The sequence below is a fragment of the Sedimentitalea sp. genome (genome assembly GCF_039973035.1).
Classification (GTDB): domain Bacteria; phylum Pseudomonadota; class Alphaproteobacteria; order Rhodobacterales; family Rhodobacteraceae; genus Sedimentitalea.
The window spans coordinates 57,672-115,342 of sequence record NZ_JBDWLR010000001.1 but is presented as its reverse complement, the minus strand read 5'-3'; the positions used below and the strand labels follow the sequence as shown (position 1 = coordinate 115,342).

General features: G+C 58.0%; 49 protein-coding genes and 5 pseudogenes (2 of these 54 cut by a window edge). 38 read left to right on the top strand and 16 right to left on the bottom strand.

Features of this window, described 5'->3' with window-relative positions; genetic code table 11:
- From ABJO75_RS00540 to ABJO75_RS00520, 5 genes and pseudogenes are all read left to right on the top strand, one after another.
- Positions 1-356 (top strand): annotated as a pseudogene (locus ABJO75_RS00540) (IS481 family transposase); its annotated part reaches 610 nt to the left of the window's first position; the annotation flags it as partial.
- 166 nt (positions 357-522) lie between these two features.
- Positions 523-1,311 carry a hypothetical protein gene (locus tag ABJO75_RS00535; RefSeq protein ID WP_348124854.1) on the top strand — a complete coding sequence of 263 codons (789 nt, stop codon included), beginning with the start codon at positions 523-525 and terminating at the stop codon, positions 1,309-1,311.
- Between the two features lie 60 nt (positions 1,312-1,371).
- Complete coding sequence (locus ABJO75_RS00530) at positions 1,372-2,523, top strand: MFS transporter (RefSeq protein ID WP_348414112.1); 1,152 nt, start codon at positions 1,372-1,374, stop codon at positions 2,521-2,523.
- A 313-nt stretch (positions 2,524-2,836) separates the two neighbouring features.
- Positions 2,837-4,702 carry an EAL domain-containing protein gene (locus tag ABJO75_RS00525; protein ID WP_348124850.1) on the top strand — a complete coding sequence of 622 codons (1,866 nt, stop codon included), beginning with the start codon at positions 2,837-2,839 and terminating at the stop codon, positions 4,700-4,702.
- A 191-nt stretch (positions 4,703-4,893) separates the two neighbouring features.
- Positions 4,894-5,396, top strand: a pseudogene (locus ABJO75_RS00520) (DDE-type integrase/transposase/recombinase); the annotation flags it as partial.
- Between the two features lie 13 nt (positions 5,397-5,409).
- Here ABJO75_RS00520 and ABJO75_RS00515 read toward each other — a convergent pair.
- The 6 genes and pseudogenes from ABJO75_RS00515 to ABJO75_RS00490 all read right to left on the bottom strand — a co-directional run.
- Positions 5,410-5,692, bottom strand: a pseudogene (locus ABJO75_RS00515) (hypothetical protein); the annotation flags it as partial.
- 117 nt (positions 5,693-5,809) lie between these two features.
- Positions 5,810-6,784: a TAXI family TRAP transporter solute-binding subunit gene (locus ABJO75_RS00510; RefSeq protein WP_348124848.1), complete on the bottom strand. Its 975-nt coding sequence runs from the start codon at positions 6,782-6,784 to the stop codon at positions 5,810-5,812.
- A 32-nt stretch (positions 6,785-6,816) separates the two neighbouring features.
- A complete protein-coding gene (locus ABJO75_RS00505; RefSeq protein ID WP_348124846.1) occupies positions 6,817-8,925 on the bottom strand; it encodes a TRAP transporter fused permease subunit in 2,109 nt (702 codons plus the stop codon).
- Positions 8,922-10,589 (bottom strand): sulfatase-like hydrolase/transferase, encoded by a 1,668-nt coding sequence (locus ABJO75_RS00500; RefSeq protein WP_348124844.1) that lies wholly within the window; start codon positions 10,587-10,589, stop codon positions 8,922-8,924. The genes ABJO75_RS00505 and ABJO75_RS00500 overlap by 4 nt, the downstream gene beginning before the upstream one ends.
- A gap of 118 nt (positions 10,590-10,707) precedes the next feature.
- Positions 10,708-11,622 carry a LysR family transcriptional regulator gene (locus ABJO75_RS00495; RefSeq protein WP_348124842.1) on the bottom strand — a complete coding sequence of 305 codons (915 nt, stop codon included), beginning with the start codon at positions 11,620-11,622 and terminating at the stop codon, positions 10,708-10,710.
- A gap of 442 nt (positions 11,623-12,064) precedes the next feature.
- Positions 12,065-12,260, bottom strand: a pseudogene (locus ABJO75_RS00490) (IS6 family transposase); the annotation flags it as partial.
- A 302-nt stretch (positions 12,261-12,562) separates the two neighbouring features.
- On the opposite strand from ABJO75_RS00490, the gene ABJO75_RS00485 reads away from it, so the two are divergent.
- The 3 genes from ABJO75_RS00485 to ABJO75_RS00475 all read left to right on the top strand — a co-directional run bounded on the left by ABJO75_RS00485 (position 12,563) and on the right by ABJO75_RS00475 (position 16,090).
- Entirely contained in the window at positions 12,563-13,411 is an 849-nt protein-coding gene (locus ABJO75_RS00485) for a hypothetical protein (protein WP_348124840.1), read from the top strand.
- Positions 13,408-14,172 (top strand): hypothetical protein, encoded by a 765-nt coding sequence (locus ABJO75_RS00480; protein ID WP_348124839.1) that lies wholly within the window; start codon positions 13,408-13,410, stop codon positions 14,170-14,172. Before ABJO75_RS00485 ends, ABJO75_RS00480 begins: the two co-directional genes overlap by 4 nt.
- Before the next feature lie 577 nt (positions 14,173-14,749).
- A complete protein-coding gene (locus ABJO75_RS00475; RefSeq protein ID WP_348124837.1) occupies positions 14,750-16,090 on the top strand; it encodes a GntP family permease in 1,341 nt (446 codons plus the stop codon).
- A 1,448-nt stretch (positions 16,091-17,538) separates the two neighbouring features.
- Here the strand turns inward: ABJO75_RS00475 and ABJO75_RS00470 are convergent.
- The 3 genes from ABJO75_RS00470 to ABJO75_RS00460 form a co-directional block, all read right to left on the bottom strand.
- Positions 17,539-18,321 (bottom strand): pyrroline-5-carboxylate reductase, encoded by a 783-nt coding sequence (locus ABJO75_RS00470; RefSeq protein ID WP_348124835.1) that lies wholly within the window; start codon positions 18,319-18,321, stop codon positions 17,539-17,541.
- A gap of 197 nt (positions 18,322-18,518) precedes the next feature.
- Positions 18,519-18,803 carry a hypothetical protein gene (locus tag ABJO75_RS00465; protein ID WP_348124833.1) on the bottom strand — a complete coding sequence of 95 codons (285 nt, stop codon included), beginning with the start codon at positions 18,801-18,803 and terminating at the stop codon, positions 18,519-18,521.
- Positions 18,804-18,882: 79 nt separating this feature from the next.
- Positions 18,883-19,212: a DUF1127 domain-containing protein gene (locus tag ABJO75_RS00460; protein WP_348124831.1), complete on the bottom strand. Its 330-nt coding sequence runs from the start codon at positions 19,210-19,212 to the stop codon at positions 18,883-18,885.
- A gap of 553 nt (positions 19,213-19,765) precedes the next feature.
- On the opposite strand from ABJO75_RS00460, the gene ABJO75_RS00455 reads away from it, so the two are divergent.
- From ABJO75_RS00455 to ABJO75_RS00400, 12 genes are all read left to right on the top strand, one after another.
- Entirely contained in the window at positions 19,766-20,218 is a 453-nt protein-coding gene (locus ABJO75_RS00455; RefSeq protein ID WP_348124829.1) for a hypothetical protein, read from the top strand.
- Between the two features lie 87 nt (positions 20,219-20,305).
- The gene (gene rnk / locus ABJO75_RS00450; protein WP_348124827.1) at positions 20,306-20,722 is read left to right on the top strand and encodes a nucleoside diphosphate kinase regulator; all 417 of its coding nucleotides are present in this window, start codon (positions 20,306-20,308) and stop codon (positions 20,720-20,722) included.
- A 264-nt stretch (positions 20,723-20,986) separates the two neighbouring features.
- Entirely contained in the window at positions 20,987-21,133 is a 147-nt protein-coding gene (locus ABJO75_RS00445) for a hypothetical protein (protein ID WP_348432281.1), read from the top strand.
- Positions 21,134-21,722: 589 nt separating this feature from the next.
- Positions 21,723-23,075 carry a sigma-54 dependent transcriptional regulator gene (locus tag ABJO75_RS00440; RefSeq protein WP_348124825.1) on the top strand — a complete coding sequence of 451 codons (1,353 nt, stop codon included), beginning with the start codon at positions 21,723-21,725 and terminating at the stop codon, positions 23,073-23,075.
- On the top strand, positions 23,076-25,016 hold the full coding sequence (locus ABJO75_RS00435) for a cache domain-containing protein (RefSeq protein ID WP_348124823.1): 1,941 nt from the start codon (positions 23,076-23,078) through the stop codon (positions 25,014-25,016).
- 250 nt (positions 25,017-25,266) lie between these two features.
- On the top strand, positions 25,267-26,988 hold the full coding sequence (locus ABJO75_RS00430; protein WP_348124821.1) for an OFA family MFS transporter: 1,722 nt from the start codon (positions 25,267-25,269) through the stop codon (positions 26,986-26,988).
- Between the two features lie 65 nt (positions 26,989-27,053).
- Positions 27,054-27,941 carry a LysR family transcriptional regulator gene (locus tag ABJO75_RS00425; protein WP_348124819.1) on the top strand — a complete coding sequence of 296 codons (888 nt, stop codon included), beginning with the start codon at positions 27,054-27,056 and terminating at the stop codon, positions 27,939-27,941.
- 92 nt (positions 27,942-28,033) lie between these two features.
- Positions 28,034-28,510, top strand: a complete 477-nt coding sequence (locus tag ABJO75_RS00420; protein WP_348124817.1) for a formate dehydrogenase subunit gamma — start codon at positions 28,034-28,036, stop codon at positions 28,508-28,510.
- Positions 28,507-30,015, top strand: a complete 1,509-nt coding sequence (locus ABJO75_RS00415) for an NADH-ubiquinone oxidoreductase-F iron-sulfur binding region domain-containing protein (protein ID WP_348124815.1) — start codon at positions 28,507-28,509, stop codon at positions 30,013-30,015. Before ABJO75_RS00420 ends, ABJO75_RS00415 begins: the two co-directional genes overlap by 4 nt.
- A complete protein-coding gene (gene fdhF / locus ABJO75_RS00410; RefSeq protein ID WP_348124813.1) occupies positions 30,012-32,921 on the top strand; it encodes a formate dehydrogenase subunit alpha in 2,910 nt (969 codons plus the stop codon). Before ABJO75_RS00415 ends, fdhF begins: the two co-directional genes overlap by 4 nt.
- Positions 32,922-32,925: 4 nt before the next feature.
- Positions 32,926-33,738 carry a formate dehydrogenase accessory sulfurtransferase FdhD gene (gene fdhD / locus ABJO75_RS00405; RefSeq protein WP_348124811.1) on the top strand — a complete coding sequence of 271 codons (813 nt, stop codon included), beginning with the start codon at positions 32,926-32,928 and terminating at the stop codon, positions 33,736-33,738.
- Positions 33,728-33,988, top strand: coding sequence for a formate dehydrogenase subunit delta (locus tag ABJO75_RS00400; protein ID WP_348124809.1), 261 nt, complete (start codon positions 33,728-33,730; stop codon positions 33,986-33,988). Before fdhD ends, ABJO75_RS00400 begins: the two co-directional genes overlap by 11 nt.
- Before the next feature lie 73 nt (positions 33,989-34,061).
- Here the strand turns inward: ABJO75_RS00400 and ABJO75_RS00395 are convergent.
- A pseudogene (locus ABJO75_RS00395) lies at positions 34,062-34,559 on the bottom strand (DDE-type integrase/transposase/recombinase); the annotation flags it as partial.
- Between the two features lie 134 nt (positions 34,560-34,693).
- Here ABJO75_RS00395 and ABJO75_RS00390 point away from each other — a divergent pair.
- Positions 34,694-34,909: a DDE-type integrase/transposase/recombinase gene (locus tag ABJO75_RS00390; protein WP_348124858.1), complete on the top strand. Its 216-nt coding sequence runs from the start codon at positions 34,694-34,696 to the stop codon at positions 34,907-34,909.
- Positions 34,910-35,215: 306 nt separating this feature from the next.
- Here ABJO75_RS00390 and ABJO75_RS00385 read toward each other — a convergent pair whose 3' ends face one another.
- The 4 genes from ABJO75_RS00385 to ectA are packed head-to-tail and all read right to left on the bottom strand — an operon-like array spanning position 35,216 to position 38,902.
- Positions 35,216-36,640 carry an aspartate kinase gene (locus tag ABJO75_RS00385; protein WP_348124807.1) on the bottom strand — a complete coding sequence of 475 codons (1,425 nt, stop codon included), beginning with the start codon at positions 36,638-36,640 and terminating at the stop codon, positions 35,216-35,218.
- Position 36,641: 1 nt separating this feature from the next.
- Positions 36,642-37,037: an ectoine synthase gene (locus ABJO75_RS00380; RefSeq protein ID WP_348124805.1), complete on the bottom strand. Its 396-nt coding sequence runs from the start codon at positions 37,035-37,037 to the stop codon at positions 36,642-36,644.
- 5 nt (positions 37,038-37,042) lie between these two features.
- Positions 37,043-38,332, bottom strand: a complete 1,290-nt coding sequence (ectB, locus tag ABJO75_RS00375; RefSeq protein ID WP_348124803.1) for a diaminobutyrate--2-oxoglutarate transaminase — start codon at positions 38,330-38,332, stop codon at positions 37,043-37,045.
- 36 nt (positions 38,333-38,368) lie between these two features.
- A complete protein-coding gene (ectA, locus tag ABJO75_RS00370) occupies positions 38,369-38,902 on the bottom strand; it encodes a diaminobutyrate acetyltransferase (RefSeq protein ID WP_348124801.1) in 534 nt (177 codons plus the stop codon).
- A 229-nt stretch (positions 38,903-39,131) separates the two neighbouring features.
- On the opposite strand from ectA, the gene ABJO75_RS00365 reads away from it, so the two are divergent.
- Complete coding sequence (locus ABJO75_RS00365) at positions 39,132-39,632, top strand: MarR family transcriptional regulator (RefSeq protein ID WP_348124799.1); 501 nt, start codon at positions 39,132-39,134, stop codon at positions 39,630-39,632.
- Positions 39,633-40,783: 1,151 nt separating this feature from the next.
- Positions 40,784-41,602, top strand: coding sequence for an IclR family transcriptional regulator (locus ABJO75_RS00360; protein ID WP_348124797.1), 819 nt, complete (start codon positions 40,784-40,786; stop codon positions 41,600-41,602).
- Positions 41,603-41,700: 98 nt separating this feature from the next.
- Here the strand turns inward: ABJO75_RS00360 and ABJO75_RS00355 are convergent, their stop codons facing one another.
- A complete protein-coding gene (locus ABJO75_RS00355) occupies positions 41,701-42,654 on the bottom strand; it encodes a cupin domain-containing protein (RefSeq protein WP_348124795.1) in 954 nt (317 codons plus the stop codon).
- 97 nt (positions 42,655-42,751) lie between these two features.
- Between ABJO75_RS00355 and ABJO75_RS00350 the strand changes: the two genes are divergently transcribed.
- Positions 42,752-43,534, top strand: a complete 783-nt coding sequence (locus ABJO75_RS00350) for an IclR family transcriptional regulator (protein ID WP_348124793.1) — start codon at positions 42,752-42,754, stop codon at positions 43,532-43,534.
- Positions 43,535-43,557: 23 nt separating this feature from the next.
- Here ABJO75_RS00350 and ABJO75_RS00345 read toward each other — a convergent pair whose 3' ends face one another.
- Positions 43,558-44,694 (bottom strand): FAD-dependent monooxygenase, encoded by a 1,137-nt coding sequence (locus ABJO75_RS00345; protein WP_348124791.1) that lies wholly within the window; start codon positions 44,692-44,694, stop codon positions 43,558-43,560.
- 292 nt (positions 44,695-44,986) lie between these two features.
- On the opposite strand from ABJO75_RS00345, the gene ABJO75_RS00340 reads away from it, so the two are divergent.
- The 14 genes from ABJO75_RS00340 to ABJO75_RS00275 form a co-directional block, all read left to right on the top strand.
- The gene (locus tag ABJO75_RS00340) at positions 44,987-45,754 is read left to right on the top strand and encodes an ABC transporter ATP-binding protein (RefSeq protein WP_348124789.1); all 768 of its coding nucleotides are present in this window, start codon (positions 44,987-44,989) and stop codon (positions 45,752-45,754) included.
- Positions 45,755-45,780: 26 nt separating this feature from the next.
- On the top strand, positions 45,781-46,755 hold the full coding sequence (locus tag ABJO75_RS00335) for an ABC transporter substrate-binding protein (protein ID WP_348124787.1): 975 nt from the start codon (positions 45,781-45,783) through the stop codon (positions 46,753-46,755).
- Positions 46,756-46,835: 80 nt separating this feature from the next.
- Complete coding sequence (locus ABJO75_RS00330) at positions 46,836-47,603, top strand: ABC transporter permease (RefSeq protein WP_348124785.1); 768 nt, start codon at positions 46,836-46,838, stop codon at positions 47,601-47,603.
- The gene (locus ABJO75_RS00325) at positions 47,603-48,340 is read left to right on the top strand and encodes an SDR family oxidoreductase (protein ID WP_348124783.1); all 738 of its coding nucleotides are present in this window, start codon (positions 47,603-47,605) and stop codon (positions 48,338-48,340) included. Before ABJO75_RS00330 ends, ABJO75_RS00325 begins: the two co-directional genes overlap by 1 nt.
- Positions 48,340-49,179, top strand: a complete 840-nt coding sequence (locus ABJO75_RS00320; RefSeq protein ID WP_348124781.1) for an alpha/beta hydrolase — start codon at positions 48,340-48,342, stop codon at positions 49,177-49,179. Before ABJO75_RS00325 ends, ABJO75_RS00320 begins: the two co-directional genes overlap by 1 nt.
- Positions 49,176-50,102, top strand: a complete 927-nt coding sequence (locus ABJO75_RS00315) for a VOC family protein (protein ID WP_348124779.1) — start codon at positions 49,176-49,178, stop codon at positions 50,100-50,102. Before ABJO75_RS00320 ends, ABJO75_RS00315 begins: the two co-directional genes overlap by 4 nt.
- A complete protein-coding gene (locus ABJO75_RS00310; RefSeq protein WP_348124777.1) occupies positions 50,102-50,890 on the top strand; it encodes an SDR family oxidoreductase in 789 nt (262 codons plus the stop codon). Before ABJO75_RS00315 ends, ABJO75_RS00310 begins: the two co-directional genes overlap by 1 nt.
- 11 nt (positions 50,891-50,901) lie before the next feature.
- Positions 50,902-52,575, top strand: a complete 1,674-nt coding sequence (locus ABJO75_RS00305) for a thiamine pyrophosphate-binding protein (protein WP_348124775.1) — start codon at positions 50,902-50,904, stop codon at positions 52,573-52,575.
- A 3-nt stretch (positions 52,576-52,578) separates the two neighbouring features.
- Entirely contained in the window at positions 52,579-53,391 is an 813-nt protein-coding gene (locus tag ABJO75_RS00300) for an aspartate dehydrogenase (protein WP_348124773.1), read from the top strand.
- A 12-nt stretch (positions 53,392-53,403) separates the two neighbouring features.
- Complete coding sequence (locus ABJO75_RS00295) at positions 53,404-54,912, top strand: aldehyde dehydrogenase (RefSeq protein ID WP_348124770.1); 1,509 nt, start codon at positions 53,404-53,406, stop codon at positions 54,910-54,912.
- Positions 54,909-56,147, top strand: coding sequence for an FAD-dependent oxidoreductase (locus tag ABJO75_RS00290; RefSeq protein WP_348124768.1), 1,239 nt, complete (start codon positions 54,909-54,911; stop codon positions 56,145-56,147). The genes ABJO75_RS00295 and ABJO75_RS00290 overlap by 4 nt, the downstream gene beginning before the upstream one ends.
- Positions 56,147-56,611: a flavodoxin domain-containing protein gene (locus ABJO75_RS00285; RefSeq protein WP_348124766.1), complete on the top strand. Its 465-nt coding sequence runs from the start codon at positions 56,147-56,149 to the stop codon at positions 56,609-56,611. Before ABJO75_RS00290 ends, ABJO75_RS00285 begins: the two co-directional genes overlap by 1 nt.
- A 54-nt stretch (positions 56,612-56,665) precedes the next feature.
- Positions 56,666-56,926, top strand: a complete 261-nt coding sequence (locus tag ABJO75_RS00280) for a recombinase-like helix-turn-helix domain-containing protein (protein ID WP_348124764.1) — start codon at positions 56,666-56,668, stop codon at positions 56,924-56,926.
- Between the two features lie 14 nt (positions 56,927-56,940).
- Positions 56,941-57,671: the 5' portion of an aromatic ring-hydroxylating dioxygenase subunit alpha gene (locus ABJO75_RS00275; protein ID WP_348124762.1), read on the top strand. It continues 331 nt past the right edge of the window; the window shows 731 of its 1,062 coding nt (coding positions 1-731); the start codon lies at positions 56,941-56,943; its stop codon lies off the right edge, out of view.

Genomic DNA, 57,671 nt, shown 5'->3' with positions numbered 1-57,671 from the left:
AGGAGTTCACCGACCGGCTCTTTGGCTTGCGCAAGCGGGTAGCTACGGGGAAGCATGAGTTCGATCGGCTCTGCACAGAACTGGACATCGAACACCGCCTCACCCCACCAAGATCACCTCAAACCAACGGCATGGTCGAGCGGTTCAACGGCAGGATTGAGGACGTGCTTCAAAGCCACCACTTCCGATCTGGTGAGGAGCTGGATGCTACGCTGCATCGCTACGTTTGGCTTTACAACCAGCAGCTTCCGCAGTCAGCATTAGGCAGCAAAACGCCCTTGCAAGCCATGAAGGACTGGCACAAACTCAAGCCGGAATTGTTTGAGAAACAGCCATACTATCGTCCGGGATGTGACAACTACAAACCTAAAATAGCGGAACAATTCCACGACAGATCAAAAACTCACACATCATTAACCACTTGATTGTTAACTGTGTGCGTTGTCAGGAAAAAATATCTAACAAAAGATGAAGCATTTAATGAAAACTGGATGCTTAATCGTAGATCGAGGACCCGCTATAATGAGCATGTTTCCAAGCAAACTATTTGAACTGACAACTCGCGTGTCCACCATTCTCCACGATCTAGAAGGTGCTGGATTGAGGGTAGAGATTGGCGATAACTTTGCCAAATACCGCAGCTATCGGATGCAGCAGCCTGATCGCGGTTCGATCTACGCGATGTTCGATGTGGCGAGTTCTTATATCGACGGCACCAACGGCTTCTGGATTTGCGCATTCAATCCAAGCGGTGAACTGGTCCATACACAGGCCGTGCGTCTTCTTGACCTATCGGGTATTTCGCTTGCGACACACCTGCATGACCATCGCCACAAATACATCACACCCAATTCAACGCCCGATCCGGACCTTACCTTTTACGCCGGGCCGGAAGCGCTCGACACAATCACGGGCAATGTCTGTTATCACGGTGATTTCTGGCTTCGCAGCAGCGGTCTTGGCGGTCCGCGCAGCCTAGGCGCGACGTCACTTTTGTCACGCATCCTGCTCGAAATAATGATCGGAGCGTGGAACCCGTCCTTTGTCTTTGCGTTGGTGCCCAAACAATTGGCCGCGAAGGGCGCTCATCTTCGCTATGGCTATTGTCACTGTGAACCCGGCCGTTGGCTGGGTCCGGACCAACAAGTGACCGACGAAGACCATTTGATTTGGATGGGTGCAAGGGACATGGCCAATCTGACTATGCAAACGCCGCAACGCATTCGAAGCACGGCCAGCGTTTCTCCAGTCCAGCCCACCGTTCAATCCGTCGACGGCAAGGCCCATCTGACGGCGAGCGTTAATGTCTGACTGGGCTCCTGAGAATTGAGACCTTATTCATCGGCAAATGAAGAAGCTGAACCAGTGGTCATGTCGCCTCGCACAGCGATCATCGGACCAATCGCGGCGCATATCGCATTCGTGATGGAGCTCACGCTCGTTCCGCTTCTGCTACACGCGATTCAATTGCAGTTCAGCCTGTCGATCGGCGACCTAGCCTGGATATTTAATTCGTATGGCATCGCAGTTGCCGCCGGAGTTCTACTCGGGGGCTGGTGCGGCGACGCCTTTAATACGAGGAAAATCTTTGGCTATGGAATCATCTTATTCGCTGCTGGGTCGCTCTTGGTGGCCGCTGCGCAAAGTTTCGAGACGCTCATCATCGGTCGCGCGTTGCAGGGCCTTGGTGGCGGCATCTTTTCACCGCTTGTTCCTCTCCTCCTGACACGCGCCTCGCCGCAGAAACCGGGACGCGTACTAATAGTCTGGGGGAGTATTGCAGGCTACATTGCAGCCGTCGCGCCGCTTTTCTATGGCAGCTTCCTCAGTGAACATGGTTGGAACCTCGCGTTCGTTCTTATTGCGGCCATAGCAGTCTTCGCCTTGGTGAATCTGAACAGAAGACACCTCTATGATGATCTTTCAGCACACCCCCGGTTTAAGAAGGACTATTCGGAACTGGTTCGATCCAAGAATCTCTGGATGACATTCGTGTATGTTTTCTGCACCTATGGATCCATCACCTACTATCTTTTCCAACTCCCCGTTTGGCTGTCGAACAATGAAGTCAAGGTGGCTAGCCTTGGTCTTTTGTTGACAATCATGTGGCTGACCTTCTCCGGTTTGAGTGCCTTATTGCGCAACATGGTTGACAGACCCCATATCCGGACGATCATGCTTGCCGCTCCGCTGCTAATCGCCCTTGGTTTACCGCTCACGTTTTATGACGAGAGCCTCCTTCTCCTCATTCTATCATCGATTCTTGTTGGTTCGGGCCTTGCGTGCAGCAATGCACCATCTACGCAAATGATTCTAAAGTTCGCGCCCAAAGGTATGAGCGGGCTCTCGACGAGTTTGGACATCACCTTTGCACGTCTCGGCGGCATCGCGACTGTTGCAATCCTCGCAGAAAAGGGGTTTGCCTATGCCTCCTCCACAATATATCTTTTGTGTCTCTTTGCAGCCTTCTGCGCGTTGAGGGTAGGTAAGGGCCGGTGCCGTCTGGCAGACCCAACTTCTTGATCAATGAGTTTTGTTGAAAGTTTTCAGTTCGGGTTCTGTCGCACAGTTTGAAAAAATGTGCTTGCTTGCTAACTTGCTGCATGTGTCAGCCGTTAGACAAACCACACTAAGGACATTGAGCGAGCTCTGCGCGGTTGCGAAATCAGGTATGACAAGTGCAGCGGCGAAAATGAAAGCCACGGATCATTCGGCCAGCCCAGCGACGTGTCTCCTGAAGACCTAGCCCCGAGCGGGGACGCCTCAGGTAGCACAGCAAGTTGTTTACACATTCCCAATAGTTTGAGTGCCATAAGGGAATGGAACTATGTAGAAGATGCTCGTGATACCTGCCCAGATATTCAGTCAAATAAACGACAAGTGCACCGAAGGCCTCGCACTCGCTTTAGCTTCGAATGAGGACGGAGCGGTCATGGAATTTCAGTGGTGTAACAAAGCTTTCACGAAGATTACTGGGTACGCTGCTTCCGAGGTTATTGGTCAACGCGGAACCATTCTCATCGGGCCTGATTTGGCGCAAGATATTCACTTGCATATCATTGAAAAACTGATGAACTGGGAGAATTTTTCAACCAAGGCTCTGAACAACCGCAAGAACGGAGCAACCTATCGGCAACGAATGAGTTGGATACACTTGTCCGATACCGAGACGGGCAATCATTGGTGGCTCTGCTCGATCATCGAACAGGAGAACGAACGGGCAAAGTCTGACAAGCCGACAATGGAGGATTCCACGACATCCAATCAAGAAAGCTATGCGAGAGTTGTCGACAGAGTACAGCGTCTCGAGAAAGAGAATACACATCTGCACCAACTTGCAAAATCAGTGGCCAAAGACGCGAACGAAGACGCCTTAACAGGGCTTTCAAACCGGCGGCACTTCGAGGTCGACGTCAAGACCTGGATTGAAAACCTGAAAAAGCACGGGACTGAATTTGCCGTCCTCTACATTGACCTGGATCGTTTCAAGTTCGTGAACGACTCTCTTGGTCATGAGGCGGGAGACCGGTTGTTGGTTTCGGTCGCCAACATGCTGCGGGAATTGACCTGTAAATCCGATCTAGTCGCTCGTCTAGGCGGAGACGAATTCGTCATTTTAAAGCCGCTGGGCAAGAGCGCCCTCAATATCAGCAGCCTAGCCGACGAGATTGTTCGCAGAACGCAGGAATCATTCGCATGCGATGGCAAGTCGACGTCCTGTAGCGCAAGTGTCGGGGTCGCAATTGCCAAAGCGGGGATGGAAGATCCAGAGCAGATCGTCGCCAATTCCGATGAAGCGCTTTATCACGCAAAATCGCAAGGAAAGGGACGGTGGTCTTTCTTCACCGAAGAGATGCATGCCAATTCTATTTCAGTCAAGCAGTTGGCGTCGGACCTCTTGCTTGCATGCGAAAGACGTGAGTTCCTCCCATACTTTCAGCCCCTGATCGATGCGAAATCCGGTAAAATTGTTTGCGCCGAGATGCTGGTGAGGTGGGCTCATCCAACCAGGGGCATTCTTCCACCGGTTGCGTTTCTCGATACCGCCGCAAACATGGGCATCTTGAATAGGGTCGATAAAATCATCTTTGCCTGTCTGCAAGGAGCGATGTCACGTCTCGACGATGCAGGTGCGAAGCTGCCTCGCGTCGCAGTGAATGTCTCGGCTGCCCGGTTGGCAGACCCAACCTTCATCCATGATATCAGAAGCTCGGGCATCGATCCGCGGCGACTGACAGTCGAAATTCTTGAGTCGGTCTATCTGGAGCAAATGGGCGATGTGTTTCGCTGGACCATTGACGAACTTGATGAGTTGGGCGTGACGATTGCGCTAGATGATTTCGGAACAGGTCACGCGTCGATACGAGGGTTGCTAGAGATCAGACCTGATATTCTGAAGATCGATCGCCACTTTATCCAACCTGTTTTCAAGGATGCAACTGCGAAGCCGCTGGTTGCGTCCATCATCGAAATTGGAAAGGGTCTTGGCATGCGCGTGGTCGCCGAAGGCGTAGAATCCGAAGAGCACGCACGGCTTGTTAGCGAAATGGGCTGCGATTATCTGCAAGGTTATTATTTCGGAAAGCCGATGAGCGAGGAAAATCTGCGGAAAAGGCTCATTGAAACAGGGGGTAATTTCTGGTCGGGTTGCTCGACAGATAATGATCGCATCAACTTACGCGGTATTAGTCGTGCGTGCTGATGGTTTAGTAGGCTTCGTCAGGTATTTATTTCGCAAGTTGACCAAGAACCGCCGAAGGTACACCGGATGATTGAACGACAAGCCCTGCCACTGAAAGTTGACATGCCGTTGAAATCCGGTCCCGGTTCTCAGAAAACCTACCAACAGACAGCTTCTTCCGGATTGCATTTCCGTCCTGTTCACCCTTCGGGCTGCGCCCGGAGATCAAACGGGTCTGGGATGAAAGTTATCAGGCCTATGGGGTCCCCAAGGCGTGGTACCAATTGAAGCGTGAAGGCTTTGAACTGACGCACTGCACGGTCGAGCGCTTGTTGAAACAGATCGGCATCCGTGACGCTGTGCGTGGAAAGGCGATCAAGACGATGACCCCGGACACCTCGGCATCCTGTCCGCGCGACAAGGTGAACCGTAGGTTCCGGTCACCAGCACCGAACCTGCCTTGGGTCAGCGACTCTACCTATGTCTCGACATGGCAGGGCCTTGTGTATGTCTCCTTCGTCATCGACACATTTGCCGACCGCATCGTGGGCTGGCGGGTCTCGCGGTCCGCCAAGATAGACTTTGTTCTCGATGCTCTTCAACGGGCCCTGCATAATCGACGCCTGTGCAGAAGGGAGGCTTGATCCAAAACTCGGAACGCGGCGGGCAATATTTGTGCATTCGCTACACTGAGCGTCTGGCCGAAGATGGCATCGCCGAGAGGGGTGACCGGCGGTCATGAAGAAGCGGATCGTGCGCCCGATACTGTCAGAAACCGCGTGCAATTTCGTATTCATGCTTCTCTTAGGTTCGACCGATCAGTCGACCACGCCCGCCCTTTTAACCGCAGGCTCGAAGCCGTGCGATGCTCCTTGTGATAGTTTGTATCCGCTACCCGCCAGGGCATCACGCAGTAATGTCCCGAGAGAGGGTCATGATCGTCTTATGATCTGTGTGTTCCGCAGCCAATCCTACCAAGATGCGAACAAACACCCCCACGTCGCTCCATCTGTCTCAAAATTTTCTAATCCACGTCAGGCTTTAGGCGGTAGGGGTGCGGCGGATGAACATCGGAATCTGTCCTTTGAAACGGCGGCGGAGCGGCAGAAGGCCGCTCCGCCTCATCGGTTACTTCAGTGCGCCGACTTCGCGGTAATACCGCTCGGCACCGGGATGCAGGACCATGTCGGCCCGGGACTCGACGGCAAATTCAACGCTCAGCGCCTTGGCCCAGGGTGCGTCCGACGAAATCGAACCGATGTTATCCCAAAACGCCTTGGTCACCTGATAGACCGCTTCTTCATCAAGACCGGCCCGAACACCGATGCCGACGGGGGTGTCGTTGGACACGATCGGACCATCGTTCAGTTGGTTCTTGTACATGTTGGTTGCAAGCTCGGTAATGTAGCGGAAGTTTCCGAGGTATTTATCCACCGCCTCGCCGGTGTGATCCTCGGGGCCGATAAAGCGGATCGATTCCGTTTCGGTAAATTGGAGGAACTGCTGGCAGGGGTCGATGCAGCCGTTCACATACATGTCGATCTTGCCATCCTGAAAGGCCTGGAAACCGGTGGCCCAGTTGGCGGTGATCGCCTCGTAGTCCTCCCCTGCAACAAGCCCGGTCGTCGCTTCGATCCAGCCCTTGGCCGCGTTGAAGGCTCCGCCGCCTGCGGGGCCGAGAAAGACAGTGGCACCCTCGATATCGTCAAGATATTCGATGTCGCTGCTGCCGCGCACAGCATAGTGATAATCGCCATAGGGGAACCACATTAACAGGCGCAGATTCTCGGCCAAAGCGGGAGCTTCGGCCTCATTGGCATACATCGCCGTACCGTTTTTCTGGAACGTGTAGATCGTGGGCGAGGTCATCCACATGTCGAGGTTGCCGCGCGCGGCCTCGAGCTGGTGCACGGTGGCAGCGCCGCCGCCAGCCACTTCAATCTCAACCGCGTCCTGATTGGAGTTCACCACGTTGGCGAACGTCGCCATTGTGATCGCCTGTCCAAGGCTCGGCTCAATGGTCGACATCTTAAGCGTCTCGGCGCCTGCCGTCCCGACGGTGAGTGTTGCGGCAGACAGGGCTGCCAAGGTCAGGTGTTGCATCATGTTTCCTCCCGGTTGAATGCGTTTCTTGTTCAGTTTGGTGTCGCGCTTGCGCGTTTCGAGATGCGCGGGCTGACAAAGATCAGGGCAAGCCCAAGTGCAGCGGCAGGGGCCGCGACGGTGAGTTGCGGCAACAGAGCCATTCCACCGAGCACCAGGCGCAGGACCCGTTCGATCGCGAACAAGCGGCTGCGGTCAAAACCTGCCAGCGCCGATGCGATCAGCCACATAGCCAGAGTGAAAGCTCCGATGATCCAGAAGAAATCGAACCATGTGACGGTCGATATGTCGATCATCGCGCGAGAGCTGACCCGTTCCTCGCCGAACCATTCAAAGAGCACCTGCAATTTATAGAGCATTGCCGGGTGATAGACAAAAACGAAAGGGATCAGGAAACCTGCCAGCGCGATCTTGGCGGCCTCAAACCCGGTCTTGATCGGATCGGCCCCGGCGATGGGCGCGGCGGCAAAGGCAGCGAGTGCTACCGGTGGCGTCACCGTCGACATCATCGCAAAGACCACGACGAAAAGGTGCAGGGTCAAGGGGGCAATGCCTACCGTATCGATGCCCGAAGAAAGCGCGATCACGATGATAAAATAGGTGGCCCCCGGCGGCAGACCCATGCCCAGTACGATGGACCCGAGCGCCACCACGATCAGCACCAGCGGCAACGGCCCGTCGGCCAGTTCAGCCAAAAGCTGCGACAGCCGACCAGAAAATCCAGAGGTCTGGATCAGGCCCACGATCAACCCGATGGCGGTGACGATGATCACGATGGAAGCAGCCATCCGGCCTGCATCGACAAAGGCGTGCCACAACCGGCTGACCGAGCGGAAATCACGAAACAGGACACTGGCCGAGACCAGCGCCGCGATCAGCCCGTAAAACCCGGCCTTGGGTACCGAGGGTTGGGCAAAGAGAAAATAGCTGAGCGTGCCGAGTGGAACCACGAAAACCAGACATTGCACCCATTCCTTGCCAGTTAGCTTCGGCCGCTCTGAGGTAGGGATCGCACCAATGCCCCGTTTGCGGGCCTCGAAATAGACAGCGAGGAAGGTGCCGACGTAATAGAAGATCGCCGGCAGGATCGCCGCCACCACAATATAGCGGTATTCCAACCCAATCTGTCCCGCGACGAAGAAGGCGACCACGCCCATCACCGGCGGCATGATCTGTCCGCCCGTCGAGGCGGCGGCCTCGACAGCGCCCGCGAAAGCCGGTTTGAATCCGGCCTTACGGATTACCGGGATGGTCATAACGCCGGTCGAAACCACGTTGGAAATCGCCGCCCCCGAAAGCGTGCCAAAGAGCGCCGAAGAGGCAACCGAGGCATGCGCCGCGCCGCCGGTCATTCCGCCGGTCAGCCGGTTGGCAATCTTCATCAACAGGTCGCCCGCACCACTCGCCATAAGCACCGCGCCAAAGACGATGAAGATCAGCACGTTTCCGGTCACCACCTGGATCGGCTGGCCGAACATGCCTCCAGTCTGGGCCCAGAATTGCAGGATCATCTGACGCAGATTTTGCCCAAAGGTGGCCTCGGACCCGGCAAGGATACCGGTCCATTCGGGCAGCCAGCCCTTGATGAAAAAGTAGATCACCCAGAACAGGCAGAATCCGACGATGAACCCGCCGAACAGCCGCCATGTCAGGTATAGCGTGATCGCGGTGGCAAGAGGGAACATCACGTAATCGATGCCGCGCACCGTGGGCAGAACGCCCGCGTCTGACGAAAAGATCGCGATAATCCAGCTGGTGAAGGCCACGACCGACAGCGCTGTTAACGCCCAGTTGACCGCCCTGAGGCTGGGCTTGCGGTGCAGGGTCAGGAGCGTAATGGCAAAGCTCAGCACGACAGGCAGGCCGATGATCAACCCAGTGGGCAGTAGGAACCCCTGCTCAAAAGAGCGATAGGTCGCTCCCAGCCAGTGTTCACGGAGAAAGACTCTCTGGTCGCGGCGGCTCATCTCGTCGAAGGCTGGTGTTGTGGTCTCGATGACCCAGCGGACGAATTCGCTGATCGGCCCGGAGGCGGAATAGAGCACGATCACGCCCACAAAGATCGCGGCGATCACGTCCGCGATTTGTTTTTCAAGCAGAACGCGATGCTGCGCGGGCGGTGCTTCAACCTCGGATGTCATTGGTTCTCCTCCTGGGTTTCCGGGCCGTCCAGATGGAACTGACGCGCAGGTCCACGATATTTTTGTGTAAGATCGTCCGGCACTTCGCTGCCATCAACAAGGAAAGGCAGGATGCCACGCCGCATCGAGCCGCCGCGCATTGCCATGATCTCGGCATCCGACCGGGTCACCCGTTGGGCCATCCGGCGCCCCCAATGTCCGAGGTGTTCGTACATCCGGTCGATCTGTGGCGCATGGGTTTCTTCTGCACCAAGATCGGCAAACTCATCCGGGTCGCTCGCGAGATCAAACAGCATCGGCCGAAAGCCACCTTCGAAATGGATGAGCTTCCAACGTCCGTCGAACACCATGAACATGCGTGCATCCCGGGGCGTGACAGCTAGCACCTCGGCCCGCGGAGTTACGGAATAGTCGTATTCGCTGATCACGTAATCGCGCCATTCCGATGGCGTCTCACCACAGATCCAGGGCATAAGTGAGCGGCCTTCGATGATATGGTCGGACACCGCGCCTCCTGCGGCATCCACGAAGGTCGCCGCCAGGTCAATGGCTTCCACAAGGGCATCGCAGGTACTGCCGCGCGTGGTATTGGCGCTTTCGCGTGGATCGCAGACGATCAACGGAATCTTGACAGACGCCTCGTGGAAGAAATCCTTCTCACCCAGCCAGTGATCGCCTAGGTAATCGCCGTGGTCGGAGGTCAGCACGATCATCGTGTCGTCCATTTTGCCGGTCGCCTCCAGATGATCGAGCAGGCGGCCCAGCTGGTCATCGCATTGCTTGATCAGGCCCATGTAGGCCGGTATAACCTTTTCCCGAACCTCGTCTCGTTGAAACGCCTGCGCCACACGCGTGTCCTGATACGCGGCCAGAACCGGGTGAGGATCGTCACGTTCAGATGGGTCCCTGACCGGCCCCTGGATCTGGTTGTGCCCGTACATATCATGATAGGGCGCAGGTACGATATAGGGCCAATGCGGCTTGATGAACGAGACATGCGCGCACCAAGGGCCCTCGGCGTCGTCGATGAAACGAATTGTTTCGGAGGTCAGCCAGGGGGTCTCGCTGTGCTCTTCGCGGATGTTTGCGGGCTTGTCGGCGTTCTTGAACATCCAGCCCGAGGCGATCTCGCCATCCTTGACCCCGGCATTGGCGTAATCGGCCCAGGGGTTGTCGCCGTCATAGCCTTTGGACTTTAAGAATTCATTGTAGGGTGAGCGCTTCTGGTCGTAATAGCCATCCGGCCCGACACCCCAAAGCCCATCATCCCGCGCCCAGCTGTCAAAGCCGCAATCCGCCTGCCGCGCGCCGATCACGCTGTCGGGGGACAGTCCAAGCCGCGCCATGCCCTTTGCATCGGCCTTCATGTGGGTTTTACCCAAGAGCCAGCAATCCATGCCGGCCTCGCGCAGGTGATCACCCAACGTCACCTCTCCCACCCGCAGCGGGAACCCGTTCCATTGCGCACCGTGCGAAGAGACATAGCGCCCGGTGTAAAAGCTCATCCGCGACGCGCCGCAGATCGGCGATTGCACATAAGCATTGGTAAAACGCACGCCCCTGGCGGCGACACGGTCGAAATTCGGCGTGTCGAGCGCTGCATGACCAGCGCAACTGAGATAATCAAAACGCAATTGATCATACATGATGAACAGAATATTCATCGCGGCCTCCCAACCATCCGCGCCGCCAAGCGGCACCCTCCCGATCGATGGAGTGTAGCGGTATCAAACCGAAGCAGGGAGGCGCCAAAAGTTTATGCCTATATCTTTTGGGAATACTCTAGCCGAATTCATTACGCGCAATCTGCAACACGCAATCCGAAAAATACTGCACGGCCGGGGTTGGCGGCCGATCAGAAGCGGTTGTAAGCGCGATCGGCGAGGCATAAAGCGGTTCCTCTAAATCGAGCGCGCGAATCCGCCACTTGGCCTGAACGAGATCGACCAATAGACCGGGAAAAGTACACAGATTGTCGCCGTCTTCGACCATCGCCAGAATGCTGGTGATCGAATCCGACGTCACCATCGGGTCAGGCGGCGGCAGGCCGCGCGATATGAAATGCCGCTGTAAATAGGAAAGACGCGCCCGAGTGCCGATCATCAGCCAATCGGCTCCCCGAAGCGCCTCAAGCCGGGTTTCGTTCACCCAGCAAGAGTTTTCGCCGGCGATGACCGCGACCGGCGTGTCGACCAGATGGGCCACTGACAGTCCGGCGACATCTGCGTCGCGCGGTTCGGGTCCGATCACCAGATCGACCAGGCCGTCACGCACCGGGCCGAAGGCCATCGGCTCGTGGCCGCCGCTAATCTGCACCCGGACCTTGGGAAAGCGCCGCTTGAATTTTCGGATCGTTCCGCCGATGATCCGGCTTGCCGCCAGAGGCGAAACCGTGACGTTAAGCTGCCCAGTCCCCTCACCACGTCGTTGCTCGATGTCCTCCTGCATCTTGCGCAGCTCTGCCTGAACTATTCCGGCACGGCGCAGGATCCGCGTTCCTTCCGCTGTCACCGCGACACCGCTCGGTGCGCGCTTGAAAATCGCCGCGCCAAGCTCCGCCTCAGCCTGACGCAAGGCTTTCGTGACAGCCGGCTGAGTCTTGCCCAAGAGCTTCGAGGCGGCGCGTATGCTACCGGCCTGCTCGATCGCCAAAAGCATTTCGATATGCTGCAGCTTTATGATCTGGACGCCTCCCACGCTCTATTGCTAAGTGTTATACCCGTAAGTAAACTGAAGCCAGCTTTGTACTGAAAATCGGACGATCTGCGTCACCAAATGCGCCGTGGAATGGTTGCACGGATCCGCTCTTCATTGGTGATGGTTGCGATCTGTACTCCTTCGGATGTGATAGATGCCGTACAAGCTCAATGCTGATAGTCGCGCCAAGATCACGAAACAGAAGCGCCCTGTGACGAATTGGGCTGAGTACAACGAAGGCCCGTGGCGACGCGGTGATCTGAAAGTTTGGGTCGGTGAAGACGTGCTCGCCTTGCGATCGCCGCCACATCGAAGAACGCTAGGTGGACAGCCGCTTTACTCGGATCTGGCGATTGAGCTGTGCCTGAGGCATCGCCAAGTTGTTGTTTGAATCTTGGAAGGGTCTGGTGACCGGGAAATACGACGCCATTCGGGCGGTTTGATCGGCCCATAGGCTAAAAGCCTCAGCCCGAGCATGGTGAAATGCTTTTTGCGGTAAGTCTGTAGCGACGCGGACGGAAAATCCGGCAGCTCTGATCATGTGCGGTCAGAAATCTCTGCACCTGTCGGTAAGATCTGTACCGCCCGAAAATCTTCTCTCGCTTGCTGGTCGGCCTGTGTGATCCTTCGGTGACGTTAACCGAGCCGGCCACGAACGTCAGACCCAGCTCCGAAAATTGGAGCGAAACGTGGGTTCGAAGGCTCTTCGGTTGGGCTACGCCCTCCCCACGGCTCTTCAAGCCCACGTTCTCATCCTGATTGACGCTGCATTCTCGTCTTGATTGTCGTGCTGCAATTCAGGCAGGTCACATTCCAATCCGCGGGCTTTAGGCAATTTGAATGGTGTTGCCTGAACTTGCCATTGTGTTTCGTTTTTGTTCAATGACAGGATGTCTACGAAAGGCCATCGCGAGCCTTGCAGGAATAAGGGATGGTTTTCATGCGATACTTCCAGTCAATCCACGAATTGACTACCGCAATTGTGCGAAACAGCAAGAACCCGCGGAAAACAGGCTTTCGCGGACCTCGTCACTCTCTGTTCATCCTGCTGGCGCTGGCGCTTAACTCCGCACCGAACGCTGGCGCTACCGATGAGATCGCCTTTAAGTTGAGCGAGCATTTGAACGTCAAAGAGGCAAGCCTTCCCTATGACGTCTATCTGCGTCTGAGCGATATCAGCCCCACTCGCATAGGTGCCGATGCCTTTGTCGATTTGCGGGGCATCCAGGCAAACGCGCCGGGTCTCTTGTCACGCGTTCTGGACGATACCTGCAAACGAAAACTCGCGGTGGCGATCTCGGACGTGTCCGCCAGTGGTGAGACGATGACGGTTCAGGGTCAGTTTCAGGCCAAGTTTTTCGCCTGCAACACCCGGGATCCCAAAGTGTATTATCGCGGTGTCCTGCTGCTCGGGCAGAATGTCAATTTTCAGGCTACGGCGCGAGCTGATGTGCGCCATCCCTGCGTACGCGCACGCTTGGTCGACGTTCAACTAGACCCGCTCGGGCTCATCGGCGGAGCGGCCAACTTGTTCGGCCTGACCGACCTGGCGGAGCGACTGATTGTCGAAAAGGCAGAAGAGGCGCTTAAGGCCCACCCGGTGTGTCCCAAGCTGCCTGCGGAGATTGCCAGCCTTGATCCGCGCTATACGGCCGGAGGTGTGCGCGAAATCAGTCAGGGCGGCGTTGGCGCGGCGCTGAGCGGGTCGGCTGATACGAGTGCTGCGACGCTCTTAGATCTGGTTCGCGTGATGAAAACGCGCGGTGTTCTGGGGCCAGAGAACCAATGAATAGATTTGCAAACATGATATTCGGCTTGGCCGCGGCCTTAACTGGCTCGCAGGCGGCGGCAAACTCAGTTGACTTGACCTTTGAGCGGGATTTGGTGGTCGGTGACCGATCCGTGCCTTATGTGATTGACCTCAAGCTGTCGGAAACTGCCGCCACCCGGATCGGGATCGAGACGCGACTTGACCTTAGGGAGGCGCAATCGGAACTAGGCAATGCCATGCGGGGATATGTACTGGCAGATCTGTGCATCCTGCGTGCCGAGATACAGCAGTTCGACGTGACCGCCGAAGATGAGCTCTTTCGATTTGACGGATCAGTGGCGGCGCGGCTGTACCGCTGCGCACGCGAAGGATTGAAAGCCACGGAACGCGGAGAGTTACTTCTGTCAGAGACCGCAGCCGTGACGGTGCAGGCCGCCGTAGTCGTGCAAGACAATTGTGTGACCTTTCGGGTGGCCGATCTGAAGTTTGCGCTCGAAAGCGCGGTAGAACCCACTCAAGAGCAGAAGGACGGCATCGAACTGGCGGACTCTCTGCTCCGAACGGTTATTGGAGGCCTGATGGCAAACCATCCGATCTGTCCGTCATTGCCGCCCGAGCTTGCTTCGCTATCACCCCACTATGGTTCCGGCGGCACGACCGAGATCGGCGACGGGGGCGCGGGCGTGACCCTGAACGGCTCTGTCGACGTCAGTACCGGAACGATCCTGGATATACTGCAGACCTTGCAGAATAGAGGTGTATTACCCTCGAAGCCCTAAAGACGGATTACCAAGTTTCTGGTGCTGTCGCGTCCGTTTGGGTGGGCGGGGTGAACACACCGACGAGTGATCGCCAAGTTGTTCTGTCTGCGCATGACCGCAGCCCCCTAAAACCAGACCAGAACCAATGCTTTCGAAAGCTGGATAGGTATTATCGAAAAATGATCGGATGAAATCCAGTCTGATTCCCTCTGACGACCCAGGTCCATCAATTTGGAAATACCGATTTGCGAACGAGCCCGCGATGCGGCAGTGCAGCATTCAGCGTCTGATTAGTGAGCAGCATTCATGACCTTCCCTGCTTCGTCTGATGGCTGACTACTTCTCCCCGCAATCGGTGGTTTTATTGATGCCCAAAATAGGCAAAGAATGGAGGTCCCGCTTACTGAGCAGATTCATCCGAACCATGTCTTGAAGTCGAGGGCACAAGCGTTGTCCCGCTGCGAGATCACCGTGACCCGGATTGGCCGAGAGTAAAGCTGTTCCATGCTGCGATGCGGCATTGTGAGGCGTTCTCGCAAGGCAGATCAGCAGTTATGCATCAGGAATGATCGCAGCGTTCACCTTAGTTTTACCTTTGAGTCTGCTCATTTGGTCAGTCTATCGTGGCTGGCCGGTTTTGCTGGCTGCGCCCTTGATGGCTCTCCTCGCCGCAGCTCTGGCCGCAGACCCGTTGCTGGCGACACTGACACAGCGTTTCATGCCGGCGACTGGCGGGTTTGTGGTGGCCTTCTTCCCTCTTTTCCTGCTCGGCGCGGTCTTCGGAAAACTCATGGAAGCGTCCGGAGCTGCGATGGCACTGGCCCGGGCAATTGTGGGGCACCTTGGTGCCAGGCATGCTTTGCCCGCAGTGGTGTTATCTTGCGCGGCACTGACCTATGGGGGTGTCTCACTCTTTGTCGTTGCATTTGCCATCTATCCCCTGGCCATCGCGCTGTTTCGGGCTGCCGGTTTACCTCTCCGACTAATCCCAGCCGCAATTGCTCTCGGGGCCTTTACCTTCACTATGAGCGCGCTGCCTGGGTCGCCTTCGATCCAGAACGCGATCCCCATGCCATATTTTGGCACAACAGTATTTGCAGCACCCGGTCTGGGCTTGATTTCGGGCGCGATTATGGCGGTGGGCGGGCTCATCTATCTCTCGCACGCTGCCGCGTCGAATACGGCAACCAACGGACTGGAGACCGCAACCGAAACACAAGCCAACAGTAACGAATTGCCATCCGTTTGGTTGGCGCTCGCACCGATCGTGACGGTTTTTGGCTCCAATTTTGTGCTTGCAGAGCTCGCGTTGCCGAACCTTGATCTGGTCTATCTCTCGGAGCCCGCATGGGGTGGGGTGACACCGTCGCAAGTGATCGGTGTCTGGGCGCTGATAGGGGCGCTGACTACGGCTATTATCCTGCTGTTCGCGTTGACCTGGCGAAGATTGGAGAGCGTCAAAGAAACGCTCACTGACGGTGCCGAAGCCGCCTTGGTTCCATTGTTCAACACCGCCGTGTTGGTTGGGTTCGGAGCGGTCGTGGCGGCCTTGCCAGCCTTTTCGGCTGTCAGTGCTTTGGTCGAAGACATTCCAGGGGGCGCGCTGACTGGGCTTGCCGCATCTGCGAGTCTTTTGGCCGGAATAACAGGATCAGCATCGGGCGGCATGTCCATCGCATTAGACGCCATGGGTGCACATTACCTTGAATTGGCTTTATCGGAAGGTCAGGATCCAGCCGCGCTGCAACGGATCGTCACGCTGGCGACCGGGGGCCTTGATGCTTTGCCGCACAACGGGGCAGTCGTGACCCTGTTGGGAATTGCAGGGTTGAGCCACCGCGAGGCCTATGGCCCGATCTTCATCGTTGCCGTGGTTATCCCAGTCGGATCCCTTTTGGCGGCGCTATTTCTTGCGTCTTGGCTCGGCGGATTTTAATTGCAGACAAACTGCAAAGCTTAGGCTGTTGCGACCAAGCGTTTCTCAGGTGATGGGCCCAGCCTCGAAATCCATCAAAAAGGTCTTAGCGCCATTCAACTTACATGGCACCAAGGCATCGGTATATATGCAGCCCCGAGCGCACTGAGGATGGCCTCGCGACTTCCTAGACCGCCTTGGGCTTATGAAAGCCAGGACAGCGAAGATTCAAGGCTAGGTAAACCCAAACCTTGTAAGGCTTGCACGTGAGAATTCTCGGGTCGAAATCGACAGCCAACTCATTGAAATCAAATTCGGAAATCTCGTCCTGTAAGGCAAATTCGTGGAAGCCATTCGACCTGTTTAATCGCAATATCTAGACCGCACCTCAAACCGGTAATATGGTACACTTCGACGTTCTCGTCGTGGGTGCCGCCCAACGTCTGGAGGTCTCTCTTCAGCCAGATATGATCTTTGGCCAAGCGTTCCGTCGTCGGTGCGAATGCGAGAGGCACGAGGATATCTTGCTTCCAACGGCGGTGAGATTTCGGTTCTCAGGGCTTGGCAGATTGATTGGGCCTTCACGGTGGCCTTGCCACGCTGATCGCCCTGCATTTCGGTAAGATCCACCAAATGTCCCGCCTTGGCTCCCCCGCCGCGGAGCTTGAACGTCAAGGGCGGATGCAATTCAAAGGAGCCAGATTTGTCCCCTGAATCGAAGAGGCGCTCTTCGCCTTGCCAAGTATCCCCGAACGAAAACCGCAACGTAAACCTGCCGGGCGGAACAAGAACCTTAAAGAATGAACCGCCAATGATATAAGCCGCCAGAGCCTCCACACCGGTTTCTTCGTTGATCAGTGTCAGGAAATAGTCTTGGCCAGCAGGTGTTTTGACCTGAAGCGGGAAAACAGCGGGCAGACCGGTGCGGTTCCAATTCAGGCCTGACTGTGTTGGAGCAAGGGGAGCATCCGCGATTTCTGCGGCGGCCCCCATGGGAAGAAGACACGCAAACCAGACAAAAAGTTGCCCTGCCGCGAACCGACCTGCTCGTTTCAGGCGCGACTGGATTAGCATGAACATCTGACATTTCCTGAGTTATGCTTGCCAAGCCTTAATGTGCAGAGCTTCAAATCGCTGAATTCGGCTCCGGCTACTCTTGCAGGTATCGGATCCTTGCATATAACCCAGCGCGGCTCAGTTTGACCACACAGAGCATTTCGACTTCGCGCAGTTTGCGGCGTTCGCCGGATAAGTGTGCCCAGCAGAAGAGCTTCCTTGCGCTTGCGGAAACTTTGCGACACTACCGCTCAACCAACTGGCTGAAGTCTAATGGTTTTGTCACAAGGCGACTACCTAGAATGATGATCCCACTACCATCACCGCCCGACAAACCACACGCCTCATCCGATTTACCCTCCGGAGAGTTCCCTACATCCAAGACGCGCCACAGGCCAACGTGGGAATTCCGATCAACTCTTGTCGCTTGCTGCAAGGGTCCGTGACAAGACACTTTCCAACGCTTTGGTTAGAGCATCGCGGCCACCTTCCTCGCTGAATACTTCGAAAGTCTGCGCGTTCAACCCACCCGGTGTGCTGTGGGCCCTGCGCAACTCAGCGAAAGTTCGGTCCGCATCAACCCCGGTCTTTGCAAGCGCCAAAAAAAGGCTAGAGACGAAGCGGCGCGCATCCGGTTCGCAGACGCCCTGCTGGCCCATCCATTCGGTCACGGTCTCCTGTATTCCAAAGACCGTGCCCATCATGGTCGTCGCAATCGAGAGTGCGTTCAACTGTTCCAGACTCTGCGCCACAATCACGCCGCCCAACCGTTCAAAAAGAGTTTCAAGCCGCTCGGATGGACCTGATAGAACAGTCACCGCGCGTAGTTCGGCCACCGGGGGGAGCGGGACAGCGCGCGTGATCAAGCCAGTAGCTCCACTCCAATCGGCAATCTGTTCCACTGGAATGGTGGCGATCAAACTTGCAACCTCTTGACCGTCACAGAATTGCAGTGGTTCCAAAACCTCTTTAGCCTGTTGTGGGAGGACGGCAAGAAATACCAGATCGCAACCAGAATCGATGACTTGCTGATTTTCTTCGAAGACTCGAACAATATCGTAAGTCTCTGATAGTCTAGACGATATGTGACGGCTACGCGCGGAAACCGATATCTCCTCCACGGGGAAATCCGCGCACATGATGCCCGTAATGACGGCCTCTGCGATGTCTCCGGTACCGATAAAGCCGATCTTCATGCATTCCTCCTGCGCTCACAACATTCGTCTTCTGAGCGTCGGACTTATAGGGAGCGGTCCGGAGAGTCCAAGTGCGAGTTGGCTCACCCACAAGCCGTCTGATGTTGCCATCCTTGATGCAGGTTTCCAAAGATCTGGACAGCGGGAGAATGGAAGCGGCTAGTATTTCCCTTTTTGCTTGTCCAACGGTTTGGCATTCAAAGAGTGTTGTACTGATAGGTTTTCATCCGCTCGTGGGCCGAAAGCATCGTCCAAGCTGCTGCAAAAGCCGCTGCGGCAGGCATCGTGGCAACCATCGCATCGGCCCTCGAAAACAACGGCAAGATAGAACCATTTCGCGACATGCGCGCAGACGCCACCCAGCATGACCGGGTGGTACATTCCACGCTTGGTGGTCTTGTCATTTGGTGCACGGCGCGGGCGAGTTCGGACTGGAAAAGGTCGGGGAACAGTTCTTCGAAATCGGCCTTACAAATCATCATGTCTTCGGTGCTTTCCGATCGAAACGGGGTACCTACAGGCGGATCTTGTGCGTCACCGAGAACCGGTAACGTGAAGCCGTCATAAGAAACCGCCACCTCGCCAATTGGACGATGAAGTCATTTCCTCAAGACGTTCCGCTGACGGTGAAAACGGGGTCATACCCAGTTCACGGTCATCGAAACTGTCGACCACGCGGCGGATGTCGCCACGATAGATCCCCATATCACGCAGCATACGGTCATCCATGGACTGGAACTCAGCGAACAACCTGTTGCGTTGTCGTTGCCGAATTGCGGCACGCAGCCAACGACCCAAAGTGCTGCCGATCTTGTTCTTGCGCGCGCGATACGCCCGAGCGTAGGGCAGCGATGATGAGAGATAATCTTGGTGTGTCAGGTAAGGATGCATGTCGTTCTCCATAACGAGCGTGTTGAGACCACGACGTACGCGTCCGCATCAACCGATCAGCCAACGGAACTCCGCAAGTGAGCTAAATGGCGACGCAAACGTCTCCGTCTTTTCGGTTTGATCTATGGAAGATCGATATCGGCCCCGAGGCGTGGACTGACAAAAGGTCCAATCCCGCTCGGGGTCACCGACGGTTCAGCAGATTTCCCGAAAAGAGCAGAAACCTCTTATGGATCACGAGCAACGACATATTGTAATATGTGGGCTGTCCACGTCGGCGTTTCAAGACATCCGGGCAGTGCTGCGACCTTATGGCCCGACACAGTTCAACCCCAGTCATTCGCATTGAAATACCGCCTCATGAGATTGACGAGTGCACCTTGGGTCCCTATCTTTCAAGGTATGTTGGTACATGCAGTTCATTTCCGATTTCTATTACTGAACCGCCCGCTTCCCCGGGCGGTGTAGGCGCGTCCGCGCCTCCCGAACCTCCCGGGGTCTCCTCATAATCCTGAAATGAGCGCGCGACGACAATGTCGTCCGAGGAGAAGTTATGAACAGCATCTACGACACCATTACGTCCGACACCCAGAACCGATTTGGTCCGAGATCACGTCCGCGTATGCGTACGTTACTTCCAGAGGCTGATCACCAAAGACTTCAACAGCATCTGCAACTGTGCGAGCACGAAGGACATCCAGCATGGAAATTGCTCGCGTATGTTCTGCGAGACAAGATCATGGCGACGGAACCTGCCGTGAATCTTCATGCCTGCGATCTTGTCACCGGTGGATGTCGTGTGACCTATTCGGTCAATGGCGGCGAGAGTGAGACCGGTTTGCTCATCCATCGGGCCAGATCGGGATCGGGCAGTGGCGTTGTACCGGTGTGCTCGCTGTTGGGTGCCACCTTGATCGGAATGCGGGCCGGACAACGTGCGCCGCTTCTGTGCGAGGATGGGACAATCGAGTCTTTGGCAGTCTTGGGTGTAACTCCCTCGAACTGAACTCTGACTGAAATCTCTTTCAGAAACCGTCAACCTACGGCGACAGATCATTCGCCAGATACACCATGAAATCTAGGAGGCTGACCAATGTTAACCGAAATGACCAAGAGCGCTCCAAAGCGCCGCACACGGGCGCCCAAAATCGTCATCAATGCCGATGATCTCGTACACTTGGAAGCCCTTGCAGAGGGCGCAATGCAGCGCAATCCGACGTTGGCCGACCGCCTGCTGGAAGAGATCGGGCGCGCCCGGATCGTCACGCCCGCCAAAATGCCGGCAAACGTCGTATCGATCGGCAACACTGTGACCTACCGGGATGAGAGCACCGGTCTGGAAAAGACCGTGACGCTGGTGTTTCCCGAAGAAGCAGACATCACCCACCAGCGCGTATCAATCCTGACACCGATCGGTGTCGCATTGTTGGGGCTGGCCGAAGGCGCTGTTTTCCACTGGGACACACGCGCCAACCAGCGCAGGATGCTGACTGTCATCCGCGTGGAATAGTTGGTTGATTGTAACTACAGCGAGCGCCATCACGGGTGAGCAGAAAGCGGGCGGTTGGCCGCGCGCGCAACCGGACTCTTGAATGGCGATGTCGCTATCTTGATCGGGCGCTACGACCTTTGGCTGTCACACGACAGCCTGAAGGTCCTGACACCTGCGGCTGCATAATCCGTGCGCGACCAGATCATTCTGCCCCAACGCGACAGATAAACAGTAGAACCAGAGCCGAAGTGACAAACATCCTGAACTGCCTGGAGCCCTCTCATGAGTATCAATCAGCATATCCGCCTGTTGCTCATCATGGGGGCAATGTCCGTGATCAAAGTGGAAATAAAAGAGGCCCACACGAGAGCTCGTGGCTTGGCCGTATGCTGGCGCGAACGCCATGCATGGCTTTTGCAAACGCACTGACCAAAATCGCTCCCACACATGCAAGCATGTGTGGGAGGGCCGTGAATGGCACAGATGATCTTGGCTGTGCTGAAAAAAGGTGAGGATCACGGAGACCCGATGGCTGAGACCACCGCCTACAAAGGCGATAAATCAGGCCATCGGTTACCAAGAATGTGAGAGATTTTTGACAGCATTGGCAACCGATTGAAGAGAACCGGGTCAGGAAAACCAGCTTGTTGCTACGCGCGTCAACCGCGCCTCCGCGTTTTGGACCTGATCCGCAAACGAGCTATACCGGCCAACGATCAAGTGAAGTGTCGCACAATCGAGGCCTGACACATGAACGCTCCCGATCACATGTTCAAAATTCCAAAAACACTTTCATTAATGGAGGTATCCGCACATGCAACAGCGCCCACCACGACTGACAATCACTCCGCGCTACTGACCCGCCTGCAAGGTAGGCGTGCCCATAAGAGCGGGGCGGTCACGCAATTCTTGACAAACCGACCTTGAAGTTCCGGCCTCTTGGCGCAACAGATAAGGCGCGCTGGAGAAAATGCAGAAAACCTCGTCGGCGACGGGTCGGGGAGACCGGGAGGAAACCATGCTCAGTTTACCCGAAGACGGGACCGATCCGCTGCGCTCGGCGCGCATTCTGATCGTCGATGACGAGCCGGGGATGCGGCATTTTCTGGTCAAGACTCTACAACCGCTCTGCCGCCAGGTGGACAGCGCCGAGGATGCCCGTGCCGCCGAAACCCTTTTGTCCGACCGCCAATACGACGTGATGGTGCTCGACAACATCATGCCGGGGCAAAAGGGACTCGATTGGCTTCGGGAACAACGCGACAAGGGCGGCTTTACCAACTCGATCCTGATCACCGCCTATGCAGATCTGCAAACTGCGATCGACGCCATGCGGGCGGGTGCTTCGGATTTTCTGATAAAGCCTTTTCGCTCGAACCAGATATTGAACGCCCTGCACAAATGTCTGGAATTGGCGCAACTGAAACGCGAGAATGCGCTCTTGCTGCGCGAATTGGACACCGCCGCGCGGGGCAATCGCCGCAAGGAACTGGTCGGGGCCTCGCCTGTCATTGGCGAGGTTCGTGCTCTTCTGGAGCGCGTAGCGCCCCTGTCGACACCTGTAATGATCACCGGACCATCGGGATCGGGCAAGGAAGTCGCCGCACGTCATTTGCATTTACATTCCGGTCGCGGCGTGGCGCCTTTTGTACCGGTCCAATGTGGCGCGATCCCTGCCGACATGATCGAATACGAACTGTTCGGCCATGCGCCCGGTGCCTTTCCCGGCGCGCAGGTCGGCCGCGAGGGGCTGTTGGCGCATGCATCGGGCGGAACTGTTTTTCTGGACGATGTGAGCGAATTGAGTGCCAGCGCGCAAACCGCCCTGTTGCGCGTGCTCGAAGACGGCATGATCCGTCCAATTGGAACCGGACGCAACGTGCAGTTGGACCTGCGGTTCATCATTGCGTCCAGCAAGTCGCTGCAAATGGCGGTTCAAGCGGGAACCTTTCGAGAGGACCTTCTGTTTCGGATAAATGTTATCGAAGTGGCCATGCCTCCGCTCAAGGATCGCGGCGGCGATGTGCTGGAGCTGGCGGAGTTGTTCCTGACCGAGATATCACTGGCGCTCAACCTGCCAAGGATCGAAATCACTTCTGCCATCCGCTCCGCCATGCTGCGCCATGATTGGCCCGGCAATATCCGGGAACTGCACAATTTCGTCGAGCGAGCGCTGATCTTTGGTCGCTTTCCGCTCGACACGCTTGGCAACACGGGCATAGCCGACGACATCACGCCGCTCGAGGATATGGAAAAACGCGAGATCTTACGCGCGCTCGAGGCGCTGGACGGTAACCGCTCCGAAGCCGCCCGACGACTGGGTGTGTCGCGCAAGACGATTGACCGCAAATGTGCGTCCTGGGGCCTCTAGTTGAAGTCGCGTCTGCCCAACGCCCTGCGCTCAGTTCGGGTGCGGCTGCTGGTTATCGCGCTACTGCCGATGCTCGTGCTCTTGCCGATCCTGCTGGGGAGCACGGTCTGGCGCTGGTCGGGTAAGGTGGATGCGATCCTCGTCAACAAGGTGACGGGCGATCTGACCATTGCGGATCAATACCTTGGCCAGTTGATCGAAATCTCGGGGGAGCGCGTTGACGCCATCGCCCGCTCGGTCGACCTGCAACAAGCGCTGAATGCGGGTAAGCGCGACGACTTTCTCGCCAGTAATCGGGCCAAGCTGGGCTTTGATTTTCTTCACATCACCAGCGACGACACCTGGCCCGTGGTGCAGGGTGCGCTTGGCGGACAATGGCAAAGCCGGATCGATGTGTTCGATGCGGGCACGCTCACGGCGCTATCGCCGGATCTGGCGCCCCGCGCCGAGATCCCGCTGGTCCCGACCCGGGGCGCCGTGCCAACCGGCCGCTCGGTCGAGACGCGGGGCCTGGTCATCCATTCTGCCGCGCCGCTGGTCCTGCCAGACGGAACGCGGGCGGCGCTGGTAGGTGGGCGGCTGCTGAACCGGAACCTCGATTTCATCGATACGATCAATGCGCTGGTCTATCGTGACGAAAGCCTGCCCGAGGGCAGCCAGGGCACCGCGACCCTGTTCCTTGACGATGTGCGCATTTCCACCAATGTGCGCCTGTTCGAGAACGTACGCGCCCTGGGCACGCGCGTTTCCGCCGAGGTCCGGGCGCAGGTGCTGGACGAGGGCCGGGTCTGGCTGGACAGCGCGTTTGTGGTCAACGACTGGTACATATCCGCCTATGAACCCATCCTCGACAGCTATGGCACGCCGGTTGGCATGCTGTATGTCGGGTTCCTTGAAACGCCTTTCAGCGCGGCCAAGCGCAACTCGGTCATCGCCCTCAGCGTGGCCTTTCTGCTGATTGCGCTGGTCTCGGTGCCGGTGTTCCTGCGGTGGGCCGGTCGCATCTTTCGCCCGCTTGAAGGCATGACCCGTACCATCGACCGGGTTGAAAGCGGCGATCTGAGCGCGCGCAATCCCCCGGTCAAGACCGATGGCGAAATCGCTCAGGTGGCGCGCCATTTTGACAGCCTGCTTGACGGGTTGGAACAACGCGACCGCGAGTTGCGTGAATGGGGCGAAACGCTGGAGCAGCGGGTTGCAGACCGCACGCGAGACCTGCGCGAAGCGCATCAGCAACTGGAACAGACCACAGAGCGCCTGATCATCTCGGAAAAGCTCGCCGCCGTCGGAGAAATCACGGCCTCAGTCGCGCATGAAATCAACAACCCGGTGGCGGTGATTCAGGGCAATCTGGACCTCGCCCGCAGCAATCTGGGTGACGCCGCGCAAAAGGCGGACGAGGAATTTCGCCTGATCGATGACCAAGTCTATCGCATCGGGGTTATCGTTTCCAAGCTGCTGCATTTCGCCAGCCCCGAGGAGTATTCCGGCGCGGATCGTCTGGTAGACCCCTCACAGGTGCTGAACGATTGCCTGGTTCTGACCCGCCACCAGATCGACGCCGCACGGATCACCTGTACGGTTGAGGCCGCGAACATATCCTCGGTGCGGATATCACGCACCGAGCTGCAGCAAGTGATCGTCAACCTCATCCTGAACGCAGTGCATGCCATGCCCGGCGGCGGTACGTTAGACGTGACCACCGCCGAAGAGGCAGACGAGATTGTTCTCACGGTCAAGGACACGGGAAAAGGCATCGACCCGGCAACGCTGGCGCGCATATTCGACCCGTTCTTTACCACGAAACAGGCGCAGGGCACCGGGCTGGGCCTGTCGATCAGCCGCCAGATCGTGAGTCGCGCAGGTGGTCAGATCACCGCACAATCGACCCCGCGTGTCGGCAGCACGTTCGAAGTCCGCCTACCAGTGGAAAAAATCTGAACGATCGGCGATTTGGACAGAATGTCCCGAAATCCTCCGGCAGCGAGAGCAGATGTTGGACAGATTGTTCCGAATGTGATCAAGGTAGTGCCAAGCATCGGACATTTAGTCATTTAATTCATTGATAACGCTAGTAAAATTTTCTTGACCTTGCAAGGTGCCATCGGCCTTTGCTGGTGAAGCATGCGATTGCATGTCCCCCGCGCGTCTGGAGGAAGGCGCGCCGGAAACACCAAAGGGAGGAACAATCATGAGCAACGCCTCAACCGGTGCGTTGGGCTTCTTGCACAAGAGCCATATCGTCGCCGAACCCGGCTTCAACCGCTGGCGGGTGCCGCCAGCGTCGATCGCCATCCACCTGTGCATCGGCTCGGTCTATGCATGGTCGGTCTTCAACCCGCCGCTCACGCGAGAATTGGGCGTGGTCGCGTCGAGCGCAGATGACTGGAGCCTGAGTTCAGTCGTATGGATCTTTTCCGTGGCAATCGTGTTTCTCGGTCTCTCCGCCGCCTTTGCGGGCAAATGGCTGGAAGAGGTCGGCCCCCGCATGGTCGGGGTGGTCGCGGCGTTCCTGTGGGGCGGCGGGTTCATCATCGGCTCGATGGGAATATCCAGCCATCAACTCTGGCTCGTCTATCTGGGCTATGGGGTACTGGGCGGCTGTGGCCTAGGGCTTGGCTATGTCTCGCCTGTTTCAACGCTGATCCGTTGGTTTCCCGACCGGCGCGGCATGGCGACGGGCATGGCGATCATGGGCTTTGGCGGCGGCGCGATGATCGCGGCCCCGGTCAATGGCTGGCTCCTGAACCTCTACGCCAAGGCACCCGAATACCTAGGTGCGCAGAACGCCGTCGCAACCGTGGTCGAGAATGGCCGCATCTTTGCCGAAACGGCAGGCGGGCGCGTCGAGGTGGTAATCGCGTCTGCCGCGCAGGCTGCCAATTTCGCCGGACAAGCAGGCGTCTACGTCGTTGGAACTGGTGCGACCGGCGCCGCGCAAACCTTCATGACGCTAGGCGTCATCTATTTTATCGTCATGATCCTTGCGTCGTTTCAGTACCGCGTCCCCGCGAAAGACTGGAAACCTGCTGGCTGGACGCCGAAAGTTGCGACCTCGGGCATGGTCAGTGACAACAACGTCCATATCGACCAAGCGCTGAAGACTCCGCAATTCTGGCAGCTCTGGATCATGCTCTGCTTCAACGTGACGGCGGGGATCGGTGTGATTGGCGTGGCCAAGACCATGATGTCCGAAATCTTTGGCACGGTCATGCCGCTGGTCGTGACGGCCGGATTTGCCTCGACCTATGTGCTTATGATCTCGGTCTTCAACATGGTGGGGCGGTTCTTCTGGGCCTCGACATCGGACTATATCGGCCGCAAGGCGACCTACATGTGCTTCTTCGTTCTGGGCACGGTCCTGTACCTGTCGATCCCCTATTTCGCGTCTGCCGTGGCGACCAACCCGGCGTTGATCTACCTGATTGGCTTTTATGCCGCGACAATGATCATCTTCTCGATGTATGGCGGCGGCTTCGCCACGATCCCTGCCTATCTCGCGGACATGTTCGGCACCATGCATGTGGGTGGCATTCATGGGCGGCTACTGACCGCATGGTCGACGGCTGGCGTGCTCGGGCCGCTGGCCATCACGTCTTTGCGGCAGATGTCGGTCACGAACGCGATCCAGGATCTGGCCGCCAAGGTCGACCCGGCCACATTTGCCAAGAAGTTCGGTGCACCGCTGGTTCAGCTTGATCAGCTGGTCGCGGCAAAGACAGTGACCATTGCCAAACTGATGGAAATCGCGCCCGCAGGCACGATCGATCCCACGCCATCGCTGTACAATACCACGATGTACTGCATGGCGGCCCTGCTGGTGGTGGCATTGTTTGCCAACCTGCTGATGAAGCCGGTAAAGGAGCATCACCACCACGATGAACCGGAGCTGCAAGCCGTTCCGGGCGAATGACAAAACGGGCCGGGGCATTTACAGATGTCCCGGCGCCCTGATCCATCACCCACAGAAAGCCCCCAATGCTCGACAAGCTGGAAATGTTTATCGCCCTCGCCCGCGAAAGCCACTTTGGTCGCGCCGCCGAACGTCTGAACATCGCCCAGCCAACCCTGTCTGCCGGGATCAAGCAGCTTGAGGCGCAATTGGGCGTGAAGTTGGTTCACCGTGGCTCGCGCTTTGGCGGGTTGACGCCGGAAGGTCAGAGTGCGCTGGTCTGGGCCAGAAAAATCGTGGGCGATGCACGCCAGCTACGCGAGGAAATGCGCTTTAAGAAACACGGCCTTTCTGGGCAATTGCGCATTGCGGTCATTCCTACGGCGCTGACCTGGGCATCAAAGCTCTCTACCCGGTTCAGTGCGAAACACCCTAATGTCAGGTTCAGAATCCTGTCGCGCACCTCGATAGAAATTCTGGCGATGCTCGACAATCACGAGGTGGACGCCGGCATTTCCTATCTCGACAATGAACCCATGGGGCGGGTCAGCACCGAGGCGCTTTATGAAGAGCGTTTCATGCTCATTTGCCGGTCGGATTCCGTATTCGCCAGCCGCAGTGCTGTGGGTTGGAGAGAGTTGTTCGACCAAAAGCTATGCCTGTTGACGCCAGACATGCAGAACCGCCGGATCATCAATCGGAATTTTGCATCCGTCGGCATCACCCCGGCGGCCAGCGTCGAGTCCAATTCCGCAGTCGTCCTAGTGGCGCATGTTGAGACCGGCGGGTATCTGACGGTTCTTCCCGAAGACATGGCAGGCTTTCTTGTCGCGGGAAAGCCACTGTCGCTGGTTCCGATGAAGGGCAAGGAGCCAAATCACACCGTGGGCCTTGTCGCTCCGTATCGCGAACCGCACACACCTGTGCTTGATGCGCTCCTGCGCGAAGCGCGGCGAATATCGGCAAATCCTTGATAGAGAATTACTATCGCTTAACGGAATACCGATATTGATAACGGAACTTTGCCTCTGCTTATTCTGGTCCGACTCAACCAAGGGGCCAGCCTATGCAACCACCCGCATCAACACCCTCAGGCGAGGAGCTGCACGCTCTCGTAAGCGCCCATGCCGAGCGTGAGGGGCCACTTCTGCCCATCCTGCATGATCTGCAAGACAGGTTTGGGCATATTCCCGAGGCCTCACACAAGCCGATCTGCGATATCCTGAACATTTCCCGCGCCGAACTGCATGGCGTCATCTCCTTCTACCACGATTTCCGCGAAGCGCCTGCGGGGCGCCATGTGCTGAAGGTTTGTCGCGCCGAGTCCTGCCAATCGGTAGGTGGTGGTACCGTAGCCGAGGCGTTGCTGGCCAAGCTGGGCCTCGAGTGGCATGGAACCACCACTAATGGCGCGGTGACTGTCGAGCCGGTTTATTGTCTTGGCCTGTGCGCCTGTGCCCCGGCCGTGATGATCGATGACCGTGTGATCGGTCGAGTGGACGAAGCAAAGCTCGACAAGGTATTGGCGGAGGCAGGCGCATGAGAATTTTCCTGCCCATGGACAGCGCCGCCAAGGCTTTGGGTGCCGAGGATGTCGCCGCCGCCCTGCGCGCTGCCGCGCCCGAGGCCGAGATCATCCGCACGGGATCGCGAGGGATGATCTGGCTCGAACCGCTGGTCGAGATCGAGGTAAACGGCGTACGACACGGTTTTGGCCCTTCAGACCCCGGCGACGTAGCGGCCATTCTGGATGGCACCAGCGCCAAGGCGCTTGGCCCGGTCGAGGAGTTGGACTGGCTGAAACGCCAGACCCGGCTAACCTTTGCCCGCGTCGGCGTGATCGACCCGCTGTCATTGCGTGATTACAAGGCACATGGGGGGCTGAGCGGACTGCAACGCGCGCTTGACATGAGCGGTCAGCAGATCGTTGACGAGGTCAAGACATCCGGCCTGCGCGGTCGCGGTGGAGCGGGTTTTCCGACTGGCATCAAATGGCAGACCGTCCACGACGCGGACGGCCCGCAAAAATATATCGTTTGCAATGCTGACGAAGGCGACAGCGGCACCTTTGCCGATCGCATGTTGATGGAGGGGGATCCCTTTACCCTGATCGAAGGTATGGCGATTGCCGGGATCGGTGTGGGCGCAACGCAGGGGTATATCTATCTGCGTTCGGAGTATCCCGACGCCATCGCGGTGATGACCCGTGCCGTGGAAATCGCGCGTGCCGCAGGTGTGTTGGGCAAGGATGTGCTCGGTTCGGGAAAGGCGTTCGACATGGAAATCCGCAAGGGCGCCGGAGCATATGTGTGCGGCGAGGAAACCTCGTTGTTGAATTCGCTCGAAGGCAAGCGCGGTGTGGTCCGTGCCAAACCACCTCTGCCAGCGCTGGAGGGGTTTCTTGGCCGCCCGACAGTAGTGAACAATGTGATCAGCCTCGCCACTGTGCCGGTGATCTTTGAAAAAGGCGCGCAACATTATGCTGACTTCGGCCTTGGCCGCTCGCGCGGTACGGTGACGTTGCAGATCGCAGGGAACGTGGCGCGCGGTGGGCTGTTCGAGACGGCCTTTGGCATCACCCTTGGCGAGGTGGTCAACGATCTTGGCGGCGGGACACGTTCGGGCAACCCGGTTAAGGCGGTGCAGGTCGGTGGGCCGCTGGGTGCCTACATGCCGGTCACGAAATTCGACACGCCCTTGGGGTACGAAGAATTCGACACGGCAGGCGGGTTGATCGGCCATGCGGGTCTGACAGTGTTTGACGACACGACCGACATGCTGGGCATGGCCCGCTTTGCCATGGAGTTTTGCGCGGTTGAGAGCTGTGGCAAATGCACGCCCTGCCGGATCGGCGCGGTGCGGGGCGTGGAAACCATTGACCGCATTGCCGAAGGTGACCCCGCGGCGCTGCCCCTGCTCGCCGACCTGTGCGAAACCATGCAAGACGGCTCGCTCTGCGCATTGGGAGGGTTTACGCCTTTCCCTGTCATGTCCGCTGTGACCCAGTTCCCCGACGATTTCGCCCGGCACAAGGAGGCCGCAGAATGAAGGATTTCATCATTCCCTCGAAGGGCCCGCAAGACGATCGTGATATGGGGACGCCCGCAAAATCCGGCGCACCGGTCACCCTTACCATAGACGGGTTCGAGGTCACGGTACCCGAAGGCACGTCTGTCCTGCGCGCAGCCGCAGAATTGGGCATCCAGATTCCCAAACTCTGTGCGTCCGACAACCTCGAAGCATTTGGATCCTGCCGCCTTTGTGCGGTCGAGATCGAAGGCCGCCGTGGCACTCCCGCCTCCTGCACCACTCCTGTGATGGCGGGCATGGTTGTGGACACCAATTCGACCAAGGTCCGCAAGATCCGCAAAGGCGTGATGGAACTGTACATCAGCGATCACCCGCTCGATTGCCTGACCTGCTCGGCCAATGGGGATTGCGAATTGCAGGACATGGCCGGGGCCGTGGGCCTGCGCGACGTGCGCTACAAGGCACCGGAAAACGGCGGGCTCACCAATCATTTCACCGCCCGCAACACCTCGGGCGAAGCCAACCCGGAATGGTTGCCCAAGGACGACAGCAACCCTTATTTCACCTATGATCCGTCCAAATGCATCGTCTGCAACCGATGCGTTCGCGCTTGCGAAGAGGTTCAGGGCACCTTTGCCCTGACCATTGCGGGGCGCGGGTTTGACAGCCGTGTATCGGCAGGCAGCGCAGGGGACGATTTCCTGTCTTCCGATTGCGTATCCTGCGGTGCTTGCGTGCAGGCCTGCCCGACCGCAACATTGCAAGAGAAGTCCATCATCGAGATGGGCACACCGGACCGGTCTGTCATCACCACCTGCGCCTATTGCGGTGTAGGCTGCTCCTTTAAGGCAGAGATGCAAGGCGACGAACTGGTGCGCATGGTGCCCTACAAGCACGGTAAGGCGAACCGGGGCCACAGCTGCGTCAAGGGGCGCTTTGCCTATGGTTATGCCAACCACAAGGATCGCATCTTGAACCCGATGATCCGTGACACGATCGACGAGCCGTGGCGCGAAGTCAGCTGGGAGGAGGCGCTGACGTTTGCCGCCAACCGGCTGCGCGGGCTACAGGACACCTATGGCAAGAAGTCCATCGGCGTCATCACATCCAGCCGCTGCACCAACGAGGAAACCTTTCTCGTGCAAAAACTGACCCGCGCGGTTTTTGGCAACAACAACACCGACACCTGCGCCCGCGTCTGCCATTCGCCGACGGGCTATGGGTTGGGCCAGGCCTTTGGCACCAGCGCCGGAACGCAGGATTTCGACAGTGTCGAACACACCGACGTGGTTATCGTCATCGGCGCCAATCCAACCGACGGCCACCCGGTCTTTGCCAGCCGCTTGAAAAAAAGCCTGCGTGCGGGGGCAAAGCTGATCGTGATCGACCCGCGCCGGATCGATCTGGTCAGGTCGCCGCATGTGAAGGCGGCGCATCATCTGGCCTTGTCGCCGGGGACCAACGTCGCCGTGATCACGGCGCTGGCCCATGTGATCGTGACCGAGGGGTTGATGGATGAGGCGTTTATCCGCGAACGCTGTGACTGGGACGAGTTCCAAGTCTATGCCGAGTTCGTCAGCGACCCACGCCACAGCCCCGAAGCAAACCAGCTTTTGACCGGTGTTCCCGCAGATGAGCTGCGCGCGGCGGCCCGCACCTTTGCGCGGGGGGGCAATGGCGCGATCTATTACGGTCTGGGTGTGACCGAGCACAGCCAGGGGTCGACCACCGTCATGGGCATCGCCAACCTGGCCATGCTAACCGGCAATATCGGGCGTCCGGGCGTGGGCGTGAACCCGCTGCGCGGGCAGAACAATGTGCAGGGATCTTGCGACATGGGGTCCTTCCCACATGAGCTGCCCGGATATCGGCACGTGAAACTGCCCGAGGTGCGCGCGATCTTTGAAGACACTTGGGGCGTCGAGATTGACCCGGAACCCGGCCTGCGCATTCCCAACATGCTGGATGCTGCCGTCGAGGGCAGCTTCAAGGGGCTGTATTGCCAAGGCGAAGACATCCTGCAATCCGACCCCGACACCAAACACGTGGCGGCGGGCCTTGCGGCGATGGAGTGCGTCATCGTTCACGACCTTTTCCTGAACGAAACGGCGAACTATGCCCATGTCTTCCTGCCCGGATCGACCTTCCTTGAAAAGGACGGCACGTTTACCAACGCAGAGCGTCGCATCAACCGTGTGCGCCGAGTCATGGCCCCCAAAAACGGCTATGCCGACTGGGAAGTGACGCAGTTGCTGGCAAACGCAATGGGCGCGGGTTGGTCGTATAGCCATCCGGCGCAGATCATGGCGGAAATCGCCGCCACAACGCCCAGCTTTGCCAATGTGACCTATGATCTTCTGGAAGAGAAAGGATCGGTGCAATGGCCCTGCAACGAAGCGCACCCGGATGGTGCGCCGCTCATGCATGTTGACGGGTTCGTCCGGGGCAAGGGGCGGTTCATTGTCACCGAATATGTGGCGACGGACGAAAAGACGGGCCCGCGTTTTCCTCTCCTGCTGACGACCGGGCGCATTCTGTCGCAATACAACGTCGGTGCCCAAACCCGACGCACCGAGAACGTGGTGTGGCATGAGCAAGATGAGTTGGAACTCCATCCACATGATGCAGAGAACCGGGGCTTGGTCGATGGGGATTGGGTACGCCTGGTGTCTCGATCGGGCGAGACGACGCTCAGGGCAAAGGTCACCGACCGCGTCAGCCCGGGTGTGGTCTATACCACTTTTCACCACCCGGACACGCAGGCGAACGTGATCACCACGGACTATTCCGACTGGGCCACGAACTGTCCGGAATACAAGGTGACGGCGGTTCAGGTGTCGTCCTCCAACGGGCCAACGGACTGGCAGGAAGACTATGCCGCGCAGGCCGAACGGTCGCGGCGTATCCTGCCGGCGGCGGAGTAGATCCATGCACACGCATGTGAGCATTCCGGGTCGCGCCCATCGCGCCGAGGGCGCACGCACCATCCACCGTGCCCTGACCGAAGAGGTGCCTGTCGCCCTTGTTTTCAATGGAACAACGCAGGCGGTGATGATGGCGACTCCCGCCGATCTGGCCGATTTTGCCTACGGTTTTGCGGTGACCGAGGGTATCGTCACCGATCTCGGGCAGGTCGAGGACTTTGAGATCGCCGAACATGCGCAGGGTATTGAGGCGCGGTTCTGGCTGCGCAAGGATCGGGCCAACGCCTTGTCCGAGCGACGGCGCAGCATGGCCGGGCCCGTTGGCTGCGGTCTCTGTGGTCTCGACAGCATAGAACAGGTGCACCGCGCGGTGCCGCGCGTCTCGTACGACCTGCGCTTGTCGACTACCGAGCTGTCGCAGGCGACCGACGCGCTGCGCGACTTTCAAAGCCTGCATGATCTGACCCGCGCAACCCACGCGGCCGGCTTCCTTTTGCCCGGCGATGGTGTGACCCTTGCGCGCGAGGACGTTGGCCGTCACAACGCGCTCGACAAGCTGATCGGTGCCTTGATCCGACGTGACATCGCCCCGGCAACCGGCGCAGCGGTCATGACATCGCGCCTGTCGCTGGAACTCGTACAAAAATGCGCCTTCGCAGGTATCCCCACCCTGATCGCCGTGTCTGCCCCGACCGGCGCCGCCGTGCGCCTGGCCGAAAATGCCGGGATCACCCTTGCTGCCTTTGCCCGCAGCAATGGCTTTGATCTGTATTCCCACCCCCACCGCATAACCGATGAGGCTGCACATGTCGCCTGACAAGCTGATCCGCATGGCGAACCAGATCGCCACCTTCTTCAAGACCCAGCCGGGTGACGACGCACCCGCTAAGGTTGCGGCGCATATCACCGACTTCTGGGAACCTCGAATGCGCGCCCAATTGTGCGCCCATGCCGAGGTCGGCGGTGCCAAGCTTGATGATGTCGTCCTGAAGGCGATCCGAGGGTACTTCGCACATTCTGACGTCGCCCGCCGCGATCCGGCACGAGGTGAATTGACAAATCCCTGAACGGGATATTCAAGTTGGGCATTTCCAAGTCAACGGACTTGGGTCGTCAGCGGGAATTTGGCTTGATTTCACGCGACCATTCGATCCGATTGTTCAATCCCTTGAGTGCGCGGTGGTCCGCGCCCAGAGCCGGAGCTTTGATCGACTTGATTTAACTGCGTAACTTGTCCACTGCCCGTCAGAGCATTGCAAATGCAATGTCACGAAGAAGGGTGATCACTACGCAAGGCTCACCTAAGTCAGCGACCAGCCGTCGCAAATACCTCTTCGCCCCCTTTGCATTGCAGCGGCGTTGGACCAGAATATACCGGCGCCTCGCCAACTGCATCCACTGCCCGCCAGAGCCATAATTTTTCGCCTCGGAGCGCGATGACGACTTCATCCAAGTGCCATTTTCATTTGGCGTACTCCGGTTCCGGCGACGACAGGCAGGGAAATGGCACCCCAATCGGGTGACCCACAAGCGGATGGCCTCACGACTGATAATCACGCCCCGTTCAGCAAACAGACCCTCTACATCTGCGGCGCTCAGTGCAAATCCGTAGTAGCTCCGGGTGGCATACGCAATCACTTCGCTCGGTTAACGGAAGCCTTGGGGCCGTGGGAGGGAGGTTGGTAGTTCATGCCCGCCGACTACCCGCGACGCCGCCCACGATCAACTTGGCAATTCCAGTTGTCCTTCCAATAAACGAGCAGAATTATTGACTGTGGCGGGCTTTCGATAGCAAAGGCGATATACTAGACATCCTCGTCCAGTCTCGGCGCAACAAACAGGCTGCAACGCGGTTTTTTCGCAAGCTCTTCAAGAGCGTTTCGCCACTACGAACTATTGTCACGGACAAACCGCGAGACTACGAGGCCGCGCGCAAAAAGCCTCGCTCGGAGAATAGAGCACCGCAACCACACGGGCCTCAACAATAGAACCGGAGGGTCACATCGTCCCACCCGGCAGCGAGCAAAAATTATGAGAAGTTTAAATCGCCGAGACAAGTCCAGCGGTCTCTTTCCGCTCATGATCAGGTCCGAACCATCTTCCGTCCGCGCCGCCGTACACTTTCAGCCGCGGCCTATCGCAGGGCCGGAGCCAATGCCCACTGGATTTGGGGCGGGATCACGCGTGAGTTGAACGCGGCCTGAGGTCTAGTGCCCCGACTTTCGCTGAAAGGAACGCCGATAGCCTGACGATGTCCTATAAACTAATGCACCCAAATCCGTGTTAGGCGCCTGCTATGCTACGCGTGCGAGGCATGATTGGTCATCCACGACAAATTCAGCATGCAGGGCGCGGATCGCTGGCTCTCGTGCATTGCGGTCAAGGACAAACTGCACGTCGACATTTCGTGGTCCCTGGCTCGCGCCGATAGCGGTATGGCCAGCGGCGGCGATTGCCAACAGCCCACGCGACAAAACGGACAACCCGCTCAGATCACGTCCGATCACGGCGACCATCGACAGCGTTCGTGTGGTGATTTCCGCAGACGGGTAAATTTGCGCGATATCGTTTTCAACGCGTCGCATCGTCTTGAGCGAGGCATCGAGATAGTGGGTGATCGTGTTGGCATTCGAAACCTTTGACACGATCCGCACGCCGTGCCGTTTCAGCACGTCAAGGATCGCGGCATCATACCCTTTCACACCCACCATGTCCTGCTCGAAAACCTCAAGTGTCACGATATCCAGACCGGTCACGATCTCGACGGCGGGTTCTTTGGCGGGGCGGTCGTTGATCAGAGTGCCCGGGTCGCTGGGTTCGAACGCATTTGTTACGCGCAGAGGTACATCTGCCTGACGCAGGGTTTTTGCCGCCTTGGGGTGGATCGCCTCCATCCCCATGTTCGACAGCTGATCAGCAACATCGTAGTTGGTCTGACCCAGTTTGCGTACCGCGCCCGAACCAACCAGTTTGGGGTCGCTTGATGACAGATGAAATTCCTTGTGGATGATCGCTTCGCTGGCACCTGTCAGCGCCGCCAGTCGCGAAAAGGTCACCTCGGAATAGCCGCGGTCGAATTCATTCATCAACCCTTCGGCGCATTGGGCATAGCCAGTAACAATTGGCATTTCCGTCGCGGGATCAATCCCGTCAAAGGCGCCGGTGATCCGACCGTCCAGCGACACGTCGCCTTCGTCGTGCCACCCCGACAGGTCAACGAAACGGGCGTTTACGCCGGCCCGTTGCAGCATCAGTGTAGTGGTAAAGGCAGAATGCGCCTCGCCCAGTCCCGACAACAGCTCGCGGGTCTGGCTCATGTGTTCCGCCAGCCGAAAGTGGCCATAGGAGCACAGCCTTTGCAGGTCGATCAGACAGTTTCGAGCACCATGAATGCGTTCGTTGACAAAGCTGTCGGCCTGCTGAATGTCGCCGGGATGCGCGAGGACCCCGGCGTGCGCCTCTTTCATTGCCTCCGCCACCCGATCGAGCATGTCGTGCCAGCCGTGTGTGGTATCATCATTGGCAAAATAGGCATAGACGCCCGGTTCACCGGATTTCTTGTGCTCCAGCAACAGGTTGGTGATGCCGCCAAAGGCGGACACCACGAAAACGCGACCATACAGATCATCCGGCCCACGTTCTCCGATGAACAGCGTATCGCGCAATTCATCGACGCGAGACATGGATGTCCCGCCGATCTTCTCGACAGTATGGGTCATGTCAGGCTTCTTCTGGAACAGCGTAGGAGCCATCTTCGCGGTGTACTTCGTTGCCAGTCACAGGCGGATTAAAGCAACAGGCCATGACCAGTTCCTCATCCGCACGCAACGTATGGCGGTCGTGCTTGTCGAGCGCATACATTACCCCCGGCACGATCTTATGGACCTCGCCCGTGGCCAGATCGGTGATCGAACCCTTGCCCTTCATACAATAGACACTTTCAAAGTGGTTCTTGTATTCGAACGTATGCTCGGACCCTTCTTCAAGAAAGGTGATGTGAAACGAAAAGCCCATGCCATCATCGGCGAGAAGCATGCGCACCGAGGTCCATTGAGCATCGGATACGATCCGGCCTGGCTCGGATTCGGAAAGCTTGTTGAAATCTCGTACAATCATCTCTTTTACTCCGCTGCAATTCGCGTTTCGTTCGCCAGCACGTCGCCAGCAGCTTTCAGGAGGATGTCAAAACCTTCCCGCAGGGTCTCTTCGGGTGTTGTCAATGGCGCCAGCACCTTGACCACCTGATCTTCGCTTCCTGAGGTTTCGATCACCAGACCGTTTTCATAGGCCCGGGCACATATCCTTGACGCCAGATCACCAGAACCTACATCGACGCCCTGCATCAGGCCGCGCCCTTTGACCTTTGCCCCCGGCACCATGACCGCGAGATCCGCCAGTTTGTCGAGGATCAGGTTCGACTTTTTGCCGAGTTCGTTCTGAAACGCGTCGTCAGCCCAGAATTTTTCGATCGCGACACGGGCGGTGACAAAGGCGTGGGTGTTGCCCCGGAATGTGCCGTTGTGTTCGGCCGGGCCAAAGATGTCGTGCTCAGGCCGTACCAGCAACATCGCCATTGGCAGGCCGAAACCGGACAGAGATTTGGCCATTGTCACGATATCGGGCGTCACACCCATGTTCTCGAACGAAAAGAACGTCCCGCAGCGACCGCAGCCCGCCTGGATATCGTCGATAATCAAGAGTGCGCCGTGGGCCTTGGCCAGCCTGGCGATCCGCCGCACCCATTCGGGGCGCGCCGCGTTCAAACCGCCTTCGCCTTGAACGGTCTCCAAAATGATCGCTGCCGGAGCGTCGATGCCACCCGATTTGTCGTTCAGCATGACCTCCAGGAAATCGGCTGTATCGGTCTGGCCCTCGAAATAGCCATCATAGGGCATGCGCGTCACACCGGTCAGCGCCATTCCGGCCCCGCCACGGTGATAGCCGTTGCCGGTCGCGGCCAGAGCACCGGCAGTCACGCCGTGAAAGCCGTTGGTGAAGGCAATGATATTGGTGCGTCCTGTGACCTTGCGGGCGATTTTCATTGCGGCTTCGACGGCATTTGCACCGGTTGGACCGGTGAACATAACGCGGTGATCCATTTCACGCGGAACGAGGATATGTTCCTCAAAGGCTGTGAGGAATGCCGCCTTGGCGTCGGTGTGCAAATCAAGGCCATGCGCAATCCCGTCACTGGCAATATGGTCGATCAGCGCCGCTTTCATATCGGGGTCATTGTGGCCGTAGTTCAGCGATGAACAGCCAGCCAGAAAATCGATCCAGCGGCGGCCATCCGCATCGATCAACTCCGATCCGCGAGCGGTTGAGAACATCGCCGGCATTCCACGGCAATAGGACCGTGCTTCGCTCTCGCGGCGGTCAAATACAGTTGTTTCGGTCATGTCCTTGGGCATGAGACGTCCTTTCAGTAATTTGTATGAAGAAGCAGGTCAGGCCGCGCGGGCGAGGATTTCCGGCTCGGGCAAGGCGATGGTGACCATATGCTCGGTCGCGTGCTGGCCTTCAAAATGGGTGTCGCGCTCAAAATGTGGTTCATCCACAAGTTCACCACCGATTGAGCGGGAGAACGCCTTGAACAGCGCCCATGAGGCTTCGTTGGATTTGGTAATCGTCGTTTTCATGTGCGTGGCATCGGCGCAGGCCGAACGCTCGGTCAGCGAACGCAGCATCTCGCGACCAAGGCCGAGGCCTCTCGCCTGCGGGCTGACCGCCACCTGCCACACAAAGAGGTCGTCACTGTCAGGGATCATATAGCCGGAGATCCAGCCCACGATGTCGCCGCCCAGTTCCGCCACCACGCAGGTGTCCCGGAAGTGATCGGTCTGTACCAGATTGCAGTACATCGAGTTTTCGTCGAGAGGTTTGCAGGACTTCACAAGCTCCCAGATTGCCGCCCCATCCGTCGCATCAGGTTTGCGCAGACGGGGCTTGCGGGTTCGGGGCTTGTCGCTTTCTTTCGGCATCGGCTCTGACCTCGTTATTACTTTGATCGTCTAAGTAGTGGATCGATCTGATTACTTCAACAGTCAAAGTAAAATTGTCATATTTCTTTTGAAAAAAATGAAACCTGGCCACTATGGCACTTCATAGTACTTAGATTAGCTAAGGTATCGTAATGTCGAAAGGTGGAACCAAATGGCTTGAGTCAAGCTGCAAGATTGTACCACTCTCGCCTTCGTGCGATCATGACGCATGACGACACAACCTCGTGATAGAATCGATCAGAGCCTGATCGCCCTTCGGCGTATCTTGCGGGTTACCGAGCTATCCACCCGTGACTTGGCGCACTCTGTAGGGCTTACGCCAGCGCAACTTCGTGTGCTGCAGATTGTTGAGGAAAAAGGTGGCAGCACCCCAAAGGCTCTGGCCGACCAGATGGGTGTTAGTCAGGCGACGATTACAACGCTTGTCGACAAATTGGTGGCAAAGCAACTTGTCGAACGCGTCCCCTCAGAACTTGACCGGCGGCAGACCAACGTGATGGTCACGACTACGGGACTCAGTAGGCTCAAGGATGCCCCGGACACGCTTCAACAAATATTTGTCCGCAAATTTTCCGAACTGAAAGACTGGGAACAGGCACTACTGGTCTCGTCGCTAGAGCGTACTGCACATATGTTGGACGCCAAGGAAATCGATGCTGCGCCGGTGCTGACTGCCGGAGAGCTCCACGCTCCCCAGAAGGCGCGCTAGGCAAAACATTCGGGAGAGGGCAAAGCTTGGGGGTATGGTTGCGCTAGCGTCGGCTCTTTGAAAGGAGAACTGCCATCCATGTCCGAATGACTGCCGAGACCAGCTTTGAAAACGGAAAGAAAAGCTCCCATTGGCACTTTAAAGACAGAGAACGGTCAGCGCTGAGTTGGGATGGGGCCACATGATCAAAGCGAACGCCTCGCCTCCTCTATCACAGCCGTCGTTTTCCGGTTTGACGTAATCGCCCTACCCGTCTGGCTGTGCTTCAGGTTTCCCCTCTTTTTGCGGATGGTCGAGGATCTGTTGGTCGAACGCAGCATCACAGTTCCCCACCTAAAAATTCGGGATTGGGTTGGAAACTCCGGCGTCACTTTGCCGTCGACATTCGCCGCCGATCGACGGGTCAGTTTGATGGCATTTGGACAGATCGTGATCACGATGCACGGCTTAAAGAGCACTGGCGAAGGCACGCGGACAATCAGGTCGGATTTGTTCTAGAAGTTCTGGTTCAAAGCCGCCAGAACACAACGGCAGCCATGCCGCCTGATGCGCAAGCTCTTAGAGCGACAAGGATCAGTTCCACGCGCATTATCACCGATTGACTGCAGCCACACGGAGCGACAATCGCGAGATCATGCCCAGCGTCGAGCATCGATCTCACAAAGGTCTGAACAATCGATCTGAGAATTCTCGCCAAACAACACGGTGACGAGAACGGGGATGACAAAATTCAAATCGCCGAGACAAGCCCAGCAATTTGACGATGCCAGATGGCAGCATCCTTAAAGCAGATATCGGAGATATAAGCTATTCTGACATTCCGCAATCTGCAACGCACGCTGGAGGAAGGTAGCGGGAAATTGGACCATGCCATGCAGATTGAGCTATTTCTTCGGGATGTCGTAGGCATGGCACCTGTGGACCAAGCTTATCACAGATATTTCCAAGAACCGTTCCGCAACCGGGCGCGCCTTGTTGTTGCCGGGTCGGTGCCACTGGGTATGCGCATTGAATTGTGACCGTAACGGTCGACCTTAGCGAACCAGTATAGTTTTTTGAGGTGGCTCTGAACATGGCCCTGTTGCATCACTCTTGTCGGCTTTGTAATGTGTTCACATTCGAGGAACGTGTTCAAAAATGAAGGGCCGATCATGGCTCCTGATGCTTCGGTCGACAACGGGAAAGCTGAATACACCGTGCCTCCTGTGGTGCGCGCCATTGCAGTGTTGAGGTATATTGCGGCGGGCAACCGATGTCGCAATACCAGTAAAGCTGCAAAGGCGTTAGGGATTAACAGGACGACGTTTATACGGCTTCTGGCCACACTCGAAGCCGAGGCCATGATTGAACTTGTGGATGAAGATGCGGGCTATCGACTGGGCACAGGGCTGATCGCTCTGGCATCGGAAGCGTTGAATGACCGATCAATCATGCGGGTCGCAAGACCCTTTCTGTGTCGGCTGGTGGATGAACTTCAACTCTCGGCGCATCTTGGCATTCTTGATGGTCGCGAAATCGTCTATTTGCTGCGCGAAACCCCGAATTCGCATTTGGCCAGCAATGTAAGAGAAGGCACCCGACTGCCTGCCCATGCCACGACGATCGGTAGGATTTTGCTGGCACAACAACCCAACGTGATCTTGCGGCAATTGTATGACGGCAAGACATTGGACTCGTTCACGGAAAAGACCCGGACCACATTGAATGCGCTTGAGGCCCAGCTTGAACGCGATCGTGAAGATGGTATCGCTTGGAGCGAAGCCAATTTTGAGCCAGGCATCGGTTCTGCAGCAGTTGCTGTATATGATCACCTCGGGTCCCCCGTAGGCGCGATCAATGTCACAGGTCACGCCAGTGAATTCAGCCCGGAGAGTGGCAAGTTGGACCGAATAGAGACCGTTCTGAAAGCCACTGCGCGGGATCTGTCCGAGGCACTTGGTTATCGTGGATGGGCGTCCGATCAGATGTAGGTCTGTTCCAAAAAAGGAAACCCTCCCGGTGTGGGAGGGTTCAAGTTGGGAAACCGAATTGATCTGCCCGCCGCAGAAACCGCAGCGGGCTCCGAGGTTCACGCCGCTTGGTAGACCACACCGTCATCCGTGGCTGTGCCGATCACGTGCCAGACTGTGGCCGGTGCTGCGGAGTTATTGCGGAACCAATGCGCCCGACCAGCAGGTGTCTTGACCAGATCACGCGGGCCAAGTTCGATTTCGGTTGTCTCGCCATTCTCTTCCCAGCCTACGATCAGCGAGCCTTCCAGCACCATGAATGCGTCTTCTACCGGACGGGTAAAGGGTTTCACCGCGACGCCCGAGGGCACGCCCCACATTTCCTTGCGGCAAGTGTCGTGATTGATACCGCCTTCACCAACATAGACTTTGCGGGTGAACCCTGAATCTTCCCAGATCGTCGGCAGGTCCGTGTGGCGCACGACATATTCTGCCATCAGTTTTTGCAACGGGTGATCACCATTCGGATCGAACTTCAGCGTCTTGCCGGGTTCCGCGCCAAAACTACGGGCCAGTTCCGGAGCATGTTCTTTAGGGTGATAATGATAAACTGGCGGCAGCGGTTTGCCCACGTCGACCGAGATCGACATCATCACCGGCTCGACCCCATCGACCCGAAAACCATGGCCAATTTCCCTCGCATTCAGGATCATGTCTTTGGGGCCGAGATTGACCTCGACCACTTCGCCATCTTTTTCCCAGCCGACGACCAGCGCTCCATCGATAATGAGAAAACTTTCTTCGATTTCGTGGCTGTGGCACGCGGCGTATTTGCCGGGCTCCTTGTAGATCAGCGAAACGGTGAAGTTGTCAGGTTTCAGGGTCGAGGTGTCGCCTGACTTGGGCGATCCGCCTGAACCGATATACCGCATCTGGGCGCGCGCCAGATCGGCAAAACCGCGGTTGGATGGGAAGGCATCCCAGTCAAAAGCCTTGTCAGTAAAACGGCCGACATGACCTTTGAGTTGCTGTGCCAGTGTCTCGGTCTGGGCCGATTGAGCTTGTACGTTCATTTAGGTCTCCAAAGTCCATAAGTGATGCGGTGAGACTAGCAAGCTGTGGGTTTTCCCAGTATTGCTCGTTTTACCAGTAAAACGTGGAGGCATTATCATGGGAGAATCGGATGACAGATATCTGGTCCCGGGCCTGATACGGGGACTGGATGTGCTGCAGGCTTTCACGCCCGAACGGCCGAGTCTGTCGCTGTCGGACATCGCGCGTCATCTGGGAGTCAGTCGCTCTGCCGCATTCCGGTCGGTCTATACGTTGGCCAGTCTGGGTTTCCTCCTGCAGGACCGGCGTGAAGAACGCTATGCCTTGGGTCCAGCGGTCTTGCGACTGGGCCACGGTTATCTTGCCACGCGCGAATTGGTCGAGATCGCATTGCCGGTATTGGAACAGTTACGCGACGAGAGTGGCTGGTCTGCACATCTGGCAGTGCGCGAAGGAAGCAGTGTACTTTACATGCTGCGCCTCCCAGCACTGAACGGGTTGAACAGTATCGTGCACGTGGGCAGCCGACTGCCCGCTGCGGCGACAACCATGGGACGTGTCTTGCTGGCCGATCTGAGCGAAGCGGCTCTGATCAAGCTCTATAGAGATGAGGATTTCAGCCGCGCGCCGGGGCGCAGCCCGCGCAGTCAGGCTGCCCTGCTGAAGCAATGGGATGCGGATCGTGGGCGCGAGATGATCGTACAGGTGGGCGAATTCGAAACCGGTATGGCGTCGGCTGCCACACCCGTTCGGGACATGACGGGTGCGGTCGTTGCCGCGATCAATCTGACCCGATTGGTAACAGGTCAACCCTCACCGCAGGTACCAGACGACATTCAAGCCCAGGTGATGCAGGCGGCTGCGCGCTTGTCGTGTTTGCTGGGCTGGCGGAGCGGTTAAGTCCAGTTCCGCCAGCGGATGGTTCACACGACCTCGTATTTCAGCGCACCCCATGCATCATAACCATAGACCCAATCCGCATTACCGCCCTTTTTGAGCCAATCATTGGCGAGCGACCCTTCCTGCACACGCGTGGTGCGCGGAATCCGGCTTTCGGCGAACCGTTCGAGGGCGGCAGGCAACCCTTCAGCCTCCACACCTTCAAGGGCGCAGCCCAAAACCACCGCATCTTCCGAGGCCATGCAGGCACCTTGCGCCATGAACGGCACCATCGGATGTGCCGCATCACCGAGCAGAACCACACGACCTTCAGACCAACGTGGCATCGGCGCACGCACATGCAGAGCCGAACGAGTGACCTCGGTGCAGGCATCAAGCAGAGCACGCGCTTCGGGGTGGAAATCTTTGTAGATATCGCGCAGCTCATCAATGTCGCCAGAAAGGGTCCAGCCCTCTTCAGTCCAGTCTTTTTGACCCGTAGTCGCAAAGACAAAGACCTCTTCGCCGCGATTGAGCGGAAACGTGACGATCTGCAGATCCGATGTCGGCCCCCACCACTTGGTAAAGCTGTCGAGATTGGGCAGGTCCGGCGCCTCGCCGCGCACGAAAACCCCACGATAAGAGACAAGGCCGGTGAATTGCGGATCATCGGCACCATAAAGCGCGTGGCGGATTGCTGAGTGGATGCCGTCGGCTCCGATGACGAGATCGTAGTCCCCGGTGCTTCCATCCGCAAAGGTCAGCGTAACACCATCCTCCGTCTGGCTAACGCCAGCAACGCGGGCGCCAAAGTGTAGCGTGTCAGGCAAGAGCGCACTTTCCAGTGCCGCCAGAAGGTCTGCCCTATGGATCGTCAGTTGCGGCGCGCCGTACTTCACTTCGGCGGCGGCACTCATCGGTAAGCGCGAGGTTTCTTCGCCGCTGTCCCAAGTGCGCGAGATGCGAAATTCTGGCCGGGCTGCAGTCGCGCGCAACCTGTCGCCAATGCCCAGCCCGTCCAGTGCATGCACCGCGTTGGGGGTTAGGTTGACGTCAGCACCGATTCGCCCAAACGCACGCGCCTGCTCAAATATTGTGACGTTGTGGCCCTGATTCTGTAGAGCAATGGCTGCCGCCATTCCGCCAACCCCGCCCCCGGCAATAGCAATTTCCAACGGCATTCCAATATCTCCCACTATGTTCATTATCGAACACTAAGTTCAAAAAGCATACTGTCTAGGCGTTTACGCGCTGTCAAGCGCGCAGCGGTTTGTCCGGTTCGGTACAATAAAGAGGCGTTCGGTCGGCAGGCTAATCAGACCTAGGCGATACGTCTTGACAGGTGCGGTCACAATCGGCAATCTAATATGTGAACACTACGTTCATTATAGAACACTCGCTCAATCGAGCTCCGAAACACATCATGGGCGACCTCGCCCGGCCCCTTGCCCGGCCACATGAAGGAGACCTGACATGGCACTTGAGTTTCGCAACGTCACAAAACAGTTCGTGACACCGGACCGCACTCTGACCGCCATTCGCGATGTCAGCTTTCGGGTCGATGAGGGTGAATTCGTTTCCGTCGTCGGGCCTTCGGGCTGTGGCAAGTCTACCCTGCTCAGCATGACCGCCGGCCTCTATCAACCAACCGAGGGAGAAGTGCTGGTCAGCAACCGCACGGTGACCGGCCCCAATGCCGAGGTTGGGTTCATGTTGCAGAAAGACTTGCTGCTGCCGTGGCGATCGATCCTGTCGAACATCGAATTCGGTCTTGAGGCGCGCGGCGTTGCGCGGGCTGACCGTCGCAAGCGGGCAATCCAAGAACTGAAACACTGCCAGCTTGACGGTTTCGGAGATCAATACCCCTACCAGCTGTCGGGCGGTATGCGGCAACGCGCGGCGCTGGCGCGCACACTCGCCATCGATCCCGAGATCATTCTGTTGGACGAACCCTTCTCGGCACTGGACGCACAGACGAAGTTAATCATTCAGGACAGCTTTGGCGCCACCATCAAGGAAACCGGAAAGACCACGCTGCTGATCACCCACGATCTGGCAGAGGCCGTGTTGATGTCGGACCGGGTGCTGGTTTTGTCAGAACGGCCCGGAACAATCGTTGCAGAGATCAAGGTGGATCTGCCGCACCGAGAATCGCCGCTCAAGCGACGGGTTATGCCCGAAGTGGCCGAATATTCCGCGCAAATTTTCAAGCATCTGAAACTGGAAAAACAAGCCGCCTGAAACGGCACAACCAACGGGAAAACTACATGAAACACGTCTTTACAACAGCCATCGCCGCAACCGTCATCGCCGTCTCCGGCGGAATTGCACAGGCCGCCGAGGAAATCACCTACCTGTTCCCCGCACCAGATTTCCTGCCTGCTTTTGCGCCCTTTCAGCTCGCAAAATCCAAGGGTTATTTCGACGATGCCGATCTCGACGTGACCTTCCGTGTCGGCAAAGGCGGTGCGGATGTTGCAACGCAAGTGGCAGTTGGCAACGCTGATCTGGGCGGCGGCATCGGTGACACGCCGATTGTTGTACGTGCCAACGGGCTTGACATCCGGGGCGTGGCCCTGCTCGGCGGACGCGGTTTGACCCAGCTCGCGTGGCGCACAGATAGCGGCATCACAGGCCCGGCCGATCTGGAGGGCAAGTCGATCGGCGTTCTCTCGTTCCAGGATACAACTTATTACAACCTGTTGGGTGTGCTTGCATCGGCCGGGCTGGATAAATCTGACGTGGATATTCAGGCCGTCGGGCCGGGCGGTATCATTCAGCTGTCGATTGCCGGCAATCTGGATGCGCTGTCAGGTGTTCCAGAGTGGATCGCCGCCATCGAAGGAGCCGGTGTCGAGATGGGTCAAATGCCCGTCGACACAGTATTCCCAGCCATGGCGCAGGCGATCTTTGCCTCCGACGAAACCATCGCGGAACGCCCCGAAATGATCGAAGGCTTTGTCGGTGCAGTCTTGCAGGCCGTAAAGGATATCCAGGCCGACCCCAAGGCCGCTGCCGCCGAATATGTCGCCATCATGCCGCAACATACCGGCAAAGAGGCGATGATCGAAGCGATCATGCGGTCCTATTCCGACTTGGTCTATCCCGCAGCTCCAGATCAACCCTTGGGCAGCTTTGACCCGGTCCGGATCAAGGAAGTTCAGTCCTTCTATGTCGACAATGGCATCGTGCGCGAAGCCGTACCGGTCGAGGACCTCTACACCAATGACTTTATCAAATGACAGATAGCACCACTCACGCCACAGGAGGTGCCAACGCGGCACCTCCAAGCCCCGCGACCGCCAAGCCGAGGATCTCTCCGATGCGCTCTATCAGTCCCGCAACGCTCGCCAGCTTTGGCATTCTGGCCGCGTTCCTGCTAGCTTGGGAGTACCTCCCGACCGCCCTGGATGTGCCGAAATTCATCATTCCGACGTTGTCCGATTGCCTGATCGAAGCCAAGCGGATGTGGATGCAAGAGGGTTTGTTAGGTCATACGCTGTCGACTGCGCTCTATACGGTACTTGGCTTTGTCATCGGCAGCGCAATGGGCGCCGCAATCGGCTATCTGTTGGGCATGTCGGTGTTCTGGGAAAAGGTCCTGTCGCCCTACATCCTCGCACTGCAGATTGCACCAAAGGTGGCCTTTGCTCCACTGTTCATCATGTGGTTCGGATACAACTCGATCCCGAAACTTCTGGTAACGGTTCTGATCGTATTCTTCCCGGTGCTGGTTAACGTTCTTCAGGCCATGCGCACTGTTGATCGCGACCTCGTGAACCTCGCCCAGGCCTACAGCCTGTCGCGGTGGGGTATTTTCATGAAGGTTGAAATGCCTTCGACGCTGCCCAACCTGATGGCGGGCCTGCGGATCGCGTCGACCCTTGCGGTGATCGGTGTGACAGTCGGCGAACTGGTCGGCGGAAACACCGGATTGGGCTTTCTCATTTCCTACGGTGGCGGCCAAGCCAATGCCGCAATGGTGTTCATTTCCATCGTCCTGCTCACCGTGATCGGCTTCCTGCTCTATTCCATCCTCGTGCGGGTCGAAGATCGCGTGCTCCACTATCTTCCGAAGGCGGAACACTGATGCTTACCGATCGTACCATCGTTGTCACCGGCGCCGCCCGCGGGCTTGGGGCCGAGATTGCCACCACCCTGGCCGCTCATGGCGCCCGGTTGATCCTTGGCGATATCCTTCAAGAAGAGGGTCACGCAACAGCTAAGCGGCTAGGAGCGGATTTCCTGCCGGTTGACTTGGCCGAGCCGCAGTCGATCGCCGATTTTGGATCTGCCGTACGCGACCTGACGGATGGCACCGTGCATGGGTTGGTCAACAACGGCGCGATTGCCACCGGCATCGGCGGCATCCCGTTCGAGCAGATCGAAATCGACAGCTGGGATCTGGTGCAGCGTGTCAATGTACGTGGGACCTGGCTGATGATACGGGCGATGGCCCCGATGTTGCGCGCGTCCGGGTCTGGCCGGATCGTCAATCTGGCCTCGGATACTGCAATCTGGGGGGCACCAAACCTGATGTCCTATGTGGCGTCCAAGGGTGCTGTGATCTCGATGACACGGTCTCTGGCACGCGAGTTAGGGCCTGATCAGGTTGGCGTAACCGCTGTCGCGCCTGGCATCCTGACCACGGAATCGACCGAATATGTCCCGGCCCAACGGCATGCGCTGTACGAAAACGGCAGCGCTGTCCCCGGCCCGCAAGCGCCCGGAAATGTGACTGAAACCGTGGCCTTTCTCAGCAGCCCCGGAGCGCTCACGCTCACCGGGCAAGTGCTCCCCGTCAACAACGGCTTTGTGTTCGCGTGATGACTGACCTGAAAACATATCTTTCGGACGGCATCGAATATGCCGAACGTGCAGGAACCGGCCCAGTTCTGGTTCTCTTGCACGGAATAGGCTCGAATGCCGCGTCCTTTGCGCCTCTGATGCCGTATCTGCGTACCGATTGGCGCGTGGTGATCTGGAACGCGCCCGGTTATGGCCAATCCACACCCCTGACCAGCAACTGGCCGGTTGCGTCCGAATACGCCGAAGCGCTGTTGGGGCTGTTTGATCGGTTGAAATTGAATGACGTGCTTCTGGCCGGGCATTCGCTGGGTACGCTGGTTGCGGCCGCTTTTGCCACCACCTACCGCGAACGGGTCGCACGGTTGCTACTCGCCTCGCCCGCCCTCGGACATGGCATGTCCCGGGGCGGCGCGCTGAGCCCGGCCGCACAATCCCGGATCGATGATCTGCAGGCCATGGGGCCAGACGCGTTTGCCGCCAGCCGCGCCAGCAGACTGGTCTATGCACCCGACGCCAACCTCGATCTCGTGGCGCGCGTACAGCGCGGCATGGCGCAGGTGAAAATGCCCGGATACGGGCAGGCGGCGCGGATGCTGGCTTCGGGACGGTTATTGGATGATGCGCAACGGCTGGGTCTGCCGACCGACGTCATCGTTGGTGCCAACGATCGCGTTACCCCGCCCGACGGGGCAGCCCGCGCACATGCTGCACTGCGGCCACAATGGCGCGGAAGTTACACCCTGCTGCCTGCCGCCGGGCACGCGCTTTATCAACAGGACCCTGCCGGTTTTGCAGCCGCACTTACGGTTCTGACGAAAGACGCTCGCGAAGGCGGGCAAATGGAGGTCACGAAATGACAGACAAAGTTCGCGTAGGCAGTCTTCGGGGTATCGTGATGCGCGGCCCCGGTCTGACCGCCACCTTGCCGTTCTACGAAGATATGTGGGGCCTTTCGGTGGCTCATAAGGCAGATGGCGAAGCCTATCTGCGTGGTACCGGAGCAGAGGCGTTTCTTTATGGTCTGAAGGATGGCCCGGTATTCGGCATCGAATACGTGCATTTCGCCATGCCCGACCGCGCCAGCATGGACGCATTGCACGCTCAGGTCGTCGCCAAACAGGCCGACGTTGTCCGCCCGCTGGGTGAGTTTGACGACTTCGCCGGTGGTTATGGGTTTGAAATCCTCGACCCCGACAATCGCCGGCTGCGGTTCCGCTGCGACGCATTGGGGCAGGATGAGGCTCCGGAATGGGCCAAGCCCCGCAAGGTCAGCCATGTTGTTTTGAACACCGCCGATCTGGAAGGACGGCAGAGATGGTTCGAGGATGTTCTGGGCTTTCGCGTATCGGATTATTCCGCCGATCAGATGGTGTTCTTACGCTGCAACTCGGATCACCATTCAATCGCCCTGGTGCGCGGGGACTATGCCAGCGTCAACCACGTGGCCTTCGAGATGCCCACGTTGAACGAATTCATGCGCGGCATTGGCCGGATGAAGCAAGAAGGACATGTGCCCACCTGGGGGCCGGGTCGTCACGGGCCGGGCGATAATCCCTTTGCGTATTTCGTCTCGCCGTCGGGTTTCGTGATCGAGTTCACCTCGGAACTGCAACAGATCGACGAAGCCACGCACGAAGCACAGGTCTGGTCGCGCGACATCCCGGAAAACATGGACCGCTGGATGACCGCTGGTCCGCCGACACCGGCGCAGCGTGCAGTGATGCAAGGGCGGCCTGATCCGGGGTTCCCAGAACTGCGCGGCGATGGGGAGTCGAGCTGATGGATTACAAGTACAACGACAGCGTGGCCGTGGTCACAGGTGGCTCGTCCGGCATCGGACTGGCGACTGTTCGGGTCCTTCTGAGAGAAGGCGCAAAGGTCGCCCTCTGCGCCCGGACCGAAGGACGGCTGATGGACGTCGCCTCGGTGTTAAAGCGCGATTTCGGTGAAGATCGTGTTCTGGCACGCGCTCTTTCGGTGCTGGAACCCGAGGCGGTCCATAGCTTTGCCGCCGAGGTAAAAGCCACGTTCGGGCGCTGCGATCTGCTGGTCAACAACGCCGGTCAGGGTCGTGTCTCGACCTTTGCTAATACCACGGACGAGGACTGGAAGGCGGAATACGAGCTGAAACTGTTCAGCCAGATCCACCCGCTCCGGGCCTTTCTGCCGATGCTGAAAGAGGCGCAGGGCGCTGTTGTGGCCGTAAATTCGCTCCTCGCACTTCAGCCCGAACCACATATGGTATGCACCGCTTCGGCTCGGGCCGGAGTCCAGAACCTGTTGAAATCACTGTCAAGGGAAGTCGCCCCGGATGTTCGGGTGAATTCGATCCTGATTGGGCTTGTGGAATCGGGCCAATGGACCCGCCGATTTGCCAACCGCGAGGACCAGAACCAGAGCCGCGCAGAATGGTATGGCAATCTCGCGAATTCAAAGGGCATTCCGTTGGGACGCCTCGGCGCGCCAGAAGAAGCCGCCGCAGCAATCGCCTTTCTAGGCTCGCGAGCGGCCAGCTACATCACCGGGGCACAGCTGGAAGTTTCCGGCGGCCTGTCACGATCAATCTAAGGAAAGAAGAGATGAAAATGGAAACGATTGCAGAGACAGGCACAGTTGGGGACTTTGTTGCCCGCTATCTGGCCGATATCGGCGTGACCACCATCTTTGGCGTCATCTCGATTCACAACATGCCGATCCTCGATGCCATTGCACGGCAGGACAAGATCAGGTTCGTGCCGGCACGCGGCGAAGCCGGAGCGATGAATATGGCCGATGCCTATGCCCGTGTAACAGGGCAACTGGGTGTCTGCATGACCTCGACCGGTACGGCAGCGGGCAATGCCGCCGGGGCACAGGCCGAGGCATTGACCGCCGGTTCGCCGGTACTGCATCTGACGACACAGGTGGACCGAGAGTTCGCCGACCGCGACCGCGCCGCAATCCATGATGTACCGCGCCAGCCCGAGATGCTGCGCGGGGTGTCCAAGGCGTTTTATCGCATGTGGGACGCCAATGGCGCCATTGGCACACTGACAGCCGCCGTCTCGGCAGCAATGTCAGCACCTACAGGACCGGTCAGTCTGGAAATTCCGGTCGACGTCCAGCGTTCACCTGCGCATCCTGCAATTCGAGTCCACGCACCCTTGCCGCAGTCACCTCGCGCCACGGACAGCGTGATCGAAGAAATTGCGGAACTGGTCAAACAGGCCAAACGCCCGATGCTCTGGCTGGGCGGCGGCGCACGTGGCGCGAGCGAACAGGCGACCGAATTGATGCGCCGGGGTTTTGGAGTGGTCACCTCGACCAATGGCCGTGCCGTGGTGTCAGAAGAAGAAAACGGTTCCTTGGGCGCGTTCAACATGACGCCCGAAGCTGCCGAACTTTATGCCACCTGTGATTTGATGATCGTCGTGGGATCGCGGCTGCGTGGCAATGAAACCCGCAACAACAAGCTGCCCCTGCCACGTCCGTTGGTACAGATCGACGCCGAAGCCAGTCAGGGTGGACGCAACTACGGGGTAGAAATCTTTTCGCATGGTGATGCCGCCGACACGCTGGGGCGCCTGTTGGATCTGTTACCTGAAAAGCTGGACACCGATCCCGATCTGCCCTTTGATATTGCCCGCACCAAGGCCCAATCCGAAGGAAGCCTGCGCGACCTGCTCGGTCCCTATAGCGTAGTGGCTGATGCACTGGCAGAAAGAGTCAGCAAAGGGGGCCATGCCTGGGTTCGTGACGTGACAATATCCAATTCGACCTTTGGCAACCGCTATGTCCGCATCGGCAATCCGCGCCACGGCGTTCACGCGCTTGGCGGTGGCATCGGCCAAGGCGTTTCCATGGGAATTGGCGCGGCATTGGCGTCGTCTGGTCCAAAGGCGATCACGCTCTTGGGCGATGGCGGCACAATGCTGGGTCTGTCCGAGATGATCACCGCCGTCGATGAGAACGCTCCGCTGGTCTATGTACTGATGAACGATCAGGCTTACGGCGTCATTCAGAACATTCAGGATGCGCAGTATGACAGCCGTCGCCATTATTCAAAGGTGGCAGTACCCGAGTTCGAAACCTTCTGCCGGTCCATCGCAATGCCACACCATAAAGTTACCGACGTCGAAGCATTTGGCGAAGTTCTGGACAAGGCATTGAACGCCGATGGTCCGCAGGTGATCGAAGTCGATATGTGTACGATTGGCCCCTTTGCGCAGGCCTTTTCCGGCCCCCCTGCGGGCGCAGCCGGGAACAAGGACTGAACCATGCGTCTGGCTTTGATCGGATTTGGCAATATCGCCACTACCCTACTTACGCAGCTCGACGCTCCGCTGGACGCGGTGAGCGTTCTGGTGCGACCAGACGCTGCCGACGCCACACGAGCGCGTTTGGACGGTGAATTTGTCAAACTCTCGGCTGAACGCACCGTCTGTACGGATCTGGCGGGTCTGCTGTTAACCAAACCCGATTTGGTGGTGGAATGCGCAGGCCATACGGCGGTGAAAGCCTTTGTTCCTGACCTCCTGGAGGCCGGACTCGACGTGGTTCTAGTATCAATCGGCGCACTTGCGGATGAGGCATTGCATGGCGCGTTAACGGGCGCCGCGCGCGATGGAAATGCCCGATTGATCCTGCCGGCAGGTGCCGTGGGCGGTATTGATCTGCTCGCTTCACTGGGGGCAGCTGGAGATTTACAGGTGATTTATCGTGGGACCAAACCTCCGATGGCATGGACCGGAACACCAGCAGAAGAGACCCTAGATCTGGAAGCGCTGTCCGAGCCCGCCGGATTTTTCAACGGCACCGCGCGACAGGCGGCTACCGACTTCCCGAAGAATGCCAATGTTGCGGCGACCTTGGCCTTGGCCGGAGCGGGATTTGAGGCCACGCAGGTGGAGCTGATCGCTGACCCACAGGCCCCCGGCAACATCCATGAATACCAGGTCAGTTCGCCCCTGGCGCGCTATTCCATGCGGATCGAAAACTTGCCCTCGGCGGGCAACGCGAAGACTTCCGTCTCGACCGTCTATTCCGTGTTGCGCGAAATCCGCAACCGGATCGGGCCGGTGGCAATTTGAGGACGACAACCGATGTATGATGCAAGCGATATCACGCTCCCGGACGGCAAGCTCTTTGTCGGTGGGGAATGGGAAACCGGCACCGGGGCCGAGATCACCTCGATCTTTCCTGCGGATGGTTCGGTCAACCGGGTGCTGCGCGGTGCCTCGCGTGCGGATGGCGAACGCGCGATCGCGCGGGCCATAGCGGCGCAAGCGAATCCTGCTTGGCGGGGTCTGAAGCCGCATGAGCGTGCGCGCTTTCTCTATGCCATCGCCGACGGGATCGAAGCCAATATTGACCGCATTGCAGTGATCCAGAGCCGTGACACCGGCAAGACACTGTCCGAAACCCGCGCGCTTGCAGGTTCGGCAGCAGGTACATTCCGGTATTTCGGCGCGGTGCTTGAAACATCGGACGAAGACCTCACCGTGCAGCGTGGCAATGCGCTCACCCTGTCGGTATTCGAGCCTTTGGGGCTGGTGGCGGCGATTACACCATGGAATTCGCCCATTGCCTCGGACGCGCAAAAAATCGCCCCGGCATTGGCGGCAGGAAATGCCGTGCTGTTGAAACCGGCCTCCTGGTCGCCGCTGGTCAGCCTTGAACTGGCACGGATCGTCGAGGAAGCGGGGCTGCCCAAAGGGCTGTTTTCTGTCCTGCCCGGCGCGGGCCGCGAGATTGGCAACCTGTTGGTGGAACATCCCGATATCGCGCGGGTCAGCTTTACCGGTGGCACCTCGACCGGGCGGATGTTGGCGCGGCAGGCAGCGGAAAAGCTGATGCCGGTCTCACTGGAATTGGGGGGGAAATCGCCCACCATCGTTTTTGAGGATGCCGATATCAATCAGGCCATCGCTGGCGTGATGTTCGGCGTGTTTTCGTCAACCGGGCAAAGCTGTATCGCGGGCGCACGGCTGTTCGTGCAGCAATCCATATATGATGAGTTTGTGCCCAAACTTGTGGCCGCGACCAAGCGACTGAAGGTGGGGCATCCTTTTGACCCGGCCACTCAGGTTGCGTCAATGGTGCACTTTGAGCATCGCGACAGCGTCGCACAATACGTCACCATGGCCCGTGCAGAAGGAGCCGAAGTTCTTTGCGGCGGTGAGGCACCAGCCGGCGATGAATACAAGAACGGGGCCTACTACTTGCCGACGATCCTCGCGGGCGTTGGGAACGACGCCCGGATCTGCCGTGAAGAGGTCTTTGGCCCGGTTCTGGTGGTTCTGCCGTTCGACGATGAAGCAGACGTCATCGCGCAATCCAACGACAATAATTATGGGCTGGCCTCTGGCCTTTGGACCCGCGATTTCCCCAAGGCATGGCGCGTCGGACGGGCGATCAGCACCGGCACGGTTTGGGTCAACACTTACAAGCAGTTCTCGATCTCTACCCCATTCGGCGGTGAAAAAGACAGCGGCATGGGGCGCGAGAAGGGCCGCGAAGGTATGCGCGCCTATATGGCGCAAAAGTCCTTTTACGTTGATCTGAGCGGCGCACCCCATCCGTGGGCCGGTGCCGCGCTGGAGGCATCATGACAGCACAGATTGCCATCATCGGAGCGGGCCCGTCGGGATGCTATCTCGCGCAAGCTCTGCTCAAGGCACAGCCGGACTTGCAGGTCGATCTTATCGATCAGTTGCCAGTGCCCTATGGCTTGGTACGGTATGGTGTCGCACCCGATCATCAAGGCACCAAAGGCGTCATTCGCCAGTTTTCCCGCCTGTTCGAACGCCAAGGCGCGCGGTTCTTTGGCAATGTTGCGGTGAACGAACGTATATCGCTCGACGACCTCCGCACGGCATATGATGTTGTCGTACTGGCCGCCGGTCTCTCGGGAGATCGCAGGCTAGGTATTCCGGGCGAGAACTTGGACGGGGTCTATGGAGCGGGTCGGCTGGTCTGGGCGATCAACGACTATCCAGACGCTTCCTCCCTGCCCGACCTAGGGCCGCATCCGGTGATTATGGGCAACGGCAACGTCGCGATTGATCTGTTGCGCCTGCTCGCCAAGACCCCTGCCGAACTGGAGGGGTCGGACGTCGGCCAGGAAATCGGCGACTTGCTGGCGAACAGCGGCATCGAAACCCTGAATATCATCGGCAGGTCATCGGCAGATCGGGCGAAGTTCGATCCAGTAATGGTTAAGGAATTGGCCAAGCTATCCGGCGTCTCTATTCAGGTGATCGGAGCGGTGACCACATCGGACGAACCTGAGGCGGCAAAGAAGTTGGCGGCTCTGTCGGAAATTCATGGTCATGGCAATGGCCCGCGCCAGATTACATTCCGTTTTGGTCTCACTCCGGTCTCGCTGGAAGGTTCAGAACGCGTCACCGCCATCAATTTCCGCAGCGTAGAGGGTGAGGACGCGCGCATCGTTTGTTCGTCGTTTATCACCGCGATCGGCTTTCAGGATCAGGGGCATCTGGATCGGGACTCACTTCTGACACAGGCAGCGGATGCCAATAGCGGCAAGCTGGCCTCTGGTCTGTTCGCCACGGGGTGGTTCCGCCGAGGGCCGCGCGGCACCATTCCTGAAAATCGCACGGACGCGCAGGCGTTGGCAAAATGCATCCTGTCCGAGCTTTCGGCGGCTCCGGGAAAATCCGGCGCCAGCGTTCTCGATGCGCTGCCGGACGTCGTGACCTATTCCGACTGGAAACACATGGATATGCACGAAACCGAGGCAGCCCCCGCAGGGCGCTGTCGCACCAAGATCAAGGACCGTGCCGAAATGTTGGCACTGTGCAAGTCAAACAAGGAGTTGTCCTGATGAAAATCACCCTTCTGTATGGAACCGAAACCGGCAACGCCGAAATGTTGGCGGATGATATCCAGGCCGAGTTGGAAGATGCGCACGAGGTGGCCTGCGAAAACCTCGAAGATTTTGCGCCTGCCGACTTTGACTCAGATTGCTTTTACCTGCTGGTCTGCTCGACCTATGGCGACGGCGATTTGCCCGCGTCTGCGCAACCCTTCGCCGAGGCGATGGCGGACGAAACCCCTGATCTGAATGGTGTACACTTTGCCATCTTTGGGTTGGGAGATCGCGAATACGATACCTTTGCACAAGGCAGCGAAAAACTGGCGGCACTGATGGCGGCACATGGCGCATCCCAGTTGGGCGACCGTATCATTCATGATGCCTCCGGCGACGATCTCGCTGAGGACCTGGCCTTTCCCTGGGCACAGGCAATGGTCGAGCTGGCCCAGGAGCGATTGAGTCAGGCCGCCTGACACTCCGATTTCACCACCCATGACCTATTTATTATCTTAGACTAGGAGGACACCATGCAGGACCCCGCACTGCGCACCCAATCCAAAGGCCGCCCCCTGAGCGAGGCGGAAACCACATTTGCGACCGAGCTTGAACGGGTCTACGAAACTGGCTGCCATGACTTCGCGCTGGTTATCGAACAACTGAACGCCAAGAGCGTCGCACGTCCCTCGGGGCAATCCGGCGAATGGACTCTCGACGTGTTCGAGGACGAATTGAAACAGATCAACGCATCACATGATGCCGCCCATGCCGAACACGGCATCGGGGCCTGAAGGGGAGCAAGCCAATGCAAGCCAATGACACAAACCGCCACAACCGCAACCGGGTCGAAGATTACGTGAACCAAGGGCTGGGCGGATTCTGGATGCCGGTCGCCACCTCGGTCCAACTGAAGGTCGGCAAACCGCTGGCGCGCAAGATCGCGGGTGAAAACCTGGTGATGTGGCGCGATGGGGCGGGCAAGGTTCGCTGTATCGAAGATTTCTGCCCTCACCGCGGCGCGAAATTGTCGCTTGGCCATGTTCATGGCGACAACATCGCCTGCTGGTATCATGGCGTCACTGTTGACGGCACCGGAACCGTTGTGCGTGTACCCGCGATGCCCGATTGTGCGCTGGAAGGACGCAAGGCGCTGACCTCTTACGCCGCTGAAGAAGCCGGCGGAGCGGTGTTCATCTACATGCCGTCCGCCGATCAGCCCGAAGCCCCTGACTTTGTGCCGCCAGTCGAGTTCACCTCTGACGAATGGCAGGTTTTCCCCTGCATGACCCACTGGGATTGCAACTATCGCCTCAGCCTCGACAATGCGGCCGACCCGATGCACGCAAGCTATCTGCACGCTGACAGCTTCACCCTGGCATACGGCTCCAAACAGGACACAATGAAACTGGAAAAGCGCGAAAAGGGCTTTCAGATCGAACGTGTCTCGCAACAGGGCGTCAACTTTGACTATACCGAGGTGGTGATCGACGAGGGGACGATGTTCTTCCGTCTCGACATTCCTTATCCCGATGGCGC

Bases quoted from the DNA above. Each gene is read 5' to 3' on its own strand.
- ABJO75_RS00535 (WP_348124854.1), top strand. From the start codon at position 523: ATGAGCATGTTTCCAAGCAAACTATTTGAACTGACAACTCGCGTGTCC.
- ABJO75_RS00530 (WP_348414112.1), top strand. From the start codon at position 1,372: ATGTCGCCTCGCACAGCGATCATCGGACCAATCGCGGCGCATATCGCA.
- ABJO75_RS00525 (WP_348124850.1), top strand. From the start codon at position 2,837: ATGCTCGTGATACCTGCCCAGATATTCAGTCAAATAAACGACAAGTGC.
- ABJO75_RS00510 (WP_348124848.1), bottom strand. From the start codon at position 6,784: ATGCAACACCTGACCTTGGCAGCCCTGTCTGCCGCAACACTCACCGTC.
- ABJO75_RS00505 (WP_348124846.1), bottom strand. From the start codon at position 8,925: ATGACATCCGAGGTTGAAGCACCGCCCGCGCAGCATCGCGTTCTGCTT.
- ABJO75_RS00500 (WP_348124844.1), bottom strand. From the start codon at position 10,589: ATGAATATTCTGTTCATCATGTATGATCAATTGCGTTTTGATTATCTC.
- ABJO75_RS00485 (WP_348124840.1), top strand. From the start codon at position 12,563: ATGCGATACTTCCAGTCAATCCACGAATTGACTACCGCAATTGTGCGA.
- ABJO75_RS00480 (WP_348124839.1), top strand. From the start codon at position 13,408: ATGAATAGATTTGCAAACATGATATTCGGCTTGGCCGCGGCCTTAACT.
- ABJO75_RS00470 (WP_348124835.1), bottom strand. From the start codon at position 18,321: ATGAAGATCGGCTTTATCGGTACCGGAGACATCGCAGAGGCCGTCATT.
- ABJO75_RS00465 (WP_348124833.1), bottom strand. From the start codon at position 18,803: ATGATGATTTGTAAGGCCGATTTCGAAGAACTGTTCCCCGACCTTTTC.
- ABJO75_RS00460 (WP_348124831.1), bottom strand. From the start codon at position 19,212: ATGCATCCTTACCTGACACACCAAGATTATCTCTCATCATCGCTGCCC.
- ABJO75_RS00455 (WP_348124829.1), top strand. From the start codon at position 19,766: ATGAACAGCATCTACGACACCATTACGTCCGACACCCAGAACCGATTT.
- rnk (WP_348124827.1), top strand. From the start codon at position 20,306: ATGTTAACCGAAATGACCAAGAGCGCTCCAAAGCGCCGCACACGGGCG.
- ABJO75_RS00445 (WP_348432281.1), top strand. From the start codon at position 20,987: ATGAGTATCAATCAGCATATCCGCCTGTTGCTCATCATGGGGGCAATG.
- ABJO75_RS00440 (WP_348124825.1), top strand. From the start codon at position 21,723: ATGCTCAGTTTACCCGAAGACGGGACCGATCCGCTGCGCTCGGCGCGC.
- ABJO75_RS00430 (WP_348124821.1), top strand. From the start codon at position 25,267: ATGAGCAACGCCTCAACCGGTGCGTTGGGCTTCTTGCACAAGAGCCAT.
- ABJO75_RS00425 (WP_348124819.1), top strand. From the start codon at position 27,054: ATGCTCGACAAGCTGGAAATGTTTATCGCCCTCGCCCGCGAAAGCCAC.
- ABJO75_RS00420 (WP_348124817.1), top strand. From the start codon at position 28,034: ATGCAACCACCCGCATCAACACCCTCAGGCGAGGAGCTGCACGCTCTC.
- ABJO75_RS00415 (WP_348124815.1), top strand. From the start codon at position 28,507: ATGAGAATTTTCCTGCCCATGGACAGCGCCGCCAAGGCTTTGGGTGCC.
- fdhF (WP_348124813.1), top strand. From the start codon at position 30,012: ATGAAGGATTTCATCATTCCCTCGAAGGGCCCGCAAGACGATCGTGAT.
- fdhD (WP_348124811.1), top strand. From the start codon at position 32,926: ATGCACACGCATGTGAGCATTCCGGGTCGCGCCCATCGCGCCGAGGGC.
- ABJO75_RS00400 (WP_348124809.1), top strand. From the start codon at position 33,728: ATGTCGCCTGACAAGCTGATCCGCATGGCGAACCAGATCGCCACCTTC.
- ABJO75_RS00385 (WP_348124807.1), bottom strand. From the start codon at position 36,640: ATGACCCATACTGTCGAGAAGATCGGCGGGACATCCATGTCTCGCGTC.
- ABJO75_RS00380 (WP_348124805.1), bottom strand. From the start codon at position 37,037: ATGATTGTACGAGATTTCAACAAGCTTTCCGAATCCGAGCCAGGCCGG.
- ectB (WP_348124803.1), bottom strand. From the start codon at position 38,332: ATGCCCAAGGACATGACCGAAACAACTGTATTTGACCGCCGCGAGAGC.
- ectA (WP_348124801.1), bottom strand. From the start codon at position 38,902: ATGCCGAAAGAAAGCGACAAGCCCCGAACCCGCAAGCCCCGTCTGCGC.
- ABJO75_RS00365 (WP_348124799.1), top strand. From the start codon at position 39,132: ATGACGACACAACCTCGTGATAGAATCGATCAGAGCCTGATCGCCCTT.
- ABJO75_RS00360 (WP_348124797.1), top strand. From the start codon at position 40,784: ATGGCTCCTGATGCTTCGGTCGACAACGGGAAAGCTGAATACACCGTG.
- ABJO75_RS00355 (WP_348124795.1), bottom strand. From the start codon at position 42,654: ATGAACGTACAAGCTCAATCGGCCCAGACCGAGACACTGGCACAGCAA.
- ABJO75_RS00350 (WP_348124793.1), top strand. From the start codon at position 42,752: ATGGGAGAATCGGATGACAGATATCTGGTCCCGGGCCTGATACGGGGA.
- ABJO75_RS00345 (WP_348124791.1), bottom strand. From the start codon at position 44,694: ATGCCGTTGGAAATTGCTATTGCCGGGGGCGGGGTTGGCGGAATGGCG.
- ABJO75_RS00340 (WP_348124789.1), top strand. From the start codon at position 44,987: ATGGCACTTGAGTTTCGCAACGTCACAAAACAGTTCGTGACACCGGAC.
- ABJO75_RS00335 (WP_348124787.1), top strand. From the start codon at position 45,781: ATGAAACACGTCTTTACAACAGCCATCGCCGCAACCGTCATCGCCGTC.
- ABJO75_RS00330 (WP_348124785.1), top strand. From the start codon at position 46,836: ATGCGCTCTATCAGTCCCGCAACGCTCGCCAGCTTTGGCATTCTGGCC.
- ABJO75_RS00325 (WP_348124783.1), top strand. From the start codon at position 47,603: ATGCTTACCGATCGTACCATCGTTGTCACCGGCGCCGCCCGCGGGCTT.
- ABJO75_RS00320 (WP_348124781.1), top strand. From the start codon at position 48,340: ATGACTGACCTGAAAACATATCTTTCGGACGGCATCGAATATGCCGAA.
- ABJO75_RS00315 (WP_348124779.1), top strand. From the start codon at position 49,176: ATGACAGACAAAGTTCGCGTAGGCAGTCTTCGGGGTATCGTGATGCGC.
- ABJO75_RS00310 (WP_348124777.1), top strand. From the start codon at position 50,102: ATGGATTACAAGTACAACGACAGCGTGGCCGTGGTCACAGGTGGCTCG.
- ABJO75_RS00305 (WP_348124775.1), top strand. From the start codon at position 50,902: ATGAAAATGGAAACGATTGCAGAGACAGGCACAGTTGGGGACTTTGTT.
- ABJO75_RS00300 (WP_348124773.1), top strand. From the start codon at position 52,579: ATGCGTCTGGCTTTGATCGGATTTGGCAATATCGCCACTACCCTACTT.
- ABJO75_RS00295 (WP_348124770.1), top strand. From the start codon at position 53,404: ATGTATGATGCAAGCGATATCACGCTCCCGGACGGCAAGCTCTTTGTC.
- ABJO75_RS00290 (WP_348124768.1), top strand. From the start codon at position 54,909: ATGACAGCACAGATTGCCATCATCGGAGCGGGCCCGTCGGGATGCTAT.
- ABJO75_RS00285 (WP_348124766.1), top strand. From the start codon at position 56,147: ATGAAAATCACCCTTCTGTATGGAACCGAAACCGGCAACGCCGAAATG.
- ABJO75_RS00280 (WP_348124764.1), top strand. From the start codon at position 56,666: ATGCAGGACCCCGCACTGCGCACCCAATCCAAAGGCCGCCCCCTGAGC.